At 73.9% G+C, this 55,484-nt stretch carries 49 protein-coding genes and 1 pseudogene (1 of these 50 running past the window's edge); 26 read left to right on the forward strand and 24 right to left on the reverse strand.

What is annotated here, in order from left to right:
* Positions 1-195 precede the first annotated feature (195 nt).
* Together ACFFHU_RS12240 and ACFFHU_RS12245 are read right to left on the reverse strand one after the other, a co-directional pair.
* Entirely contained in the window at positions 196-1,437 is a 1,242-nt protein-coding gene (locus tag ACFFHU_RS12240) for a D-alanyl-D-alanine carboxypeptidase family protein (protein WP_377338282.1), read from the reverse strand.
* 106 nt (positions 1,438-1,543) lie between these two features.
* Entirely contained in the window at positions 1,544-2,440 is an 897-nt protein-coding gene (locus tag ACFFHU_RS12245; protein ID WP_377338283.1) for an aldo/keto reductase, read from the reverse strand.
* Between the two features lie 236 nt (positions 2,441-2,676).
* Between ACFFHU_RS12245 and ACFFHU_RS12250 the strand changes: the two genes are divergently transcribed.
* Complete coding sequence (locus tag ACFFHU_RS12250) at positions 2,677-3,912, forward strand: MFS transporter (RefSeq protein WP_377338285.1); 1,236 nt, start codon at positions 2,677-2,679, stop codon at positions 3,910-3,912.
* On the opposite strand, the gene ACFFHU_RS12255 is transcribed toward ACFFHU_RS12250, so the two are convergent.
* Positions 3,863-4,828, reverse strand: coding sequence for a GNAT family N-acetyltransferase (locus ACFFHU_RS12255; protein ID WP_377338287.1), 966 nt, complete (start codon positions 4,826-4,828; stop codon positions 3,863-3,865). The genes ACFFHU_RS12250 and ACFFHU_RS12255 overlap by 50 nt on opposite strands.
* Positions 4,829-5,245: 417 nt before the next feature.
* Here ACFFHU_RS12255 and ACFFHU_RS12260 point away from each other — a divergent pair, with 417 nt between their 5' ends.
* Both ACFFHU_RS12260 and ACFFHU_RS12265 read left to right on the forward strand, forming a co-directional pair.
* The gene (locus ACFFHU_RS12260) at positions 5,246-5,842 is read left to right on the forward strand and encodes a class I SAM-dependent methyltransferase (RefSeq protein WP_377338289.1); all 597 of its coding nucleotides are present in this window, start codon (positions 5,246-5,248) and stop codon (positions 5,840-5,842) included.
* 163 nt (positions 5,843-6,005) lie between these two features.
* A complete protein-coding gene (locus ACFFHU_RS12265) occupies positions 6,006-6,653 on the forward strand; it encodes a LysE family translocator (protein WP_377338291.1) in 648 nt (215 codons plus the stop codon).
* A 7-nt stretch (positions 6,654-6,660) separates the two neighbouring features.
* Here ACFFHU_RS12265 and ACFFHU_RS12270 read toward each other — a convergent pair whose 3' ends face one another.
* Both ACFFHU_RS12270 and ACFFHU_RS12275 read right to left on the reverse strand, forming a co-directional pair.
* Positions 6,661-6,987 (reverse strand): hypothetical protein, encoded by a 327-nt coding sequence (locus ACFFHU_RS12270; RefSeq protein ID WP_377338293.1) that lies wholly within the window; start codon positions 6,985-6,987, stop codon positions 6,661-6,663.
* Positions 6,984-7,268 (reverse strand): hypothetical protein, encoded by a 285-nt coding sequence (locus ACFFHU_RS12275; RefSeq protein WP_377338295.1) that lies wholly within the window; start codon positions 7,266-7,268, stop codon positions 6,984-6,986. The genes ACFFHU_RS12270 and ACFFHU_RS12275 overlap by 4 nt, the downstream gene beginning before the upstream one ends.
* Positions 7,269-7,382: 114 nt before the next feature.
* Between ACFFHU_RS12275 and ACFFHU_RS12280 the strand changes: the two genes are divergently transcribed.
* Positions 7,383-8,147: a class I SAM-dependent methyltransferase gene (locus ACFFHU_RS12280; protein ID WP_377338297.1), complete on the forward strand. Its 765-nt coding sequence runs from the start codon at positions 7,383-7,385 to the stop codon at positions 8,145-8,147.
* Positions 8,148-8,260: 113 nt separating this feature from the next.
* Positions 8,261-10,570 carry an MMPL family transporter gene (locus ACFFHU_RS12285; protein WP_377338299.1) on the forward strand — a complete coding sequence of 770 codons (2,310 nt, stop codon included), beginning with the start codon at positions 8,261-8,263 and terminating at the stop codon, positions 10,568-10,570.
* 167 nt (positions 10,571-10,737) lie between these two features.
* Here ACFFHU_RS12285 and ACFFHU_RS12290 read toward each other — a convergent pair whose 3' ends face one another.
* Positions 10,738-11,706, reverse strand: a complete 969-nt coding sequence (locus tag ACFFHU_RS12290) for an aminoglycoside phosphotransferase family protein (RefSeq protein WP_377338301.1) — start codon at positions 11,704-11,706, stop codon at positions 10,738-10,740.
* A gap of 382 nt (positions 11,707-12,088) precedes the next feature.
* Here ACFFHU_RS12290 and ACFFHU_RS12295 point away from each other — a divergent pair, with 382 nt between their 5' ends.
* The 5 genes from ACFFHU_RS12295 (at position 12,089) to ACFFHU_RS12315 (ending at position 18,252) form a co-directional block, all read left to right on the forward strand.
* Positions 12,089-12,532, forward strand: coding sequence for a GNAT family N-acetyltransferase (locus ACFFHU_RS12295; RefSeq protein WP_377338303.1), 444 nt, complete (start codon positions 12,089-12,091; stop codon positions 12,530-12,532).
* A gap of 240 nt (positions 12,533-12,772) precedes the next feature.
* Positions 12,773-13,054: a hypothetical protein gene (locus ACFFHU_RS12300; protein WP_377338304.1), complete on the forward strand. Its 282-nt coding sequence runs from the start codon at positions 12,773-12,775 to the stop codon at positions 13,052-13,054.
* A 130-nt stretch (positions 13,055-13,184) separates the two neighbouring features.
* Entirely contained in the window at positions 13,185-14,126 is a 942-nt protein-coding gene (locus ACFFHU_RS12305; protein WP_377338305.1) for an ABC transporter ATP-binding protein, read from the forward strand.
* Positions 14,123-15,505 (forward strand): ABC transporter permease, encoded by a 1,383-nt coding sequence (locus ACFFHU_RS12310; RefSeq protein ID WP_377338306.1) that lies wholly within the window; start codon positions 14,123-14,125, stop codon positions 15,503-15,505. Before ACFFHU_RS12305 ends, ACFFHU_RS12310 begins: the two co-directional genes overlap by 4 nt.
* Positions 15,496-18,252 carry an alkaline phosphatase family protein gene (locus ACFFHU_RS12315; RefSeq protein ID WP_377338307.1) on the forward strand — a complete coding sequence of 919 codons (2,757 nt, stop codon included), beginning with the start codon at positions 15,496-15,498 and terminating at the stop codon, positions 18,250-18,252. The genes ACFFHU_RS12310 and ACFFHU_RS12315 overlap by 10 nt, the downstream gene beginning before the upstream one ends.
* A gap of 75 nt (positions 18,253-18,327) precedes the next feature.
* Here ACFFHU_RS12315 and ACFFHU_RS12320 read toward each other — a convergent pair whose 3' ends face one another.
* Positions 18,328-19,239, reverse strand: a complete 912-nt coding sequence (locus ACFFHU_RS12320; RefSeq protein WP_377338309.1) for an alpha/beta hydrolase family protein — start codon at positions 19,237-19,239, stop codon at positions 18,328-18,330.
* 102 nt (positions 19,240-19,341) lie between these two features.
* Here ACFFHU_RS12320 and ACFFHU_RS12325 point away from each other — a divergent pair, with 102 nt between their 5' ends.
* Entirely contained in the window at positions 19,342-19,911 is a 570-nt protein-coding gene (locus ACFFHU_RS12325; RefSeq protein ID WP_377338311.1) for a TetR/AcrR family transcriptional regulator, read from the forward strand.
* A gap of 60 nt (positions 19,912-19,971) precedes the next feature.
* Here the strand turns inward: ACFFHU_RS12325 and ACFFHU_RS12330 are convergent, their stop codons facing one another.
* The 6 genes from ACFFHU_RS12330 to ACFFHU_RS12355 form a co-directional block, all read right to left on the reverse strand.
* Positions 19,972-21,123 carry a winged helix DNA-binding domain-containing protein gene (locus tag ACFFHU_RS12330; protein WP_377338313.1) on the reverse strand — a complete coding sequence of 384 codons (1,152 nt, stop codon included), beginning with the start codon at positions 21,121-21,123 and terminating at the stop codon, positions 19,972-19,974.
* Between the two features lie 70 nt (positions 21,124-21,193).
* On the reverse strand, positions 21,194-21,526 hold the full coding sequence (locus tag ACFFHU_RS12335) for a helix-turn-helix domain-containing protein (protein WP_377338315.1): 333 nt from the start codon (positions 21,524-21,526) through the stop codon (positions 21,194-21,196).
* Positions 21,523-21,717 carry a type II toxin-antitoxin system RelE/ParE family toxin gene (locus ACFFHU_RS12340; RefSeq protein WP_377338317.1) on the reverse strand — a complete coding sequence of 65 codons (195 nt, stop codon included), beginning with the start codon at positions 21,715-21,717 and terminating at the stop codon, positions 21,523-21,525. Before ACFFHU_RS12340 ends, ACFFHU_RS12335 begins: the two co-directional genes overlap by 4 nt.
* Positions 21,718-21,839: 122 nt before the next feature.
* On the reverse strand, positions 21,840-23,081 hold the full coding sequence (locus ACFFHU_RS12345; RefSeq protein WP_377338319.1) for a cytochrome P450: 1,242 nt from the start codon (positions 23,079-23,081) through the stop codon (positions 21,840-21,842).
* A 26-nt stretch (positions 23,082-23,107) separates the two neighbouring features.
* Positions 23,108-23,890 carry an SDR family NAD(P)-dependent oxidoreductase gene (locus ACFFHU_RS12350; RefSeq protein ID WP_377338321.1) on the reverse strand — a complete coding sequence of 261 codons (783 nt, stop codon included), beginning with the start codon at positions 23,888-23,890 and terminating at the stop codon, positions 23,108-23,110.
* A 118-nt stretch (positions 23,891-24,008) separates the two neighbouring features.
* Positions 24,009-26,681 (reverse strand): BTAD domain-containing putative transcriptional regulator, encoded by a 2,673-nt coding sequence (locus ACFFHU_RS12355; RefSeq protein ID WP_377338323.1) that lies wholly within the window; start codon positions 26,679-26,681, stop codon positions 24,009-24,011.
* A 311-nt stretch (positions 26,682-26,992) separates the two neighbouring features.
* On the opposite strand from ACFFHU_RS12355, the gene ACFFHU_RS12360 reads away from it, so the two are divergent.
* The gene (locus tag ACFFHU_RS12360; RefSeq protein ID WP_377338325.1) at positions 26,993-29,533 is read left to right on the forward strand and encodes an ATP-binding protein; all 2,541 of its coding nucleotides are present in this window, start codon (positions 26,993-26,995) and stop codon (positions 29,531-29,533) included.
* A 170-nt stretch (positions 29,534-29,703) separates the two neighbouring features.
* A complete protein-coding gene (locus ACFFHU_RS12365) occupies positions 29,704-31,440 on the forward strand; it encodes a glycoside hydrolase domain-containing protein (protein WP_377338327.1) in 1,737 nt (578 codons plus the stop codon).
* Positions 31,441-31,552: 112 nt separating this feature from the next.
* Here ACFFHU_RS12365 and ACFFHU_RS12370 read toward each other — a convergent pair whose 3' ends face one another.
* From ACFFHU_RS12370 to ACFFHU_RS12395, 6 genes are all read right to left on the reverse strand, one after another.
* Positions 31,553-32,401 carry an alkaline phosphatase family protein gene (locus tag ACFFHU_RS12370; protein ID WP_377338329.1) on the reverse strand — a complete coding sequence of 283 codons (849 nt, stop codon included), beginning with the start codon at positions 32,399-32,401 and terminating at the stop codon, positions 31,553-31,555.
* 190 nt (positions 32,402-32,591) lie between these two features.
* Positions 32,592-33,338, reverse strand: coding sequence for an SAM-dependent methyltransferase (locus tag ACFFHU_RS12375; RefSeq protein WP_377338331.1), 747 nt, complete (start codon positions 33,336-33,338; stop codon positions 32,592-32,594).
* A gap of 137 nt (positions 33,339-33,475) precedes the next feature.
* Positions 33,476-34,105, reverse strand: a complete 630-nt coding sequence (locus ACFFHU_RS12380; protein WP_377338333.1) for a response regulator — start codon at positions 34,103-34,105, stop codon at positions 33,476-33,478.
* Positions 34,102-35,376, reverse strand: coding sequence for a sensor histidine kinase (locus tag ACFFHU_RS12385; protein WP_377338335.1), 1,275 nt, complete (start codon positions 35,374-35,376; stop codon positions 34,102-34,104). The genes ACFFHU_RS12380 and ACFFHU_RS12385 overlap by 4 nt, the downstream gene beginning before the upstream one ends.
* Positions 35,334-36,164: an ABC transporter permease gene (locus tag ACFFHU_RS12390; RefSeq protein ID WP_377338526.1), complete on the reverse strand. Its 831-nt coding sequence runs from the start codon at positions 36,162-36,164 to the stop codon at positions 35,334-35,336. Before ACFFHU_RS12390 ends, ACFFHU_RS12385 begins: the two co-directional genes overlap by 43 nt.
* A gap of 2 nt (positions 36,165-36,166) precedes the next feature.
* Positions 36,167-37,021: an ABC transporter ATP-binding protein gene (locus ACFFHU_RS12395; RefSeq protein ID WP_377338337.1), complete on the reverse strand. Its 855-nt coding sequence runs from the start codon at positions 37,019-37,021 to the stop codon at positions 36,167-36,169.
* A 215-nt stretch (positions 37,022-37,236) separates the two neighbouring features.
* Here ACFFHU_RS12395 and wrbA point away from each other — a divergent pair, with 215 nt between their 5' ends.
* Positions 37,237-37,857, forward strand: coding sequence for an NAD(P)H:quinone oxidoreductase (gene wrbA, locus ACFFHU_RS12400; RefSeq protein WP_377338339.1), 621 nt, complete (start codon positions 37,237-37,239; stop codon positions 37,855-37,857).
* Between the two features lie 224 nt (positions 37,858-38,081).
* On the opposite strand, the gene ACFFHU_RS12405 is transcribed toward wrbA, so the two are convergent.
* Entirely contained in the window at positions 38,082-40,133 is a 2,052-nt protein-coding gene (locus ACFFHU_RS12405; RefSeq protein ID WP_377338341.1) for an anthranilate synthase family protein, read from the reverse strand.
* A 205-nt stretch (positions 40,134-40,338) separates the two neighbouring features.
* On the opposite strand from ACFFHU_RS12405, the gene ACFFHU_RS12410 reads away from it, so the two are divergent.
* Positions 40,339-41,736 carry an FGGY family carbohydrate kinase gene (locus ACFFHU_RS12410; RefSeq protein WP_377338343.1) on the forward strand — a complete coding sequence of 466 codons (1,398 nt, stop codon included), beginning with the start codon at positions 40,339-40,341 and terminating at the stop codon, positions 41,734-41,736.
* 87 nt (positions 41,737-41,823) lie between these two features.
* Positions 41,824-43,884 (forward strand): annotated as a pseudogene (locus ACFFHU_RS12415) (sensor histidine kinase); the annotation flags it as partial.
* A gap of 197 nt (positions 43,885-44,081) precedes the next feature.
* On the opposite strand, the gene ACFFHU_RS12420 reads toward ACFFHU_RS12415, so the two are convergent.
* Complete coding sequence (locus tag ACFFHU_RS12420; RefSeq protein ID WP_377338528.1) at positions 44,082-44,702, reverse strand: pentapeptide repeat-containing protein; 621 nt, start codon at positions 44,700-44,702, stop codon at positions 44,082-44,084.
* A 99-nt stretch (positions 44,703-44,801) separates the two neighbouring features.
* Between ACFFHU_RS12420 and ACFFHU_RS12425 the strand changes: the two genes are divergently transcribed.
* The 10 genes from ACFFHU_RS12425 (at position 44,802) to ACFFHU_RS12470 (ending at position 53,917) form a co-directional block, all read left to right on the forward strand.
* Positions 44,802-45,224 carry a roadblock/LC7 domain-containing protein gene (locus ACFFHU_RS12425; protein WP_377338344.1) on the forward strand — a complete coding sequence of 141 codons (423 nt, stop codon included), beginning with the start codon at positions 44,802-44,804 and terminating at the stop codon, positions 45,222-45,224.
* 728 nt (positions 45,225-45,952) lie between these two features.
* Positions 45,953-48,871: a glycoside hydrolase family 48 protein gene (locus tag ACFFHU_RS12430; protein WP_377338345.1), complete on the forward strand. Its 2,919-nt coding sequence runs from the start codon at positions 45,953-45,955 to the stop codon at positions 48,869-48,871.
* Positions 48,872-48,996: 125 nt separating this feature from the next.
* Complete coding sequence (locus ACFFHU_RS12435; protein WP_377338346.1) at positions 48,997-49,200, forward strand: hypothetical protein; 204 nt, start codon at positions 48,997-48,999, stop codon at positions 49,198-49,200.
* Between the two features lie 100 nt (positions 49,201-49,300).
* Positions 49,301-49,693: a DoxX family protein gene (locus ACFFHU_RS12440; RefSeq protein ID WP_377338347.1), complete on the forward strand. Its 393-nt coding sequence runs from the start codon at positions 49,301-49,303 to the stop codon at positions 49,691-49,693.
* Between the two features lie 66 nt (positions 49,694-49,759).
* Entirely contained in the window at positions 49,760-50,452 is a 693-nt protein-coding gene (locus ACFFHU_RS12445) for a helix-turn-helix domain-containing protein (protein ID WP_377338349.1), read from the forward strand.
* Positions 50,452-51,762: an MFS transporter gene (locus ACFFHU_RS12450; RefSeq protein ID WP_377338350.1), complete on the forward strand. Its 1,311-nt coding sequence runs from the start codon at positions 50,452-50,454 to the stop codon at positions 51,760-51,762. The genes ACFFHU_RS12445 and ACFFHU_RS12450 overlap by 1 nt, the downstream gene beginning before the upstream one ends.
* Positions 51,763-51,794: 32 nt before the next feature.
* Positions 51,795-52,448 carry a TetR/AcrR family transcriptional regulator gene (locus tag ACFFHU_RS12455; RefSeq protein WP_377338352.1) on the forward strand — a complete coding sequence of 218 codons (654 nt, stop codon included), beginning with the start codon at positions 51,795-51,797 and terminating at the stop codon, positions 52,446-52,448.
* Between the two features lie 25 nt (positions 52,449-52,473).
* Positions 52,474-53,139 (forward strand): lysophospholipid acyltransferase family protein, encoded by a 666-nt coding sequence (locus ACFFHU_RS12460; protein WP_377338354.1) that lies wholly within the window; start codon positions 52,474-52,476, stop codon positions 53,137-53,139.
* Positions 53,140-53,210: 71 nt separating this feature from the next.
* Positions 53,211-53,522 carry a hypothetical protein gene (locus ACFFHU_RS12465; RefSeq protein WP_377338356.1) on the forward strand — a complete coding sequence of 104 codons (312 nt, stop codon included), beginning with the start codon at positions 53,211-53,213 and terminating at the stop codon, positions 53,520-53,522.
* 29 nt (positions 53,523-53,551) lie between these two features.
* On the forward strand, positions 53,552-53,917 hold the full coding sequence (locus ACFFHU_RS12470) for a hypothetical protein (protein WP_377338357.1): 366 nt from the start codon (positions 53,552-53,554) through the stop codon (positions 53,915-53,917).
* A gap of 11 nt (positions 53,918-53,928) precedes the next feature.
* On the opposite strand, the gene ACFFHU_RS12475 is transcribed toward ACFFHU_RS12470, so the two are convergent.
* The 3 genes in view from ACFFHU_RS12475 to ACFFHU_RS12485 are tightly spaced (each overlapping or abutting the next) and all read right to left on the reverse strand, a layout consistent with a single transcriptional unit that may run on beyond the window.
* Positions 53,929-54,405: a gas vesicle protein K gene (locus ACFFHU_RS12475; protein ID WP_377338358.1), complete on the reverse strand. Its 477-nt coding sequence runs from the start codon at positions 54,403-54,405 to the stop codon at positions 53,929-53,931.
* Positions 54,402-54,686, reverse strand: coding sequence for a gas vesicle protein (locus ACFFHU_RS12480; RefSeq protein ID WP_377338360.1), 285 nt, complete (start codon positions 54,684-54,686; stop codon positions 54,402-54,404). The genes ACFFHU_RS12475 and ACFFHU_RS12480 overlap by 4 nt, the downstream gene beginning before the upstream one ends.
* On the reverse strand, positions 54,683-55,484 hold the 3' portion of the coding sequence (locus tag ACFFHU_RS12485) for a GvpL/GvpF family gas vesicle protein (protein WP_377338362.1). The gene runs 26 nt beyond the window's last position; 802 of the gene's 828 nt are visible here — the last part of the coding sequence; its start codon lies beyond the right edge, outside the window — the gene reads right to left on this strand; the stop codon is at positions 54,683-54,685. The genes ACFFHU_RS12480 and ACFFHU_RS12485 overlap by 4 nt, the downstream gene beginning before the upstream one ends.

The raw sequence follows: 55,484 nt of genomic DNA on the forward strand, positions 1-55,484 counted from the left end.
GCCGTCGGGCGCGACCTGACCGCGGCGGGGCCGCGGAGGAGGGCACCGGGCCGTCGGGCGCGACCTGACCGCGGCGGGGCCGCGGAGGAGGGCACCGGGCCGTCGGGCGCGACCTGACCGCGGCGGCGGGGACCGGGCCGTCGATCGGGCGCCGTCGCGGGCCGGAACCGGGCCCCAACGCGGGGACGGCCCGGCCTACGCAGGCTCGGTCCGGACGGTGGTGGCGGTCCCGGCCGGGCTCACCGCGGCGACCGTCCCGCCGTCCGGCGTGCTGAGCCGGTACGTGAGGCCGGGCCAGCCGACCACGGTGAGGTCCTGCGCCGGCACGGCCACCCGGCCGCCGTCCGGCATCGCGACCGGTTGCCCGGCACGCAGCACCCGATGGGTGTCCAGGGCGGCGCCGACGGCCGTGATCAGCCGCTCGCTGGCGCTCAGCGCCTGCGGCAGCCCACTCAGCACGCTGCCGTGCTGGCCGAAAACGGCGCCCACGATGGTGACGGTGCGCCCGTCGACCCGGCGGGTGGCCGCGAACAGCAGGCAGCCGCCGGCCGCGCTCATCGAGCCGGTCTTGAGGCCGATCACCCCGGACCGGCCGAGCAGCCGGTTGTAGTTGGTGACCGTGCCGGCCACCGGGATGGTGGCGCTGGGCAGCCGGACGATCTGGCGCAGCGCCGCCGACCGCAGCGCCGCGTGGCCGAGCCGGACCTGGTCGGCCGCGGTGCTGGTGGTGGCGGCGTCCAGGCCGGACGGGTCGGTGTATCGGGTGTGCCGCATCCCCAGGTCGGCCGCCGTGGCGTTCATCTTGGCCACGAACGCCTCGATGCTGCCGGCATCCCATCGGGCCAGGATGCGGGCGACGTTGTCGGCCGAGGGCAGCAGCAGCGCGATCAGGGCCTGCCGTTCGGTGAGCCGCTCGCCGGCCTGGACCGGCACCAGCGACTGGCCCTCGGCGCGTTCCCGCGGGTACCGCGCGGCCTCGGCTGCGGTCACCGTGAGGGTGGGGCCGGCGGCGCCCGGTTCGAGGGGATGGTCGCGCAGGATGACGTACGCGGTCATCACCTTGGTGACGCTGGCGATCGGGCGCGGCGTCTGGCCGCCGGACGACCCGACCGGGCCGATGCCCTGCACCTCGACGTGCGCCTGCCCGGTGGCCGGCCAGGGCAGCCGGGGCGCCGCGCCCGGCACCCGGTAGCTGGCCGGCAGCGTCGCCGCGGTCGGCGTGGGCGGCGCTGTCGTGACGCCCGGCTCGGGAACGCCGGTCGCGCCGTCGCCCACCCAGTCGGCCACGGCCACGGTGGAGTCGTGTCCGCGCAGTCCGACGGCCGCGCCGCCGCCGGCGCCGACCGCCGCGGTGAGCGTGAGGGCGATCAGCAGCGTGCGCCGGGACGGTCCCCGGCCGCGCCGGGCGGGCGGCTCGGGTGGGCTCGCGTTGGTCATCCGGACCTTCCTGCGGACCGCCGGGCGGCGGGCCACCGCGCAAAGCGTACGAGGATCTTGACCGGCCCCGCGACCCCGCCCGGATTGTCCTCCGCCGACCGGCGGCTCAGTCCAACGTGGCCAGCTCGGCGGCGGTGAGCCGCAGGGCGCCGGCCGCCACGTTCCGGGCCAGGTGTTCCGGGTCGCCGGTGCCGGGGATGGCCAGCACGTGCGGTCCCCGGTGCAGGGTCCAGGCCAGCCGTACCTGATGCGGGGTGGCGTGGTGGGCGGCCGCGACGGCCTCCACCGCCGCGCCGTGGTCGGTGGCCGCGCCGGCCTCGCGGCGGGACCCGGCCAGGGCGAAGAAGGGAACGAACGCGATGCCCCGCTCGGCGCAGGCGCGCAGCAGGTCGTCGTCGCCCCGGTTGTGGTCGACGGAGTAGCTGTTCTGCACGCAGACCACGGGTGCGATCCGGGACGCCTCGTCGAGGTGGTCGAGCCGGACGTTGGACAGCCCCAGCTGCCGGATCAGCCCGGCCGCGCGGAGCTCGGCCAGCGCGCCGAACGGCTCGGCCACCGAGTCCCGGCCGGGACGCCTGACGATCCGCAGATTGACCAGGTCCAGGTGGTCGCGGCCGAGCCGGCGCAGGTTCTCCTCGACCTGCCGCCGCAGGTCCACCGGGGTCGCGGCCTCGCCGACCCGACCGGATTCGTCGCAGGCGAAGCCGACCTTCGTCGCCACGACCAGGTCCTGCGGGTACGGCGCGAGGGCGGCGCGGATCAGCTCGGTGGCGTACCGGACCGGCCCGGTCCAGACGCCGAGCGTCCCGCCGGGGGAGCGGTAGAAGGCGGCCGTGTCGATGTGGTTGACCCCGAGATCGACGGCCCGGCGCAGCACCGCGATCGCACGGTCCCGGTCGGGGTCGGCGGTCAGGCGCATGGAGCCGAAACCCATCCGGTGCACCCGCCGGTCGCCCAGCATCCAGGTGCCCGCGGCGGCCGCGGTGATCTCGTCGGTAGGCATCCGGCGACCGTAGTGCGCGGACCCGGACGGGCGCAGTCGGCCGGCTACCCGATACCGCGACGGCGCCGATTCGGCTAGCTTTGTAGCGTGGACGAGCAGGCTGGCTGGGCCCAATGGGTCACCCCCGACCTGCCGCTGTACGGCAACGACCACGAACGGTCGGACTTCGCTCCCTGACCGCCCCGAGCATTTGACGCCGGTCTCTGCCATCCGTCATCGCTCGGGAGTCTGCCCGCATGTCCACCGCCATCTCGTCGTCCCGCGGCGTCTCCGGGGTGCTGCGCGCCCCGCACGTGCCGCGGGTGCTGATCGCCAGCCAGGTCGGCCGGTTGCCGCTGGCATCCGCGCCGCTCGCCCTGCTGCTGTACGCCCGGGAGTCGCTCACCATCACCGCGGCCGGCCTGCTGGTGGCCGCGTACACCGCGGGGATGGCCGTCGGCGCTCCGCTGCTGGCCCGGACCGTCGACCGGTGGCGGCAGCCGCCGGTGCTGTGGGGTTCGGCGGCGCTCTCCGGGCTGGGGCTGCTGCTGGTGGTGGCCGCCGGCCACACCATGGCCGGGGCGGCGGTCGGCGCGGCCGTGGCCGGTTTGGGAACCCCTCCGCTGGAGGCGTGCCTGCGGGCGCTCTGGCCGGACCTGCTGCCGGCGGAGCTGGTGCAGGTCGGGTACGCCCTGGACATCGCCCTGCAAGAGGTGATCTTCGTGGTGGGGCCGCTCACCACGCTCGGGGCCGTGGCGCTGGGCGGGCCTTCGGCCGGGTTGGTGGCCGCGGCCGGGCTGCAACTCGCCGGCACCGGGGTGTTCGCGCTGTCCCGCCCGGTGCGTGCCTGGCGCGGCGTACCGGCCCCTCGGCACTGGGCCGGTCCGCTGCGCGCCGGCCGGCTCGTCCTGCTGCTGCTCGGCGTGGCCGGCGGGGGCGCCGGTTTCGGCAGCCTGCCGGTGGCGCTCGCCGCATACAGCGAGTGGGTCGGGGACCGGTCGCTGACCGGATGGCTGCTTGCGGCCGAGGCGGTCGGCGGTCTGGTCGCTGGGCTGCTCTGGACCCGGGTCCGCCCGGGCGGTCCGGCCCGGCTGCCGGTGCTGGCCGGTCTGCTGGCGGTGGGGTTCCTGCCGCTGCTGCTGACGCCGGGCCCGGTGCCGATGGTCGGGCTGCTCGCGGTCTGCGGGGTGACGCTGCCGCCGCTGCTGACCACGGTCTTCGTCACGGCCGACCGGCTGGCCCCGACCGGCACGGTGGCCGAGGCGTTCGCGTGGGTGGTCACCGCGTTCACGCTGGGCAGCGCCGCGGGAGCGGCGCTCACCGGCGCGCTGGTGCCACTGGGCGTCCGGTACGGCTTCGCGCTCCCGCCGGTGGCGGCCGGCCTTGGCGCGGTGTTGATGGTGCTGGTGGTCCGGCCGTCCCGGCCCGGTGCCCGGGAGCGGCTCAGTCCAGGGGCGCCTGCAGTATCGAGTAGCCGCGGCCGCTCGGAATGAATCCGAGCTTGCGGTAGAGGTTGACCGCGTCGGTGTTCGTGGTGTTGACCTGCAGCCTGGCCCGGGCGAAACCGGCCAGCCGGTAGGCGGCGAGAGCCTGGCCGATCAGCGCGCTGGCGAGCCCGAGCCGGCGCCACTGAGGCCGGGTGCCGAGGCACTCGAGCACTCCCTCCCGGGTCCCGTCGGGATCCCGATGCTCGAGGCTGAAGACGAAGGCCGCGATCGACGGACCGTCGGCGGTGTCTGCCAAGGCGAGAAACGAGGCCTCGGGGCGGAAGCTGGGTAGCCCGACCGCATGCTGTGGCCAGCCCTGAGGGTCCGGAAGCAGGGCGTTCGGGCTGTCGGCGTACGCGTCGTTGTGCGCCACCAGGGCGGCGTCGGACTGGTGATCCTCGTAGTGGGTGATCGTGACGCCGGGCGGGGTGGCCGGGGTGGGCGTGGGTTCGTCCACCGTCCGGATGAGGTCCTGGTGGCCGCCGACGACCTGGAACCCCGCCTCGGTGAGCAGGGTGAGCCGGGAGGCGTCCAGCGCGGCGCAGCGGGTGCCGAGCACCGCGGGCAGGTCGGGCCGCCGCTCGCGGCGCAGGCTGCGGGCCCGCTCGAGCTGCCATTCCTGCATTTGCCGGGCGGCCGCGTCGGCAAGCTCGGGGTGTGGCGCGTGGGTCAATCGGATGCGCAGCTGGCCTTGGCCGACGCCCATGTCGGCGGTTTCGGCGTAACCCAGCGCCGCTCCGGTGGCGGCGACCCCGACGAAGGTGTCGCGCTCGAGGTCCAGCCCGGGCCTGGAAAGCCGCGACTCCACCTCGGCCAGGTCGGTTTCCAGCCCGATCGGCGTCGTGCGGTTGATGGCCTGGAAGAGCTCCAGCAGGTTCGCCGCGTCGGAGGGCCGGGCCGGTCGCCACGTCAGGTCGTCCACGATGGGCGATCGTATCGGCGACGGTCAAGGTCGGCCGCCCGTCCCGCCCCACGCTGGCCGCCCACCGGCGCCAGCGGCGGACCCACCATCGCCGACCGGCGCGCCAACGGCGGACCCACCATCGCCGACCGGCGCGCCGGCGGCGCGCCCTGCGTCGGCAACCGGCTACGGGCCTCGACGGATACGACAGCCACCTCATCCGTGCCCGATAACGTGGCTGTCGTATCCGTCGCGCGACCGCCCGGCGTCCGCGGCCGCCCGGCAGGGGAGGAGGGCGGGCATTGACGGTGGCGTGGGATTGACGCCGCCCCGCGCGACGGGCCGGTCGTCGGGGTGGCGTGGCGGCTCGGTGTTGGTGGGGCCCGGCGGCGGGTGGCGTGGCAGGCTGGTCCCGGAGCGACGGAAAGGGGCCACGAGATGGACAGCGCCCAGTGGGACGCCCGGTACGCTGCCGCGACCGAGCTGGTGTGGACCGCGGAACCCAACCGGTTCGTGGTGGAGACCACCGCGGACCTGCCGCCGGGTCGGGCCCTGGACCTCGCCGCGGGCGAGGGGCGGAACGCGGTCTGGCTGGCCGGGCGCGGCTGGCGGGTCACCGCCGTGGACTTCGCCGCCGTGGCCGTCGAGCGCGGACGGGAGCTGGCCCGGCAACGCGCGGTCGAGGTCGACTGGCAGGTGGCCGACGTGACCGCGTACGAGCCGGAGCCGGGCGGGTACGACCTCGTGCTGGTCGCGTACCTGCACCTCGGACCGGCCATGGCCGGGGTGCTGCGCCGGGCGGCCGGCGCGGTCCGGCCCGATGGCCGGTTCGTGCTGGTCGGCCACGACCTGAGCAACCTGACCGACGGTACGGGCGGCCCGCAGGACCCGGCCGTGCTGCACACCCCGGCGTCGGTGGCCGCCGAGCTGCCCGGCCTGCGCGTCGAGCGGGCCGAGACCGTCCGCCGGCCCGTGCCGACCGACGGTGGCGTCGTCGACGCGCTCGACACCCTCGTGGTGGCCGTCCGGCCGTAGGCCGGGTTCCGACAAGCGCCGGTTCCGACAAGCGCCGGTTCCGACGAGCGCCGGTTCCCGGCCACCCGGCTCGACCGGTTGCCCGGTTCCCGGGCAAGACTGTGGCCGAGGGAACCCGGCAACCCCGTTCCCGCTGTCGGATCCGCGTGCCAGGATCGGTGGCGTGGTGACGATCTCGGCGTTGCTCGGGGTGGCCGCCGTCGCGCTGGCGATGGTGCTCACGCCGGGCCCCAACATGATGTATCTGGTGTCGCGCAGCATCACCCAGGGTCGGCGCGCGGGCGTCATCTCGCTGGCCGGGGTGGCGGTCGGCTTCGGCGTCTACCTCACCGCCACCAACCTCGGCCTCGCCGCCATCTTCCTGGCAGTCCCCACGCTGTACATGGCGCTCAAGGTGGCCGGCGCGCTCTACCTGGCCTGGCTGGCCTGCCAGGCGCTGCGCCCCGGCGGGGCGTCGGTGTTCCAGCCGGCCCAACTGCCGGCCGACACGCCCCGCCGGCTGTTCGGGATGGGGCTGCTGACCAACCTGCTCAACCCGAAGATCGCGGTCATGTACCTATCGCTGATACCGCAGTTCGTGCAGCCGGCCCGCGGGCACGTGGCGGCGCAGGGCTTCCTGCTCGGGTCGGTGCAGATCGTGGTGGCGCTCACGGTGAACCTGCTGATCGTGCTCGCGGCGGGCACGGTCGCGGCATTCCTCACCCGCCGCCCCGGGTGGCTGCGCGCCCAGCGGTACGTCATGGGCACCGTCCTCGGCGCGCTGGCGGTGCGGCTGGCCACCGACCGGGCCCGACCCGTCCTCGCCGGCTGACGACGCCCTACCCGGTCAGGTCCTGGATCCGGGTCAGCTTCTCATGCAGCTCGAAGGCGGCGGTGAGGCCGTCCTCCGAGTCGCGTACCCAGCAGGGACCGTCGCCGCACAGCTCGGCCGGCCGCACCGCGGCGGCCGTACCGTCCGGGTTGGCGAACAGCACGACGGGCCGTAACGGCGCGTCGTTGCCGGCGCTGGACGCGACGCCGGCGCCGTCGACCGCCACGGTGGCGCCGGGCTGCTCGACCGAGCCCTGCCAGCCGAGGATCCGGCCGACCAGGCGCTGGTCGCCGTCCAGCCGGCCGTAGTAGAGCGGGTAGGGCTGCGCGATCATGCGTGTCTCCTCAGCAACCGTCGCAGGTGGGGCACGTTGAGGGCGAACAGGGTCAGCATGCCCGCGAGGACGAGCAGCAACCACCAGCCGCCGAGAAGGTTGCCCAGGCCCATCAGCGCGAAGGCGCACCCCAGCAGCAGCGTCTGGTAGGTCTGGCTCGGCCAGCCGGGCGCCCTGCCGAAGCGTCGGCGCACGAGCAGCCACGAGGCCGCGCCGCCCAGCAGGGCGAGCGCGCCGAGGCCCAGGCACCCCCAGCTGGCGATCCACGACAGTTTGTCCACGATCGCCTCCGCCCGCCGCCCGGATGCCTCCACTGTTGCCGGTCGACGCATCCGACAAACGTCGGGCGGTCAAACCGTTGGCCCGGCGGGCCGCGGGTCTGGCATGGTGCCGGCATGGACGACGTCACGCGGGGGAACCGGCTCGCCTGGGAGACCGCATCCCGCAAGCATGTACGCGAGGACGCGGAGCTGCGCGGCCAGGCCCGGGCGGGCGGCGCGTTGTTCGCCACGGAGGTCGAGATGCTCGGGCCGATCCTGGCGACCGGGCCGCACGTCGTGCACCTGCAGAGTGGTCACGGGCTCGACGACCTCGCCCTGACGGCCGCGGGCGCCCGCGCCGTGACCGGCGTCGACTTCAGCGCGACCGCGACGGCCGCGGCGCAACGCCGCGCGGACGATCTTGGCCGGGCCTGCCGGTACGTGCACGCCGCGCTGCCGGGCGCGCCGCTCGCCGGCGGATGCGCCGATCTGGTGTATACCGGCAAGGGCGCGTTGATCTGGATGCCCGATCTCGCGGCCTGGGCGGCGGATGTCGCTCGGCTGCTGCGCCGCGGCGGTCATCTGTTCGTCCACGAGGCCCATCCGGCGGTTCCGCTGTGGACCTGGGACGAGGACGAGCCCCGGATCCGGCCGGACCGCGGCTACTTCGCGGGTAGCCACGTCAATGACACGTTCCCGGCGGGTGGGGCGGTGGAGTGGCAGCACACGCTGGGCGAGATCCTCAACGCCGTGATCGGCGCCGGTCTGGAACTGCGCCGGGTGGAGGAGTATCCCGAGCCGTTCTGGCGGGCGGATGGCGTCGACGCGGCCGCCTGGCGGGGTCGGCTGCCCAACACGTTCGCCCTGCTCGCCTGGCGACCCGAGAGCGCTGCGCACTGACCGGCTGAGGGGTCGGAGGGACCGGCGAAGCGGGTCGTCTGGCCCCTCCGCCGGCCGCCGCCGGCTGCCTACGCTGCCGTCGACGAGCATCCGCGGCGGACAGGGGGCCCGGGATGACCAGCGTGCAGCGGATCCGGCCGGCCGGCGACGTACCGTCGGCGCGGCCGCGGCGGGCGGCGGCGCTGGACCGGTGGGGTCGCTGGGCCGCGCGGCGCCCGGCGGCGGTGCTGGCCGGCTGGGTGGGGCTGCTGGTGCTCGCGGCGCTGTGCGCCGGCTCGTTCACCTCGCGGCTGAGCGCCCAGACCAACGAGGTGCGGGGCGCGGAGTCCGGCACGGCCGCGCGGATGATCGAGCAGGCGTTCCCGGACGCGCCCGCCGAGACCGACTTCGCGGTGCTGCACTCGGACTCGCTGGTGGCGACCGACGCGGCCTTCCGGGCCCGGGTCGCGGCCCTGGTCGACCGGTACCGCGCCGCCCCCGGGGTGCGCCGGGTGACCGATCCGTACGACGAGCCCGGCACACTGGTGGCCGCGGACGGGCACACCGCGCTGGTGCCGATCGGCGTGGACGGCGACGACCGGCGGCTGCGGGAGCTGGCCGAACCGCTCCAGGGCGTCGCCGCGAGCCTGAGCACCGACGCCGTCCCGGTCCGGCTCACCGGCTATTCGCCGCTGGCGGCGGCCACGGTCCGGCAGGCCGACCGCGACCTGGGCCGGGCCGAGCGGATCGGGCTGCCGGCCGCGGCCCTGGTCCTGCTGATCGCCTTCGGCTCGGCGGTGGCCGCGGCCATCCCGCTCACCCTGGGCGTCGCCGCCATCCTGACCTCGTTCGGCCTGCTGGGCCTGCTGTCGTACGCGCTGCCGTTCAGCACCATCGCCCGGTCCTCGGTGACGATGCTGGCGATCGCCCTGGGCATCGACTACTCGCTGTTCATCGTCACCCGCTTCCGGGAGGAGATCGCGGGTGTGGCGCCGGCCGACCGGGCGGGTCGCGCGGCCGCCGTCGGGCGCGCCCTCGGCACCGCGGGGCGCGCGGTGCTGTTTTCCGGGGGCACGGTGGTGATCTCCCTGGCCGGCCTGTTCCTGGTACGCGACCAGAGCGTGCGCACGATGGCGTTGGCCATGATGGTTGCGGTGCTGGCGCTGCTGGCCCTGGCGCTGAGCCTGCTGCCGGCGGTGCTGGGGCTGCTCGGGTCCCGGGTCGACCGGCTGGCCCTGCCGTGGGCCCGACGGTCACTGCGGCATCCCGACCCCGACCGGTCCGGCTGGGCGCGCCTGGCCACCCTGGTCATGCGGCGGCCGGTGCTGGTGGCCGTGGGCGCCGCCGCGCTGCTCGGCGCGCTCGCCGCCCCGGCGTTGGGCCTGCGGTACGGGGTGGACAACGGCGCCGGCACGGTGGCCGACACCCCGGCGGGGCGGGGCTACACCGTGGTCTCGGATTCCTTCGCGCCGGGGCTGGTGGCGCCGATCAGCGTGGTCGTCCGGGGCGAGCGGGCGCTCACCGACGCCCAACTCGAGGCGCTGGCCGGCTTCACCGACCGGACGGCGGCGGACGGGCGGGTCGCCGCCGCCGTGTCCGTGACCTCGGTCCTGGACCGGCGCACCGGCCGGCACGGCGCGGGCGAGCTGGCGACCGCCCGCGCCGTGGCCCCGGCGACGATCTCGGCCCTGGTGGACGCCGCCGGCCGCACCACCGTGGTCACCGTCTGGCCGCGGTACGCCGCCGACGCGGAGCCGACCCAGGCGCTGGTGGCGAGCGTGCGGTCGAGCGCGTCGACCGACCTGGCCGGCGCGGGACTGCGGACCGCGGTGGGCGGCGGGCCGGCGCAGCTCGCCGAGATCACCGCCGAGAACTCCCGGGCCACCCCGCGCGTCATCGCGGCCGTGCTCGGGGCGTCCTGGCTGCTGCTGCTGTTTGTCTTCCGGTCGGTGCTGCTGCCGGTGAAGGCCATCGGCATGAACCTGCTGTCGGTGGGCGCCGCATTCGGCCTCGTCGTGCTGGTCTTCCAGCACGGGTACGGCGCCGGCCTGCTCGGGGTGGGGCGGACCGGCTTCATCCAGATCATGCTGCCGCTGCTGGTGTTCGCCGTGTCGTTCGGCCTGTCGATGGACTACGAGGTCTTCATGCTGTCGCGGATGCGGGAGGAGTGGGAGCGTACCGGCGACAACGCGGCCGCGGTGCGCGGCGGCATCACCCACACGGCCCGGGTGATCAGCTCCGCGGCCGCCATCATGGCGGTGGTCTTCGGCGCCTTCGCCCTCACCCGGATGGTGGAGGGCAAGCAGCTGGGCTTCATGCTCGCGGCCGCCGTGCTGATCGACGCCACCGTGGTGCGCTTGCTGCTGGTGCCGGCGCTGATGCGGCTGATGGGCCGGTGGAACTGGTGGCTGCCGGGCCGCGCCGACGCCCGACGCGCGGGTTGACGCCCGTTGCGGGCCGCGGCCGGTCGGCCGAGCGGGCCGCGGTCGGCTTTGCGGCGCGGGGCCGCGGTCGGCTTTGGGCGCGGGGCCGCGCTCGGCTTTGGCCGCGCGGGGGGCCGCGGTCGGCTGGCGGGTGAGGCCGCGCCCGGCCCCGCCCCGGCGCGGCCCGGTCAGCGGCGCCGGCGCAGCCAGTCCAGGGAGGACCGGCCCAGGGCCGTGGCCATGCCGACCAGGTTGGGGTCGGCGCCCGTGCCGGCCATCGAGGCCAGCCGGAGCAGGAAGCCCGAGTGCACCGCCAGGAACGCGTCGATGGCGTCCGAGTCGAGGTCCCGGGTCAGCGGGTGCCGGTCGGCGAGCGGTTGCGGGTCGATCCCGGCCAGGGTGGCGGTGGACAGCAGCGTGAGAACGTCGCAGTGCGCGGCGCCGACCCAGGCGTGCGGCCAGTCCACCACCCGTACGCCGGCGGGGGACAGCAGCACGTTGAACGGGTAGAGGTCGCCGTGCAGCAGCGTGTCGCCGGCCAGCAGTGGCCCGGCGCCGGTTTCCAGCTCGACGAGCTCGTCGAGATGCGTGGCCGCCCAGGGAGAGAGGGTCGACAGCCGGTCCCCGGCGCCCTCGGCGGCAAGCGCCTGCCAACCGCCGAGGCGCGGCCGACCCAGCAGCGCCGGGTCGACCGGCGCCGGGGTGAGGATCCGGGCCAGCTCGTCGGCGGCCCCCAGGACCTGCTCCAGCTCGTCGAGCCGCCAGGGCTGCGCCGGCAGCCGACCGTCGATCTCCTCGAACATCAGCGCGACCCAGGTGCCGTCGTCGTACGCGTCGAGCAGTCGGGGCACCGGCGCCGCCGCCGGGAGCTGCCCGGAGACGGCGATCTCCCGGCGGTGGAAGCGCGCCACACCGGGCGCCGCCAGCGCGTTGACGGCCTTGACGAAGACGCCCCGGTCGTCGGCCAACCGGGCTCGGACGGCCACCCCCTCGGAGAAGCCGCCGGGCTGGCCGGTGGCGTCGACGACCCGGCTGCCGAGCCGGCGTTCGAGGTTGACCACCAGCTCGGCGGGCAGGTCGGCCCAGCCGAGCCGGCCGCTGCCGGTCATGCTCGCGGCGGACGGTTGGCGGTGCCGGCCGGCCTGTCCGGTCGTCATGTCGGTCCCTCGTTTCTCCGGCGGGAGCGGTGGCCCCGCGGCGGCCCCTGCGGGATGGTCGCCGGCGGCCCACGTCCGGGCCGGTCGCCGGTGCCGATGCCGCCGCCGGCAGGGCAGACCGCCACGCTAACGTCCTCGCCGATGCGCCGCCGCCGCGGGCGGCGCAACGTTGGCCCGGTCACGTTCCGGCCGTCGCGGCGGCCCTGTCCCGCCGCCGTGCCGCCCATTCCGTCGCCGGGGGCGCTGACCGCCGAACCGGCCCGCCGCCCGCAGATGCGGCCCGCCCGCCCGCCGGTGCGGCAAGCCGCCCGCCGGTGCGGCGCCGGAGGACAGCGCCGGAAAGCGGTTGACACCGAATCCGTCCGTCGGGTCGGCTGTGGCCGTGTCCGAGCTGCGCATCGCCCCGGTGGACGGGGACGCCATGATGAACGACTGGCGACACGTCCACAACACGATCATCCCGACCGCTCCACTCTCGCCCGACGATGTTCGCGAGCGGGTGGGGCGGTACCGGCTCGATGTGGCATACCTGGACGACGCGGCCGTGGGCTGCGCGACCGTGCGGCCGCCGACGGACGAGGAGCCGGCGGTCACGGTGATCGCCCGGATCCTGCCGGCGTACCGGCGGCGGGGGTTCGGCCGCACGCTCTACGAGCATGGCCTGGCGCTGGCGCGGGAGCTGGCCGCCGACGCCCCGGTCGAGACGGTGGTGCTGGCCAGCAACGAGGACGGGCTGCGGTTCGCGCTGGCCCGCGGCTTTGTGGAGATCGACCGGTACGTGCTGCCCGGCGACACGATCCCGTTCGTCACGCTGCGGCTGGGGTGAGCCCGCCGCGCGGCTGCGGGCCGCGCGGTGCGGCCGCGGCGTGGCCCACGGCCGACACGGTGCGGTTCGGCGCGGCCGGCGGTCGGCACGGTGAGGTTGGGCGCGGCCGGCGGTCGGCACGGTGAGGTTGGGCGCGGTTCGGCGTGGCCAGGGCCACGGCGCGGCCGGCGGCCGGCACGGCGCTGAGCCGGCGGTCAGCTTCCGGGTTTGGCGACGGGGGGCCGGGGAACGCGGGCCGGCATGATTGCGGATCCCGGACTGGAGGCGCGCCGGACCCTCGAACGGGCCCGGGAGCTCATCATGGAGACGCACGAGATCGCGGTGCGGTACGGGGATGAGCGGTTGCACCAGATAGCCGACCAGATGAGCGAGCTGGCCATGCGGCTCGGCCACGACGCGGGGCCGGTCGAGGAATGGCGCCCGTGCCCGGTCTGCGGCGCCGAACCGGAACAGCACTGCCGGTTCGTCCCGGGCTGCCGCATGGTCGACGGTACGCACCCGGAGCGGCGCAAACTCTGCTAGCCGGCCCCGCCGGGCACCTCGAGGCGTACGTGAATGTCTGTCGTCTGGAGTTCATGAGGGTTCAACCAACCGTCCCTGACCACGTCGGATGCCGTCCCTAGGTTCGTGCGGAGTCACGAAAAGGGGACGCATGAGCAGAGTGGCCGCAGTTCGGGCCCGCGGGATCACCAGGTCCTTCGGCGACGTGGTCGCGCTCGACGGCGTCGACCTGGATGTGGCGCCCGGGCAGATCCACGGCCTGGTCGGACCGAACGGCGCCGGCAAGACGACGCTGCTGGGTCTGCTGCTGGGCCTGGCGGTGGCCGACGGCGGTCGCCTCGAGATCCTCGGCCGGCCGGTGGGCCGGGCGCTCGCGGCCCCCGCCGGGGTGGCCGGCTTCGTGGACGGTCCCGGCCTCTACCCCTCGCTCACCGCCCGGCAGAACCTCGCGGCCCTGGCCGCCCTGCGCGGCCAGGGCGCGCGGAGCGCCGGCATCGACGACGCGCTCGACCAGGTCGGGCTCACCGACGTGGCCGACGACCGGGTGCATGGCTTCTCCCTGGGCATGCGGCAACGGCTCGGGCTCGGCGCGGCTCTGCTCGGCCGGCCCCGGCTGCTCGTGCTCGACGAGCCGGCCAACGGCCTCGACCCGGCCGGCAAGCGGCACGTGCACGGCGTCCTCACCCGACTTGCGGCGGCCGGGACCAGCGTCGTGCTCTCCAGTCATCGGATGGACGACCTCGAGGCGCTGTGTTCCGAGGCCACGATCCTGGCCACCGGCCGGGTCGTCTTCTCCGGCCCGCTGCGCAAGCTCGCGGCCGAGAACCGCGAACTCGACTACCGGCTGGTCACCTCCGATCATCGCGCCGCGCGGACCCTGGCCGCCGAGACGGCCGGGGTCGCGGTGCTGGACGAGGGCGGCATCCGGTACGGCGCCGAGGTGCTCGCCGTACGCGCTCGGGTGCCGGCCCTGGACGACCTGGTGGCGCGGCTGGTGCACGCCGGCGTGGCCGTGCGGGAACTGGCGCCGGTGGTGTCGCCGATGGAGTCCGCGTTCCTCGCCCTCACCGAGCAGCAGGAGGCCGGTCGATGACGGTGACGGTCGGGACCTCCACGGTGGATCCCCGTACCGGCGGTGACGGCCCGGTGCCGGTGGTCCGCGGCTACCGCTTCGAGATGGTCAAGCTGTTCGCCCAGTGGCGGATCAGGCTGCTGCTGTTGGCCTGCTGGATCGCGCCGGCCGGATTTGTGGCCGGGGTGAGCGGGCAGAGCACGCTGCCGGTCGACACCCTCTTCGGCCGCTGGATGCACGCCACCGGATGGGCCGGACCACTGGTCATGCTCGGCTTCGCCGGCACCTGGGCGCTGCCGCTGCTGACCTCGCTGGTCGCCGGGGACGTGTTCGCCGTCGAGGACCGGCTCGGCACCTGGCGGCACCTGCTGGTCGCGGTGCGGTCGCCGCGTCGGATCTTCGCGGCCAAGACGCTGGCGAGCGTGAGCGTGGTCCTGCTGTTGGTGGCCGGGCTGGCCGTTTCCAGCGCGGTCGGCGGGGTGCTGGCGGTCGGCAACCGGCCGCTGGTCGGTCTCGACGGCCACCTCCTGACGCCCGGGGACGCCGCCGGGCGGGTGCTGCTCGCCTGGGTGTGCGTGCTCGCCCCGACCCTGGCGCTGGCGGGGATCGGTCTGCTCGGCTCCGTGGCGCTGGGCCGCTCCCCGGTCGGCCTGCTGCTGCCGGCGCTGGTGGCGCTCGCGATGCAGCTGGCCCAGCTGCTGCCGCTGCCGGTGGCCGCGCGCCTCGCGCTGCCCGGTTACGCCTTCATCGCCTGGAACGGTCTGTTCACCGCCCCGACGCAGCTGCGGCCGCTGCTGATCGGCGTGCTGGTCAGCCTGGCCTGGGCGGTGACCGCGACGGCGCTGGCCTATCGGCTCTTCCTGCGGCGGGACTTCACCGGCTCCGGCCAGGACGGGATCGGCCGGCGGGGGCTCACGCTCGGCGTGCTCCCGCTGGCCGGGCTGGCCGCCGTGACGGTGGTGGCGTTGACCGCGTTGACCGGCGCCACCGGCTCGGGGATCGAGCAGGACCGGGTGCAGCGCTCGGTGGCCACCGCGTTCGCCCACCTCTACCGCGTACAAACCCGGGAGCTCAACCGGCCCGATGTCACCGAGGCGCAGCTGCGCACCACCGCGGCCTGCACCAAGGGCGCCGGCAGCCGCGCCGCCGAGGGGCCGGGCAACGACTGGCGCTGCGTCGTCTCGTGGCGCCTTCCCGGCGTCGAGGCGACCGGGACGGCCATCTACCAGCTCGACGTCGCCGCGGACGGCCGGTACATGGCCGACGGCGACGGACCGAAGGAGGTGAACGGCTACTTCCTGGTGCGGACTCCCGCCGGGGACGCGCCAAACCCGCTGTGGCAGTTCGACGGCAACGTGGAGCTGCTGCCCACCTGTGAAGGGAAAGATCAATGCAGGTAGCACGCCGCCGCCGGCGGCCCGAGACGGAGCGCTTCGGGCTGCTGAGCCCGCGTCTCGGCCGCCGGTTACCCCTCGCCGCGGCCGGCGCCACCGCACTCGTCCTTGTCGCCGGCACCGGTGTCGGCTTCGCCCAGACCTACCAGTTCGGCACCGACCGTGTCGGCGAGGTCACCGGCAAGGGCCTCGTGGTCTCCGACGACCAGTACGTCAAGCCGATCGGCGAGCGTCTCGTCATCAACAACGGCAAGATCATGTCCTCGACGGTGAGCCCGGACGGCACGCACGCCGCGGCCTCGCTGGCCGACGGGGGGATGGCACTGGCCATCCTGGACCTGAAGACCTGGAAGGTGCGGCAGTTGGTCGGCAAGAACGCGGCCGCCGACCTGCAGATCAGCGGCAATGACGTGGGCCAGGAAGGGCCCACGTACTCGCCGGACGGCTCGCGGCTGTGGCTCGGGCAGGCCGACGGGTACCGCACGTTCACCGTCAACCCGGACGGCACGCTGGCCAACCCGGCCTTCGTCCCGATCCCCGCCGACGGGCCGAGGCGCGCGCTGGCCAGCACGGCCGTGTTCTCGCCCGACGGGTCCACCGTGTACGCCGCGGTCAACGGCCAGAACCGGGTGGTGGCCATCGACGCGGCCACCGGGTCCATCAAGCAGAGCTGGGCCGTGGGCATCGCCCCGCGGGACCTCGCCCTGGTTGGCGGCAAGCTCTATGCGAGCAACGAGGGCGGCCGCCCGGCGAAGCCCGGTGAGACCACCATCAACTCCTACAACACGCCGGTGCCGGCCAACCCGGCCACCGGCGCCACCACGACCGGCACGGTCAGTGTGATCGACCCGGCGAAGCCCGACGCCGCCGCCAAGAGCATCGACGTCGGCCTGCACCCCACCGCGCTGTACGCCAAGGGTCGGGCGCTGTTCGTCGCCAACACCGCCACCAACGACGTCTCGGTGATCGACACCGCCCGCGACAGGGTGGTGCAGACGATCGCGACCCAGCCGTGGCCGGAGTCGTCGGTCGGCTACCAGCCCGACGCGGTCACCCTCACCGACGACGGCCACCTGCTGGTGACGCTCGGCCGCGCCAACGCCGTGGCCGTCTACCGGTACACCACCCCGCAGGAGCCGGTCAGCTACGTGGGCCTGCTCCCCACCGACTACTTCCCCGCGGAGATCGCCACGGTCGGCCACGACGTGATCGTGTCCAACACCCGTGGCATCGACGCCCGTCGTCCCACCACCAGTGGCGGACACGGGACCCACGACACCACCTCGAGCCTGCAGCGGTTCACGCTGCCGAACGACCACGCCATCAAGGCGCAGACCCGTACGGTATTCGACCAGAACGGTTGGACCGCCGGGTCGGTCAAGCAGGCCCAGGGCCGGCGCAACGTCAAGCCCGTGCCGGTCCCGGCGCGGCTCGGCGACCCCTCGACGATCAAGCACGTCTTCCTGATCGTCAAGGAGAACCGGACGTACGACCAGATGTTCGGCGACGTGGCGCGCGGCAACGGCGACCCGGCGCTGGCCCAGTTCGGCGAGAACGTGACGCCGAACCAGCACGCGCTGGCCGCGCAGTTCGGGCTGTACGACAACACGTACGACATCGGCACGAACTCGGCCGAGGGCCACAACTGGCTCATGCAGGCGGACGACCCGGAGTACACCGAGTCCTCGGCCGGCGAGTACATCCGCAGCTACGACACCGAGGACGACGCGCTCGGCCACCAGCGGACCGGCTTCATCTGGACCGGCGCCCAGGCCAAGGGCAAGTCGGTGCGGGACTTCGGCGAGTTCCACCAGTTCCTCACCAAGCCGGCCGACGCGAGCTGGCAGAACCTGTACTGCGACAGCCTGCACATGGCGGGGACCGGGCAGAACACCGCGTACCCGATGGTCTCGTCCTCGCCGATCCCGTCGCTGAACAACGTGTCGGTGCACGCGTTCCCGAAGTTCGACACCGACGTGCCGGACATCTACCGGTACGAGATCTGGAAGCGGGACTTCGCCAAGCACGGTCCGGCGAACCTCAACATGTTCTGGCTCTCCAGCGACCACACCGGTGGCCCGCCGAACGCGGCCGCGCAGGTGGCCGACAACGACCTCGCGGTCGGCAAGATGGTGGACACCATCACGCACAGCAGGTACTGGAAGGACTCGGCCATCTTCGTGGTCGAGGACGACTCGCAGGCCGGGCTCGACCACGTCGACGGTCACCGCGCGCCGATCCAGATCATCAGCCCGTACGCCCGGCACGGCGTCGTCGACAGCCGGTACTACTCGCAGATCACGATGATCCGGACCATCGAGCAGATCCTCGGGATCCACCCGATGAACCAGAAGGACAGCGCCGCCAGCCCGATGACCGGCGCCTTCACCCAGCGGCCGAACTTCAAGCAGTTCACCGCGCTGCCCAACCGGACCTCGCTCACCGCGGGTCTGAAAACCCTGCCGCCCTGCGGCGCCGACAACCCGGCGCCGCCGAACCCGAACGCCGCGGCCGTACCCTCGGCAACGGTGCCGGCCGACAAGCAGCAGCTCGCGGCCACGTGGGAGGCGTGGAAGTCGCACCAGCGGCTGACCGGGCCCGACGCGCGAGCCGACGCCGCCAACCCGGCGCAGATGAACCACTTCACGTGGTACCAGACGCACGGGTGGACGACGCCGTACCCGGGTGAAAGCAAGATCTTCGCCCCGAACGACGTACCGGGCGCCGCCATCCCGGCGGCCGAGTCCGACTGACCCGGCGCCGACCGCATGGGCGGCCCCGGCCGGCTTCACCGCCGGCCGGGGCCGCTCCGCGTCCGGCTGTCGCGCCTACTTGTGCTGGATGCGGTAGCTGCCGTCGCCGGCGGCGGCCCGATCGGCCAGGGTCTGCCAGGCGGCGCCGTCGTCGATCTTGAGCGCCTCCCGGAGGTAGCCGGAGATCGCGTCGGCGACCAGGGCCACCCGGGTCGGGTCCTCGTCGGTGGTCTCGGCCACCTGCTCGCCGGCGACCCCGCCGAGGGTGTGCTCGCCCTCGGCGATGGTGAGCAGGCTCTTGGGGGCGGGGCTGAGGTGGTAGGCGTCGGTGAACCAGTCCGGTCCGCGGGTGGACATCGCCGACCGGTCCTGGTCGCCGGCGACGATCAGGGCGGGCGTGGTCATGGTGGAGTAGTCGGGACGCATGAACGGCAGGTGTTCGACGGCGAACGCGGTGAGCGAGTCGCCGGTGCCGGTGGCCGCGATGAGCGCGCCGGCCGTGATCGCGGGGTGGGCGAAGTCCTCGCCCGGGTTGCCGTCGGCGTCCAGGACGCGGGCGCCGAGGAGGGTGCCGACGGTCTGGCCGCCCCAGGAGTGCCCGACGGCGGCGACCCGCTGCAGGTCGGCGCGGCCGGCCAGGCCGGCCCGGGAGAGGACGTCCTCGAGGTTGTCGAGGATGGCGTGCAGGTCGGCGATCCGGACCCGCCAGATGGCGCCGAATCGCGGGTCGTCGAAGCCGATGCCGTTGCGGCGGGAGTCGAGGTGGGTGGGCTGGACGACCACGAAGCCGGCCGCGGCCCACCGGTCGACGAGCGGCTCGTAGCCGTCCATGGACCAGGCGTTGCCGTGGGAGAAGACGATCACCGGCAGGTCGTGACCGGCCACCGGGGCGGTGACCTTGACCTGCAGCTCGAGGCCGCGTCCGGTGGTGGGCACGGGGACGGGCTTGATCGCGACGAGCGGTTGGGCAAGTTGACCGATGCGCATGGTGATGCTGCTTCCTGGGTGTGGGGAGTGGTCTGCCATAATTTGGCGGAACACCGTTCCGTCAACAATAGCGGAACAATGTTCCGCCAACAAGGAGGGGTCGTGGCCGACTCGCTGGGCGCGCGGCAGGCAGCGGTACAGCGCAACCGCGAGGCGCTGCTCGCCGCCGCCGCGGCCGTGTTCGTGGAGCAGGGGGTGCAGGCGCCGATCCGGGACATCGCCGGGCGGGCCGGCGTGGGGCTGGGGACGGTCTACCGCCACTTCCCGAGCCGGGCCGAGCTGGTCACCGCGGTGTACCGACACCAGATCGAGGAGTGCGTCGCGCTCGCCGCCGCGCTGCTGGCCGAGCCCATCCCCCCCGGCGCGGCGCTGGCCCGCTGGATCGACGCCTTCGTGGAGTTCCTGGTGACCAAGCACGGTCTGGGAGTCGCCCTGCAGTCCGCGGACCCGAGCCTGCTCACCCTGCACACGCTGATGCTCGACCGGCTGGTTCCCGCCTGCGCGTCGCTGATCGCCGCCGGGGTGGCCGCCGGCGAGATCGACCCGGAGGTGACCGCCTACACCCTCATGCGTGCCGTGGGCAACCTCTGCATCCTGGGCGCGGGCTACGAGCGGGCCGACGCGCAGGACATGGTGGCCCGGCTGCTCGTGGGGTGCCGCCGCGCCCCCTGACGGGCATTGACGCGGCTCCTAGAGTGGCCCTTTCAGACCAAGTGGTCGGCGGCAGGTCGGTCAGGGCCAGGTGAAGGCGAGCGGCTGACCGAGATATCTCCCGTACGGGGTGAACGCCGCCTCGATCCTGGCCCGTTCCCGGGTGCCGAGCCGGACCAGTGGAAAGACCTCCACGGTGGTGCGGGTCCTGCCGAGGGTGCGCTTCCAGGTGCCGATCACCCGGCCGGCGCGGACCACGGTGGACCGGAACATCCCGTTGTTGCCCGGCACGACCGCGGCCATGTGCCCGCTGTCCAGCATCAGCGACCGGTCCTTGAAGCCCAGCAGGTATTCGTCGAACCCGGGCAGCACCAGCAGGTCGTCGGTGAGGTCGAGCAGGTCGGGGGCGGTGGCGGCCGCCTCCAGCAGGGCGGGATCGGCGTACAGCTCGGCGCCGTCGCCGCCCACCGAGACCAGGTCGGCGCCGGCCGCCGCGATGCCCCGCCGGGCGTCGGCGAGGGTGAGCCCCGTCCAGCCGGCGAGGTCCCGGTGGGTCGTGGGGCCGTGGCTGCGGAAGTATCGGGTGGCGATCAGCGCCAGCGCCTCGTCCCGGTCCGGCCGGCGCGGGTCGGGCGCCCACTCGTCGAGCAGCACGAACGTCTGCTCCTTGCCGATGCTCGGGGCGATGCAGGTGACGCCGCGCTGGCTCACGTACCACAGCAGGTGGTAGCCGCGCTGGCCGGTGCAGTCGATGCCGGCGGCGGTCAGCGTGGCCAGGCATTCGGCGCGGGTGAGCCGGCCGCCGCCGGCCAGCGCGGTCCCGAGCACGTCCGCCGCCCGCTCGGCCGCCCGGATGTCGAGGCCGAGGGCGGCCCGCCGGGTCTCGGCCTGGACGAGCTGCCGGACACCCATGACCTCCAGCATCCAGCGGGCGTCCCGGGGCGGCACCAGGTGCACGGTGCCGCGCATCGGCCAGGTGCGGATCGCCTCCCGGCGCTCCATCGCGGCCTGCACGTCGGTCAGGGTGAACGCGGGCAGCCGAACGCCCAGCGACCACAGGCCGCTGGCCAGGTCCTGCGCCTGCATGGCGCCGAACCACTCAACCACCCCGGCCACGTCGGCGGGCCGAGCGACGGCCGCGCCAGGCCGAGCGCCGTCGGCGCCGTCCGCCTGGCCGCGCAGCAGCAGGCTGGACATCCGCAGCGCAAGCACCTGCCCCGAGGTCAGCTCCACGGCCCGGATGCTAACTCCGCCGTACGACAGGCTCGGGCGACCGGTGCCCTTGGGTGAACCGCAGACCTTCCTAGGCGACGTTCAGGTGGATGTTGCCGATGCGGGCCACAACATCCAGATGACCGCCGAGACCGGTGACGTACGCGCGAAGGGTTTCCAGGCTGGTGGCGGTGCCGTTCTCGATCTGGCTGATTCGTGCCTGTGACAGGCCGGCGGCGTCGGCCAGTTGAGCCTGCGTCATACCAAGCTGCTTGCGAATGTCTGCCAATTGCGCACCACTGACCGAAGCGAGCATCTGATGGCGCATCTCGGCCCGTCGTTCGACTCTTTCGGCGCTGTCCCATCCGGGATCGAGACTTCGAGCCTTGTCCTTGACATCACGCCAGCTTGCCGGGTTGTTCATCGATCTTCCTTCAGTCTGGTCAGATGCTCGTGGAACCGTTGGTCGGCCAGCCGAACAGCAACGCGGTACCACTCCTGCCACTGGCCGGACTTGTCGCCGGCGACAAGAAACACCGCTTCACGGGCGGGGTCGAAGGCGAAGATCATGCGTATCTCGCTGGAGCTACTCGAACCTGGCCGCAGCTCCTTCATGTTGTGGAAGGCGCTCCCTTTGAGCCCACACACCACCAGTATAAGGCAAGCTTATATTCGGTTCCGCATGGCTGGCCACAACTGCTGGACTCTTCCTGACGGGGCGTAACCGGGCCGGGCGGTCAGGCCGGGACCACAACGGGGAGGGTGGTGAGGTTGCGGATCGCCAGGTTGGGACGGTAGAAGCGGTCCCGGCCGGGCGCCAGCCGCAGCTCCGGCAGCCGGGCGGTGAGGCGTTCCAGCAAGGTCCGTGCCTCCAACCGGGCCAGCGGGGCCCCGAAGCAGAAGTGCGAGCCGAAGCCGAACGACAGGTGCTCGGTGTTGTTGTCCCGATCCGGGTCGAAGCCGTCCGGATCGGCGAACACCCGCCCGTCCCGGTTCGCCGCGCCGATCAGCAGCAGGCAACGGGCGCCGGCCGGGATGGTGACCTCGCCGATGGTCACCGGCGCGGTGGTGACCCGCAGCCAGCCGTCGATGGGCGGCCCGTACCGCAGCGTCTCCTCGACGTACCCGGGAATGCCGGCCGGCTCGGCGACCAGCCGGCGCCAGCGGTCGGGCTCGGCCAGCGCGAACTCCAGGGCGTGCGCCAACAGGCCGGTGGTGGTCTCGTGGCCGGCCACGATGAGGTTGAAAACCAGCGCGGCCACCTCGGCCTCGGTGAGCACCCGGTCGTCGCCGCCGCGGTGCGCCAGCAGCCGGGTGATGGCGTCCGTTCCGCTGCCGGCCGTGGCGGCGCGCCGGGCCACCAGGTCGGTGCAGTACCGCCAGAACTCCACCAGCCGCTCGGCCGACTCGACCTGGTCGGCGGGGTCCGGGTGGCCCCAGATGAACTCGACCTGCCCGCGGGCCCAGGCTCGGATCCGGTCGGCGTCCTCGGCGATGCCGAGGATGTCCAGCACCACCCGCAACGGCAGCTCGGACGTGAGCGCCGGCACCAGATCGACCACCTCGCCGGCCCGCGCGGCGACGGCCCCGACCAGCTCGTCGACCCGTCGGTCGACGATCCGGCCGTACCGCTCGGCCACCCGGCCGGGGTTGTTGGCCACCGCGGCGCGCAGCGCCGCCCGGGTGCGGTCGTGCACCGGCGCGTCCGCGCCGATGGTGGTGGGCCGGATGTCGAAGTCGCGCAGCAGCTCGAGCGCCGCCGGGCACACCGGATAGGTGGGCACCACCGTGAGGGCGTTGCTGAAGGTACGGGCGTCCGCGAACGCCCGGCGCACGGCGTCGTACCCGCCGATCAGCCACAGCTGGAGGTCCTCGGCGTACCGGACCGGGCTGTCGCCGGCCAGCACCTCCCGCCACAACGGGGTCGGATCCTGGACGTAACCGCCGGCGTACGGGTTGAGCAGCATCGGTCCTCCCATCGACGTACGCCGTAGTATCCACCGGCTCAGGCCGGCTCGTGTGCCTCCGGATCCCGGGCCAGCACCGACCGCCCGCCGTCCACCGGCAGGGTGACGCCGGTGACGAAGCTGGCTTCGTCGGAGAGCAGGTACGCCACGGCCGCGGCCACCTCGTCCGGCCGGCCGACCCGGGCAAGCGGGTGCACGGCCGCCATCTCCGCGCTCACCCGGTCGGCCGCGGAGCCGTCCAGGCCGGCCAGGTACGCCGCGTGGCGCTCGGTGGCGATCGAACCGAGCGCCACCGTGTTGGCGCGGATGCCCCGGTGCCCGTACTCCACGGCCACCGCCCGGGTCAGCCCCTCGATCGCGGCCTTCGCCGTGACGTACGGGAGGCAGCCCGGCACGGCCCGCTGGGCCTGGTGCGACGAGACGTTGACGATCGCGCCGCCGGCGCCGGCCGCCAGGAACCGGCGTACGGCCGTGGCGCAGCCGGTGATCACCGGATCGAGGTTGCGGGCCACCAGGGCGGAGACCTCGGCGGGCGTGGCGGTGTGCAGCGAGACGTCCCGGAAGACGGCCGCGTTGTTCACCCAGCCCGCGAGCCGGGCGCCGGCCGGCACCGCGTCGGCGGCCCGGTCGGCGACCTGCTCATCGGCGGCGTCACCGGTGAGCGGCACCAACCGGCTGCCGGCCGGGTGGGCGGCCGTCCAGTCCAGCGCCTCCGCGTCGAACTCGACGGCCACCACGCCGTGTCCATCCTCGAGCAACCGGTGCACGACCGCCCGGCCGACGCCGCGGCCACCGCCCGTCACCACGTACCACCGGTGCACGTTGCGCCTCCCTGCCTGCTGCCTGCCGGACGGACGTTGCGCCCCGGGGCGCGCGCCGTGGAGTGTAAGTATCGGGGAACGCGCGCCGGCCGCCAGTCAGGAGGCGCCGCGTACATCGCTAGACGGCCGCCGGCTCGGTGCTGACCGGCTCGGCGAGAGCGCCGAGTTCCTTGACGATCCTCCTCCGGAGGCGGGTCAACCGGTACTGCTCGCTGAGCCGCAGGGCGGTCTGCAGCGACGACTCCGCCGCCGGACGTCGGTCGAGAACGGCCTGCACGGCTCCGGCGCCCCGCCACAGGTTCGCCTGCCCCTGCACCCAACCGGCGGCGGCGGCGTGCTTCGCGCCGGCCAGGTAGCTGTCGAGTGCTTCGCCGTACCGGCCCGTCGACCGCAGAGCGTCGGCCAGGAACTGGTGCGCAGCGGCGAGCCCGAGGGCATCGCCCGTGGACTTGGCCGCGGTGTGGGCGGCGAGGGCCGCCGTCAGTGGCGGTGCTACGTCGTTGCGCAACTCGAAGTATCCGCGTACCTGATCGGCCAGGCGCCAGGCGGCGGCGGGAAAGCCGAGCGAGGCCGCCTCGGTGACGGCGCCCATGATGTGCCGCAACTCGGAGTCGAGCCAGGTCAGGGCCGCGTCGGCGCCGTCGAACGGTGCGATGACGGGCATGTCGGCGGCCAGCCGTACGGCATCCGGGAAGCTGAGGTATACCGCGACGGACACCTGGGGGAGCAGCCAGCCGTAGAACCTCGACACCGCCGCGGTACGGGCTGCGGCGGTGTCGATCCGCGCGCTGAGCCGCAGGGCATAGCGACGGCACAGCGGCTCGTACCGATAGCGTCCGCCCGGTAGGCAGTCCACGAGGCCGCCGTCATGGAGCACGGCAAGCTGCTCCGCAGCCGTGTGCCGTTGCACGCCGAGGGTGGCCGCGGCGGCGTCCGGGCCGAACGTCGGCCCGGGGACGAGGGCGAGCATCCGGAATCCCAGCGCCGCCTCCGGGGGAAGGCGCAGCAGGTCGGGCAGCAGGTGCGCGGCGATCAGTTCCTCGTCGTCGCTGAGCGCGTCAAGGAGCACGTCGGGGTCGGCCAGCCGGGCCACGAGCGGCCCGATGGTCGCCGCGGTCCGGCCGGCGAGCCGTCCGGCCGTGGCCTTCAGGGCCAGCGGCAGGTGCCCACCGGCGGCGGTGAGGCGCGTGGCGGCGAAGGGGGACACCGCGGCCCAGGCCGGCCCGACGATGGTGGCCATCAGGCGGCGCGACTCCTCAGGTGCGAGCGGGCCGAGCGGCACGGCGGTGGCACCAGGCAGCTCGACCAGCCGTCGCCGGCTACTGATGACCACCGCGCTGCCGACCGCATCGGGCAGCAGCGACCGTACCTGTCCCGCCTCGCGTACGTTGTCGAACAGCGCAAGGAGGCGGCGATGCGCGACGAGCTGCCGGTATTGCGCCGCCCGCTGCGCCGGCGTACCCCGGGCATCGGCGCCGAGTGCCCGGACCGCGCCGGTGAGGGCCTCCTCGGCGGTGAGCGGCGCCCGGCCGGGCGGCCCGAGATCCAGATAGAGGACGCCGTCCGGGAAGTCTGCCCGGACGGTCACGGCGAGCTGCGTCAGCAGGGCGGACTTGCCGACCCCGATCGGACCGCTCAGGATCACGACCGCTGGCTGTCCCGCCGGCCGACCCAACAGTTGTACGGCGCGGGCAACCTCGCGCATCCTGCCGACGAAGCCATCCGGTGCCGCCGGTAGGGAGGCGGGCACGGTCGCCAGATGCCGCCACTCCTGTCGCAGGACCGTCCGTTGGGCGCCCATGATCTCCGGCCCGGGGTCGATGCCGAGTTCGTCGCCGAGCCGCTCCCGGATGCGTCGCAGCACATGGAGGGCGTCGGCCTGTCGGCCGGTCGCGGCCAGCGCGACCGCCAGCTGAGCGTGCAGCGGCTCATGCAGCGGATAACGGGCCGCCGGGCCGTCGAGGCGCCGCAGCACATCGTTCCACCGGCCCGCCGACGCGGCGACGTCGGCGTAGTGCAGCGTGGCGGCGATGCGGTCCTCGACGAGGGCGCGCACCACCGGCGCTCCCTGCAGTTCCGGCACGTCGGCCGCCGGTTCGCCGCGCCAGAGGTCCAACGCCTCCCCCAGCAGGGCGTCCGCCAGCCCACCGTTGGCGACCCGCCGGGCCCGTTCGGTCAGCGTCCGGAAGGCGGTCGCGTCGATGAGGTCCGCCGCCACGTTGAGCCGGTATCCCCCGGGCAGCAGCCGCACGATATTCTCGGCGTGGCGCCGCTGAAGGACGCGCCGGAGCTGGCTGACCGTGCCCTGCAGCAGGCTCACCGACGAGGCGGGCGGTTGCTCTCCCCAGAGCAGCTCGATCAGTTCGTGGGGGTCGACCGCCGAGTCGGGTGCCAGGGCGAGCCGGGCCAGGACCACCCGGTGCCGCCGGGCACCCGGGTCGATCGGCGCCGCGCCCCGGCTGACCAGCAGCGGCCCAAGGACGCTGACGGACAACGGCGCCGTGCCGCCCGGCGATTCCTCATTTCCGGGTTTCGCTGGCCGGGCCGATCCGTCGGCTCGCGCGGCCCGCTGCAGCGCGTCCGCCTCGTCGGGCGGCAGGTCGAGGGCGGCGGCGAGCGCACGGACCGACCGGACTCGTGGGTGCAGGCTACGGCGCTGCTCGAAGTCCCGGACGGCGGTCGGACCGAGCCCAGCGCTGACCGACAGCTCCCGCTGAGTGAGTGCGGCACGCATGCGGTGCCGCCGAAGGATCGCGGCGAAGTCGACATGCGACAGGACTGGCTCGGTCAAGTGTTCCCCTCACCTGACTGCGCTGTGGAATGCGCGGCGGTTTGCCTCGGTCCTCACCGGTTATCGATTCCTGCGTGACTGTAGTTGACCGCGGACGATTTATCAGCAGTGCGGCGCGGGTAGAGCTGTGTAGCTGGACCGCCGGCGATTCGAGCCGGCTGTGGACGGTGCCCACGCCGCGCATATTGAGCCGCTGCCCGGCAGAATTACCACGCGTCGGACCCGTTGACAAGGACGCTGACCGGCCATTGTGCCGGCCATTGTGACTATCCGGTTTGATGCCGCTGGCCCGTACCGCCCAAGGAGATCCGATGACCGACGACGGCCTCGCATCGCTCCTGCGGCAGCATCGCCGCCGGCTCGGTCTCACCCAGGAGGCCCTCGCCGAGCGCGCCGGGGTGAGCGCCCGCTCGATCCGCGACATCGAGCGCGGCGGACGGGTGCCGCGCCGGCACACCGTCGGGCTGCTGGCCGCGGCGCTGGAGCTGGCCGACGAGCACCGGACGACGTTCGTGGCCGCGACCGAAGCCATCGCGCGGCGGCGGACGGCCCCGCTCAATCCCCTGCGGGCCTCCACCGGTCCGGCCACGGCCGGACCAGTGCCGCGGCAGCTGCCGATGGATGTGAGCGACTTCGTCGGCCGCGACGAGGTGCTCCGCGAGATTCTCCGGGCTCTGCGGCCGGACGAACCGTCCCCGCGCCTGGTGGTCATCTCGGGACCGGCGGGCATCGGCAAGTCCGCGCTCGCCGTCCAGACGGCGCACCGGTTGGCATCGTCCTATCCGGATGGTCAGCTGTACGTGTCGCTGCACGGGACCACGGGCCAGCCGCTCGACCCGAGCGACGCGCTGGCGCACCTGTTGCGCTCGCTGGGTCGGCCCGACGGCGCCATTCCGGGCGACGCTGGCGCGCGGGCGGCGCTGATGCGGGAACTCGTCGTCGACCGGCGGTTGCTCCTCGTGCTCGACGACGCGGCCGGTCACGAACAGGTGGCCCCCCTGCTTCCGGCCGGGTCGAGCGCCGTCCTGGTCACCGGCCGCCCGCCGCTCACCGGGCTGCCGGGCAGCACGGCGGTCGACCTCATGCCGATGGGCGACGCGGCGGCGCTGGAGTTGTTCACCCGGATCGCCGGGCGATCCCGCGTCGAGGCCGATCCCGGCAGCGTCGCCGAGGTCGTGCGGGCATGCGGCGGTCTGCCGCTGGCGGTTCGCATCGCCGCCGCGCGGTTCGCCGCACATCCGCAGTGGACGGCGCGGCTGCTGGCTGACCGGCTCGGCGACGAACGGCGCCGGCTGGCGGAGCTGCGCCACGGAGACCTTGCGGTGCGGACCAGCCTGCAGCTGGGCTACCAGGCCCTCAGCGCACCGGCCGCTCGATCGATGGCCCTGCTCGGAAGCCTGCCGGTCGCCACGTTTCCGGAGTGGGCGGCTGCCGCGCTGCTCGACGTGCCGGCGGCCACCGGCGCCGGCATGCTGCGTGAGCTGCTCGACGCCCGACTCCTCGACGAGGTCGGCGTCGATCCGGCGGGGCAGCTGCGGTACCGGTTCCACGATCTGACCCGGCTCTTTGCGCGAGAATGCCAGGACGCCCACGATGCCGACGGCGAATCTCGGGCGGCGGTCATCATGCGTGCTGCCACGATCTGGCTCGGGATCGCCCGCCAGGTGCGGGAAGCGCTGCAGGGCCAGCGGCTGTACCTCGACGATCCCCGCATAGCGGCGGCATTGGGCGACGATCGGGTCGTTCATGCAGCCCGGCAGCGGCCGGTCGACTGGTTCGAGGCCGAACGGGAGACCCTCGGCAGCCTCGTGCTCGCGTGCGCCGACGCCGGTGGTCACGGGATCGCCGGCGCGCTTACCGGAACCATGGCGGACTTCTGCGAGCTACGCGGCCACTACACCGACTGGCATCGAATGAGCAGCGCGGTGCTGGCGGCCTGCCGCCGCAGCGGTGACGGACCGGGTGAGATCGCCATGCTGCGCTCCCTCGGCTTCGCCCAGCTCGAGCTGGATGACCTCGACGGCGCGCTCGAGCAGCTGCGGGCAGCTCGGACCCTTGCCCGCCAACTCGGCGCGTACCCGTCGGCCGCGATGGCCGCCAAGGAGATCGGGTACGTGCTGGGGCTGGTCGGCCGGCTTGACGAGGCGGAGGGGATGCTGCGCGCGGCCGAGGAGGAACTGGACCGGATCGGTCGCCAGGACACTCGGGCACTGGCCCTGACGAACCTGAGCTTCGTGCTGCGTCAGCGCGGCGAGCTGGATGAGTCCGTGGAGATCGCCCGAGTGGCGCAGGCGCTCGGCGAGGCGCAGCGCAGCCGGTTCGTCCAGGCATACGCGGGGCGCGGGCTCGCCGGGGCGCTGTTGGCCGCCGGTCGAGGGGACGAGGCGGCCGGTGCGGCGCAGCGGGCGGCGGAACTCTACCGCGAGATCGGCGACCCGATCGGCGAAGGGCAGAGCCTGCGGGCGCTCGGCGAGGCGTTCGCGCGTGATCCCGCTCGGCAGGTCGAGGCGGAGCGCCTGTTGCGGAATGCGGCGGACCTCTTCCGAGAGCATCCCTACCCGTGGGGGCTGGCGCTGACCGAGTTGAGCCTCGGTGAACTGCTGGCCCGGTCTGACGCGCCCGAGGCCGCGGACGTGCTGCGCTCGTCGCTGCGGTTCTGGGCCGCCGAGGCGGTCCCCGCACTGCAGGCGCGGGCGCTCGTCGCGCTGGCCGGCGCCGAGGAACGGCGGGGCCGCGACGCCCGGGGGCTGTGGGAGCAGGCGCTGGGTCACTATTCGACGATCGGCTCGCCCGCCGCCGCGGCCCTGGCGGACCGGCTCAGCAGAGCGGGCCGAGTGGGCCTCGACGACTGATCCAGCGGTCGGATCAGGACGGATTCGGTACGGGCCGCGCCGATCCATTTACGGACCAGTACGGCCGGTCAGGCTCCCCGTACCAGCACCACAGGACCACGGGGGAATCGTGCGCCGCCATCCCGGCCGGCGTGCGGGGCCGCCTCCAGACCGGACGGTGGTTAACGACCATGCTCAGACTGTCACGGCGCTCGGCGCTTTACCTGTTCGCTTCCGCGGCCGCCGGATCGGCGGTCGGCCTCGCGATGGACTCCCCGGCCTCGGCGCAGGCGGCGGAGCCCTCGACCGATCTGGCCCTGGCGGGGCTCCCGCTGGGCATCGACTATTCGTTCGGCCGGCCACGTCCCAGCGCGATCGCGGCCGCGGGCTACGGGTTCGTCTGCCGCTATCTCAGCAACACCGCCGCCAAGAATCTCACCCGGTCGGAGGCCGACGCCCTGCGGGCGGCCGGCCTGGACATCGTCGCCAACTGGGAGGCCAGCGCCAGTGAGGCGCTGGACGGCTACTCGGCCGGCGCGGCCAGCGCCGCCGAGGCGAATCGGCAGGCACTGGCCTGTGGGATGCCGTCGACGCGGCCGATCTACTTCAGCGTCGACTTCGACGCAACCTCCGGGCAGCAGAGCACGATCAATGCCTACTTCGACGGCGTCGCCTCCGTTCTCGGCCGGGACCGGACCGGCGCGTACGGGGGCTACTACGTGCTCGGCAGGTTGTTCGATGCCGGGAAGATCACCTGGGGCTGGCAGACATTCGCCTGGTCCGGCGGTAACTGGGACTCCCGTGCCCAGCTTCGTCAGGTGGTCAATGGGATCACGGTGGACGGCTACGACTGCGACAAGGATGAGGCGCACGCGACCGACTACGGACAGTGGGGTGCGCAGGCGCCGGACAACACCAACCCGTTGGGGCTGCCGGGTGGGCGGTCCTACGGCGCCGAAAGTCAGCATCACGTGTACGCGTGGGCGAACGACAACGGGCTCCTGCACTACTGGTACAACGACGTCAACCCCGGGTGGTACTCGGTGGCACTGCAGGGGAAGATCGCGGGCCAGCCGGTCGGTTACTACGCCAACCACATCAACCACGTGTTCGCGCGGGACGCGAACGGCCACCTGTGGCACTGGTGGTACAACATGTTGAATCCGGGTTGGAAGTACGCCGACCTCACCGGAGCGGCCGGCGGCGGACCGATCGCCGACGTGCCCACCGCCTACTACGACGGCGACATCCACCACGTGTTCGCCCGCGGAACCGACGGTGGGCTCCGACACTGGTGGTACAACGACACCAATCCGGGTTGGTACCAGGCGACGCTCACCGGCACCATCACGGACAACCCGACCGCGTACTTCGTCGACGGCACCCACCACGTCTACGCCCGGGACCCCAACGCCGGGTTGTGGCACTGGTGGTACTCCAACGCCAGCCCGGGCTGGCAGCGTGACTTCGTCACCGGGCTGTCCGGCGGCACGCTGGCCGGCAGCCCGTCCGCGTACGCGGCGAACGGCATCCATCACGTGTTCGCGCGGGATCCGAGCGGCCGGCTGCGGTCCTGGTGGTACAACATGGGCAACCCGGGTTGGCAGACGAGCGACATCGGTGCCGCGACCGGCGGCTCGACGATGACCGACAGCCCGGTCGCCTACTACGCGGCCGGCGGCCACCACGCGTACGCGCGCGGGAGCAACGGCAACCTGACGCACTGGTGGTACACCGACGCCGCTCCCGGATGGCATCGACAGGACCTGGGCGCCGGGATCACCGGTACGCCGACGGCCTATCTGATGAACAACATCCACCACGTGTACGCGCGCGGGGCGGGCACCGACGCGCAACTGCATCACTGGTGGTACAACAACGACAACCCCGGCTGGAAGACGGCAGTCCTCGGCGGCAGCATCCATTAGTCGGCACGCGGCGCAGACAGAGTTGGCCGAGGCCCCCCGCCGGAGCCTCGGCCAGCTCGACATCATCCGTCCCGCACAACCTCCTCCGCCGCCGGCGGCGCGGTTCAGCCGGTCACTGCCACACGTCGAGGATCGGGGACAGGCTCGCGGCGTTGTTGATGCCGGGCAGCCCGTACGCGGCCTCGATGGTGCGCAGCACGGTGTAGTGGGTGATCCGCTCGCCGTAGGAGCCGGTGCGGACGTGGGCCCCGACGAAGGCCGTGAAGATGTGGTTGCCGGACAGGCTGTTGTCCTCGTCGAACGTGACGATCAGCAGGCTGTTGTGCGTCTTGGCCCACTGGGCGTACGCGTCCAGGTTGGCGCGCGCCCAGGTGTCCCCGGTGGACACCGAGCAGTCGTGCATGTCGTGGCACATGTCCGGGGTGATGAACGCGACCGCGGGCAGCGTGGTGTAGTCGGCCGGGAAGGCCGCGTACGTCCGGTTGCTCGACGCCGGCACGTTGGTGAAGTCCACCCAGGCGTTGTGCTTGCGCTGGTAGTTGCCGCTGGAGCAGCCGGTGTAGCCGTCCGACGGCATCCCCTCGGAGTAGCCGGTGAAGGTTCGACCGGCGCCGATCAGCTGGCTGCCGAGGTTGGTGCCGGAGAAGGTCTTGGGACAGGAGTCCGAGGTCACGCCCTGGGTGGAACCGGAGAACAACGCGATGTAGTTGGGCTGGCTCGGGTGGGTCACCGCGTAGGAGGCGGTGAACTTCGCGCCCTGGCCGGCGAGGGAGTTGAGGTAGGGGGCGCTGGACGAGCCGTTGATCTGGCCGTAGGAGTGGTTCTCGAACATCACCAGCACGATGTGGTCGAAGGCCGGCACCGCGGTGGCGGCCCCGGCGGGGGCGGTGGTCGTGGCCGTGGCGGCGGTCGCGGTGAGCAGCGCCGCCAGCAGAGCCGTGCGTCCGCGTCGAGGTGACATGCTGTGCCTCCCCTTGTCGTGGGCGTCCGGGGGTTCCCGGTCGACGACCGGCGGCTGCCGGTCGTCGGGATCCTCCGGCGACCGGTCGACACCGCCGTGCACCGGTGCCGACGCGCGGCTGTGCGGCGCGTGAACAAGCGATGCTCGTCTATTTTAGAGCCCCGTCGGGTCGATTCGCCGGAGATCCGTTTCAGCGGCGCATCAGGGCGAAGACGCCCCAGCCCAGATAGCGGCGCCGGTAGCGGACGTGCCGCAGCGGGGCGTCCCGCAACTCCGCCCGGAACTGCTCGGCCAGCTCGTCGTCCGGGTTGGCGTCCAGCCAGGTGCGGACGCTGAGCCACTGCGCCGCGGCGTACCGGTCCCAGCTGTCGCCGTCGGCCAGCACCATCTCGACCAGATCCCAGCCGAGCTGGCCGAACAGCTCGATCAGCCCGGGCAGGTCGCGGAAGCTCTCCGCGGCGATGGCGTCGCAGGCCTCGACGGTGGCGTGGTCCGGCGGGTCCAGCAGCCAGTACGGCTCGCCGACCAGCAGCATGCCGCCGGGGCGCAGGCTGCGGCTCAGCAGGTCGATGGTGCCGGGCACGCCGCCGCCGATCCAGGTGGCGCCGACGCAGGCGGCCACATCGACCGGCTCGTCGGACACGTGGCCGGCGGCGTCGCCGTGGGTGAACCGTACCCGGTCGGCCACGCCAAGCTCGGCGGCGCGGGACCGGGCGGCGGCGAGGAAGACGGTGCTGATGTCCACGCCTGTCCCGGCGACGCCGTGGTCCCGGCTCCAGGTGCAGAGCAGCTCGCCGCTGCCGCAGGCCAGGTCGAGCAGGGTCATTCCGGGCCGCAGCCGGATGGCCCGCCCGAGGGTGGCCAGCTTGACGTCGTCGATGGGGTTGTGGATGCGGTGATCACGTTCGCGGATGGTGAAGGTGCGGGGCAGGTCCACGTCGGAAGTTCCTCACGTCGGGGGTCGGGATGGGGCGGTCGACTGACGCGGGTACGACGGGCACAAAATCACCTCCGGCGAGAACGTGGAGGCCCACGCTAGCGCCCCGGGCGCCGGCGATCGAGCCGATTTCCGCGCTATCCGGGTGGGGGGAGCAGGCCGGCCGCCATCGCGGTGGTGACCGCGGCCGTCCGGTCCGAGACGCCGAGCTTGGCGAAGCTGCGCAGCAGGTGGGTCTTCACGGTGGCCTCGGTGATGTGCAACCGCAGCCCGACCTCGACGTTGGACAACCCGGCCGCGACCAGCCGCAGCACCTCGGTCTCCCGCGGTGACAGCGTGGCCGGCCGCGGTCCGCGCAGCTGCCGGAGGACCCGCCCGGCGACCGCCGGCGCGAGCACCGTCTCGCCCCGGGCCGCCCCCCGGACCGCCTCGATGAGCTCGGCCCGGGAGGCGTCCTTGAGCAGGTAGCCCGCCGCGCCCGCCTCCACGGCGCGCAGGATGTCCCCGTCCGTCTCGTAGGTGGTGAGCACCACGACCCGGGTGTCCGGCAGCAGCGCCAGCAACCGGGCCGCCGCGGCCGCGCCGTCCAGGCCGGGCATCCGCAGATCCATCAGTACGACGGTCGGGCGGAGCGTCCGGGCGAGGGTCAGCGCCTCCACCCCGGACGCGGCCTCGCCGTCCACGGTGATGTCCGGCTCGCCGGCCAGCATCCCGCGGATCCCGGCCCGGACCACCGGATGGTCGTCGACCAGCAGCACCGAGATCATCCGACCGGCACCTCCGCCCGGACCACCGTGCCGGCGCCGGGCTCGGAGGACACGCACAGCGTGCCGGCCACCTGCTCGACCCGGGACCGCATCCCGGCCAGCCCGTAGCCGGCGCCGGCGGCCGGCTCGGGAAAACCGCGACCGTCGTCGCGGATCTCCAGCACGACGGCGTCGGGGCGGCAGTCGAGCCGGACCGCCACGCTGGTGGCCGCGGCGTGCCGGCGGGCGTTGGCCAGCGCCTCCTGGGTGACGCGCAGCAGCACCACCTCGACCGAGGTGGGCAGCGCCGGCGCCGGATTCGTGACGGTGAGGGTGGCCCGCACCCCCGTCTCGGCGCCGAACCGGTGCACCACCCGGCGCAGCGCCTGCGCCAGCGGCGAACCGGCCAGCTCCGTGGGGGTGAGTGCGGCGACCAGCGCCCGGGTCTCGGCCAGGTTGTCCCGGGCGGTGCGCACGGCCAGCGCCAGATGCCGGCGGGCCCGCTCCGGCTGCCCGGCCCGCTCCGGCTCCCGGGTCAGCTCGGCGTCGGCGGCCTGGATCAGCATGACCACGCTGGACAGGCCCTGCGCGACGGTGTCGTGGATCTCCGCGGCCAGCCGCTGCCGCTCGGCCGCGATCCCGGCCTGCCGGGACAGCCGGGCCACCTCGTCGCGGGAGGCGGCCAGCTGGTCGATGAGCATGGCCCGACGGTCACCCTCGACGAACAGGTGCCGGATCCACCCGCCACTGACCGACACCGCCACGGCGGTCATGCCGGCGACCAGCAGTACCCCGCGGAACTCGGGGCCGTCGCCGACGCGCAGCCACACCAGGGTGACGTGCGCGGCGTGGAACAGCACCACCGTGCCGACCGCCGGCACGGTACGCATCAGCATGAACGCCTGCGGCAGCAGCACGAACATGGCGAACGAGGCGGAGGACGCCAACGCCACCGCCGGTACGTAGAGCGCGAAGGCGACCGTCAGGTAGACAAGGCGGCGGCGGTCCTCGACCTCATCCCGGATGAGCGGCCGGCCGAAGGCCGCGTACCAGAGGGCGAGTGCGGCCAGCAGGGCGAGGGAACCGGCGCGGGCCGGCGGGGCCGGCGGGGCGCTGACGGCCACGGCGACCGCCACGGCGAGGGTCAGCGCCGCGAAGTAGACGTCCCAGAGCGGGTAGCGGGCGACCCAGGTCTCCGCCGGGGACGGGCCGCGGGCGGTCACCGGCCCCGGCGCCGGGCCCTCCGCGGTCACCGGTCCCGCCGGCCCCGCCAGCGGAAGGTGGTCAGACACAGCAGCAGACCTCCGATGCACCAGGCGGTGAGGATGACCGCGATCCGACCGTGTTCCCAGCGGGGCACGGCCTCCGCCCCCAGAATCGTGTCCGGCAGCAGCGCCGAACGGAAGCCCTGGGCCATCCACTTGAGCGGAAAGATCGATCCCAGCACGAGCAGCGGCTGCGGCAGCGCACCGACCGGGGTGACGTAGATGCCGGAGACGAAGGACGACACCAGGTACGGCAGCTGGGTCACGGCGGCGGCGCTGCGCGCCGAGCGGATCAGGCCGGTGACCGCGATGCCGAGCATCGCGCACGCGGTGGCGCCGAGCAGGAACACCCAGCCGAGGGTGAGCCAGTGCCGGGCGTCGACCGGAAGCCGCACCCCGAACAGGACCATGCCGACGGTGAGCAGCAGCGCGGCCTCGGCCGCCGACACCACCGCCGCCTGCATGATCTTGCCGACGAAGTACGCCGTCGCCGGCATCGGTACGGCCCGCAGCCGGCGCAGCGTGCCGTCGTCGCGGTCGGTGGCGATGCCCCCGCCGAGGTTGACGAACGTGGTTGCGGCGACCCCGGCGGAGATCATGCTGGGCGCGAGGTACTGCGCCGCGGTGACGTCGCTGCCAGGGTAGCTGCCGGAGAACAGCGAGCCGAGCAGGGCGAGGGTGACGATCGGCAGGGCGAAGCTGAACACCACGGCGTCCCATTCCCGGGTGAACGTCTTCAGCTCGATGACGCCCCGGTGCAGGCCGAGGAGCAGTGTGCTGGGCAGCCGGGGCGGCGGCCCGCCGGCGCCGGGCATGGTCACGCCTTCTCCCCGATCAGCTCGAGGTAGACGTCCTCCAGGCTGGGCCGGGTCACGGTGAGGCCGGGCACGGCGCCGCCGTGCCGGCTGGCCAGCTCGGCGATGAGCGGAACCGGGTCCTCGACCCGCCGCTCACCGTAGGCCCAGCGCACCGTCACCCGGCGGCCGGCCCGGTCGGCCAGCGCGGTCGGCGGAGCGTCGGCCACCACCCGCCCGCCAGCCAGCACCACGACGCGGTCGGCCAGCGCATCGGCCTCGTCGAGGTAGTGGGTGCTGAGCAGGATCGTGGTGCCACCGGCCGCCAGCGTCCGGACAAGCGCCCAGAACGACCGGCGGGCCGCCGGGTCGAACCCGGTGGTGGGCTCGTCGAGGAACAGCAGCCGCGGGTCTCCGATCAGGCCGACCGCCACATCGAGCCGGCGTCGCTGCCCGCCGGACAGCCGCCGGATCCGGGTACGCCGCCGCTCGGCGAGCCCGACCAGCTCGATCACCTCGTCCGGGTCCCGTGGGCGGGGATAGTAGCGGGCGAAATGCCGGACCGTCTCGGCCACGGTCAACTCGCTCAGGTCCGCGACCTCCTGGAGCACGACGCCGATCTCGGACTGCCACCACCGCGCGGCGGGGCCGGAGCGGCCGACCCGGCCCGGATCCCGGCCGAGCACGCTGACCTCGCCGGCGTCCCGCCGGCGGTGCCCGGTGAGGATCTCCACTGTCGTGGTCTTGCCGGCGCCGTTGGGTCCGAGCAGCGCCACCACCTCGCCGGCGGCCACGTCCAGGTCGACGCCGGCCAGGGCCATCCGGCGGCCGTACCGTTTGCGCAGATCGCGGACCCGGACCGCGGCTGGTTCCGTCATGGTCCGATGGTGGCCCGGGCGGCTCGCCGCCCGGGACGACCGGCCGGTCGAGCGGGCTGTCCACCGGTTCACCGACACGCTGCCGCGATCCCGGTCGGAGGAGATCGGCCGCCCGCCGGCGCGGCGCCGCGGGCAGCGGAGGCGGCCGATGTTTTCACGATCAAGCGGCGGGTAGCCCATCTGGCTTATCCACATTCGCGCGGAAGGAGAGGCCCATGGACGGCCGGATCAAGGTTGCGGTGATCTACTACAGCGCAACCGGCATTACCTACCAGATGGCCATGGAGGCCAGCCGGGCCGCCGAGGAGGCGGGCGCGGAGGCGCGCCTGCGCAAGGTGCGGGAGCTGGCGCCCGAGGAGGCGATCCGGTCCAACTCGGGCTGGGAGGCGCACCGGCTGGAGACTCAGGACGTGCCGGAGGCCGAACTCGACGACCTGTCCTGGGCCGATGTGGTGATCTTCGGCACGCCGACCCGGTACGGCGTGATGGCCGCGCAGCTGAAGCAGTTCATCGACACCAGCGGCCCGCTGTGGTCGCAGGGGGCGCTGGTCGACAAGGTGTACGCCGGCTTCTGCTCGACGGCCACCTCGCACGGCGGCCAGGAGGCCACCCTGCTGTCGATGTTCAACATCTTCTACCACTGGGGCGGGATCGTGGTCACCCCCGGCTACACCGACCCGAGCCAGTTCGTCGCGGGCAACCCCTACGGCGCCTCGCACACCAGCAACAACGGCGAGACCCAGCCGGACTCGGTGGCGCTCGGCGCCACGGCGCTGACCGCGCGCCGCGCCGTCCAGGTGGCCGAGGTGCTGCGGCGGGGCCGGGCGGGCGGCTGAGCTTCCGCGCGGGGGCGCTGAGCCCCCGCGCGGGGTGCTGAACCCCGCGCGGACGGCGGAGCCGCCGGGCGGCGCGCAGCCGACCGGTGGCCCGGGTGGGGGCTCTCAGACCCACCCGGGCCACCGGCTGTCTGTCCGCTACCCACCCGCGGGTCGGATAATCCCGACCGGTGCCGTTCCGCCGGGCGTCCGCGTCGGCGGCCGGCCGGGAGCCGGTTCGGCTGTCAACGGCCGCCGACCGGTCCGGTCGACAGCCGGCCGGGGGCCGGGCCGGCCGGGCTCGCGGACAGCACCGCGGTCACCAGCTCGACGAGCACGGCCACCCCGTCCGTGCTGAGCACCGACTCGGCGTGGAACTGCACCCCGGCGAACCCGGGGCCGCGGATCGCGTGCACCGTTCCGTCGGTCGCGTCCCGCGCCACCGTCACCGGCCCGTACGGGGTGTCCAGCTCATCGGCGTCGGCCAGGGCGGTGAAGCTGGAGTAGAAGCCGACCCGGCGGCGCATGCCGAACAGCTCCACGTCCCGCTGCACGCCCTGGTAGGGCGCGGTCCGCCGGCGCAGCGGCAGGCCCAGCAGGCCGCAGAGCAGCTGGTGTCCCAGGCAGACGGCCAGGGTGGGGCGGCCGCGGTCGAGCAGCGTCGCGGCCACGCCGCGCAGCGTACGCATCTTGCGGTCGCCGGCGCTGGTCGGGTCGCCGGGCCCCGGCCCGAGCACCACCAGGTCGGCCGCCGGCACGGCGTCGCCCGGTACGTCCTGCCACGGCCGCACCCGGACCAGCAGGCCCAGCGACCGCAGCTGGTGGGCGAGCATGGCGGTGAAGGTGTCCTCGCCGTCCACGATCAACGCGGTCCGGCCGGCCAGCGCGGGTACGACCGGCGTCGCCGGGTCGCGCTGCTCCCGCCAGAACGGGGCGAGCCGGTCCGCCCGGGCCGCCAGGGCGGCCCGTACCGCCGGAAGGTCGGCCAGCCCGGGCGGCGCGCCGGATCCCGACGGCGGCCGACCCGGCGCCACCCGGTCCGCGGAACCGGCGCCCGCGTCCGGGCCCGGGCGCTCCGGGCCGCTCGCCAGGCCGAGCGCCGCCAGCACCCCGGCGGCCTTGACGTGCGTCTCCTCGACCTCGCCGGCCGGGGTGGAGTGCCGGACCAGGGTGGCGCCCACCGGCACCCGCAGCGACCCGTCCGGCCCGATCTCGGCGGTACGGATCAGGATCGGCGCGTCCAGGGTCTGCCGCCCGGCGGCGTCCCGGCCCAGCAGCGCCAGCACGCCGCCGTAGTAGCGCCGGCCGCGCGGCTCCCGCCGGGCGATCACCCGGCAGGCGTTCTCGATCGGGCTCCCGGTCACGGTGGGCGCGAACATGGTCCGGCGCAGCACCTCCCGCACGTCCAACGAACCCCGCCCGGCCAGCAGATACTCGGTGTGCACGAGCAGGGACATCTCCTTGAGGTACGGCCCGATGACCTGGCCGCCCTGCTCGGCCACCGCGGCCATCATCTTCAGCTCCTCGTCGAGCACCATGTCCAGCTCGTCGATCTCCTTCTCGTCGGCGAGGAAGCGCAGCAGCGCGACCTCGTCGGCGCCGGCGCCGACGTGCCGGAAGGTGCCGCTGATCGGGTTCATCATGACCAGCCCGTCGGCCACGCTGACGTGCCGCTCCGGGCTGGCGCCGACCAGGATCCGGGTGCCGGTGTACACCAGGTGGGTCCAGTACGCGCCGCGCTCGTCGACCAGCAGCCGGCGCAGCGCGGCCGCCGCCGCCAGCAGCGGTGGCTGGTCCAGGGTGGCCTCGAAGACGCGGTGGATGACGAAGTTGGCGCCCGCACCCCGGCCGATCTCCTCGGCGAGGACCGCGCGGACCGTCTCGGCGTACGCGTCGTCGGGCACGTCGAAGCGCCCGTCCCGGGCGGCCACGGGAAGGTCCGGCAGCGCCGCCACGGCCTCGGCGAGCGGGGTGCGGTGATAGCCGGTGACGGTCAGCGCCTCCAGCGGCACGCCGTCGTCGACGTGCCGGAAACCGCGCTCGGCGATCTGCCGGTACGGCACGACCGCGAGGGCGCACGGTCCGGCCCGGTCCGCGCCGGCCGCCGGGGCGGACCCGGCGCCGGGCGTGCCGTCCGATCCGGCCGGCGGGGCCGCGGGCAGGTCGGCGAGCCGGTGCACGGTGTGGACCGTCCCGGTGATGATCTCCAGATCCGGCTCGTCGGCGCGGCGCAGCAGCGCGAAGGGGCCGGGATCGGCGCCGGCGGTGATCGCCGCCAGCAGCTCAGGCAGGTGCATGACGTTTCCTCGGGCTCGTCGGCCGGCTCGGCGGCCGACGCGTACGGGAAACGTGGCTGGCCACCGGGAGGCGGCCAGCTGGGCGGTTACGCGCTGTCGGAGGCCACCGGTCGGGTGGGCCACCAGGCGGACAGACGCGCGGACATGTCGCGAGCGTACCGGAGCCGCCCGCGCGGCGGTGTCCCGTTCGGTACGGTGTGCCGGGATGACAATTCTGGCTCTCGACCTGGGCACCTCGTCGGTGCGGGGCCTGGTGCTGGACGCGGACGCGGTGCCACTGCCGGGCGCGCTGGCGCGTCGACCGGTCGAGATCGCGCTCGGGGCGGACGGCGCGGCCACCCTGGACGGGCCGGCCTACCTGGCCGCGCTGGGGGAGTGCCTGGACGAGCTGGCGGCGGCCGGCCGGCTGGACGGGGTGGAGCTGGTGGCCGCCTCGGCGCAGTGGCACTCGGTGGTGCCGCTGGACGCCGCGGGTGACCCGTTGGGACCGGTGCTCACCTGGCTGGACACCCGGCCGGCGCCGCTGCCGGGCTCGCCGGTGCCGCGCGATCCGACGGCGTTCCACCACCGGACCGGGACCTGGTGGCACCGGTTCTACTGGAATGTCCGGCTGCCCTGGCTGCGCGAGCGGGTGGGCAGCCCGGCCGCGCGCTTCGCCGGCCTCGTCGAGTACGTCTACGGCAAGCTGCTCGAGTCGGCGCCGATGTCCGTGTCGCAGGCGTCGGCCACCGGGATGCTGGACCTGCGCTCGATGACCTGGGACGCCGAGGGCTGCGAGCTGGCCCAGGTGCGCGCCGGTGAGCTGCCGGAGCTCGCGCCGCACGACTGGCGCGGGCGGCTTCGCCCGGAGCAGGCCCGGCGGTGGCCGGCGCTGCGCGCCGCCCGCTGGGCGCCGCCGGTGGGCGACGGCGCCGCCTCGAACGTGGGCTGCCGGGCGGTGGACCAGGACTGGGCCGCGGTCAGCGTGGGCACCTCGGCGGCGGTCCGGCTGGTGCAGCCGGCGCCCGCGGACGGGGCGCTGCCGCCGCTGCCGCCCGCGCTGTGGCGGTACCGGGTCGATCACCGGCACATCGTGACCGGCACGGCCTTCTCGGCCGGCGGCAACCTGTACGCCTGGGCAACCCGCACGCTGCGGTTGCCGGCTGGTGCGCAGCTGGCCGCGGCGCTGGACCGCCTGCCACCCGGCGGCGGGGTACCGGCCGACCCGCGGTTCGGCGGCGACCGGCCGCCCGGGCTGGCGCCGGCCGGCTCGGGCCAGCTGGCGGGGCTCAGCCTCAACACCGGCGCCGTCGACATCCTCGCCGGGCTGATGAGCGCGCTGTGCCGGCAGGTCGAGGCGGGTCTGGACGAGATCGAGTCGACCGTACCCAAGCGGGTGCGGGTGGTGCTCGGCGGCGGCGCGGTGGCCGCCTCCCCCTGGTGGCGCCGGTCGTTCGCGCGGACGCTGGCGCCGCGGGAGGTGTGGCACGCGACCAACCCGGAGACGGGAGCCACCGGGGCGGCGCTGGTGGCGATCGGGCGGCTGGACGGGGCGATCGGCATCGAAGCGCTGGGCCGGACGGACGAGCCGCCCACCGGCGCAGCGACAGGACCGGCCCGCTGACAGTATCCTGCCTGGACCGCGCGATCCTGCCTGGACCGCGCGGGGCGCGGAGCCGGACCCGTTGACAGCCGTTCCGTGCCTGGTTGGATGGGACTCCACCGTGGCGGACCAGCCGTCATCCGCACGCTAGGAGGAGTGGTGAGCACTGAGCCGGGCCGGGCGACGGATGGGGTGCCCAACCATCGCCGCCGGCTTGATGTCCGGGTCGTCCCGCATCGGCGTCGCTCCCCGTTCCGGGTGCGGGACTGGCGGATCCGCACCAAGCTCGCGGCGGTCCTGGTGGTGCCGTCGGTGGCGTTCCTCGTGCTGGCCAGCGTGCAGACGGGCGGGCTCTTCGGCCGGGCCAGCGCCCTGGACCAGTTCGCCACCCAGGTCGGGGTGGGACGGCAGCTCGTCGACGTCCTCGACGGCCTGCACCGGGAGCGGGACCGCACGGCCGGTGAGCTGGCCGGGCTGCTGGGCGGCGACCAGGCGCAACCGCCGGCGGGACAGAACCGCGCGCAGCCGGGCGGCCCGGCCGGCACCGAGCAGGCCCGGGCGGCGTTGCGGCCGATCTATGCCGAGGTGGACGCCGCGGTCAGCCGGCTGCGCGAGGCCGCCGACCCGTTGGCCAAGACCGACGCCGCCTGGCGGGTGGCGTACGCCCGGGCCAACGACTCGTTGCGGCAGCTGCCCGATGTGCGCGCAGCGGTGCTGGCCGGCGTGCTCAACCCGAGCACGGTGCTGAACAACTACGGCCGCACCGTGGACGCGTTGCTGGCGTTGCTCGCCGAGCCGTCGCCGGGAACGGACCAGGCGGAGCTCTCCGACGCGGTGCTGCGGTACGTCCAGCTGGCCCGGGTGCAGGACATCGGCTCGGAGATCCGGGCCCAGTTGTACGCGGCGGCCCGCGCCGGCGAGTACGGCCCGGACGACCTGGTGCTGCTCAGCGATCTGCGCTCGCAACAGTTCGCGGCGTTGGCGGAGTTCCGCGCGGCGGCCACCCCGGAGCAGGTACGCCGGTACGACGAGGCGGCCGAGCGGCCGGAGTTCGCGGCGGCGACGCGGTTGGAGGAGACCACCATCCCGACCAACGGGCGGCAGCCGGCCGTGCTCGGGGCGGACCGGTGGTGGACGGCCAGCAGCCAGCGGCTGGACCTGTTGAACGGGGTGCAGCGGACGGTGCTGGGCGACGCGGTCGACCGGGCGAGCGCGGTGAGCGCCAGCCAGCTGCGCCGGTCCCTGCTGGTGGCCGGGGTGGTGCTGGCCGTCCTGCTGTTCGCGGTCTTCACCTCGGTCGCGGTGGGCCGGTCGCTGGCCCGGTCGCTGAACCGGCTGCGCCGGCAGGCCATCCAGGTGGCGCAGATCGAGCTGCCGGAGGCGCTGGAACGGCTGCGTGCCCTGGACACCGCCGGGGCGAAGATCGAGGTGTCGCCCGCGGTGGTGCGGTCGATGGACGAGATCGGCGAGGTGGCCGAGGCATTCGTGGCGGTGCACCGCAGCGCCGTGGCGCTGGCGCTGGAGCAGGCGCAGATGCGCCGCAGCGTGAACGCCATGTTCGTGAACCTGGCCCGCCGCAGCCAGGTCCTGGTGGAGCGGCAGCTGGAGCTGCTGGACGACCTGGAGCGCGAGGAGAGCGACCCGGAGCAGCTGGACAACCTGTTCCGGCTGGACCACCTGGCCGCCCGGATGCGCCGCAACGACGACAGCCTGCTGGTGCTGGCCGGGTCGGAGTCGACCCGGCGGTGGTCGCAGCCGGTTCCGCTGACCGCGGTGATGCTGGCCGCGGTGGCCGAGGTGGAGCAGTACCAGCGGGTCCGGCACCGGGTGGCCGGGCAGCCGTACGTGGTGGGCCACGCGGTCGCGGACCTGGTACACCTGCTGGCCGAGCTGCTGGAGAACGCCACCTCGTTCTCGCCGCCGGACACGACCGTGGACATCGTGGGCCGGTCGGACGGCGCCGGCGGGGCGCTCCTGGAGATCGTGGACAGTGGCCTCGGCATGACGCCGGCGGCGCTGGCCGAGGCCAACGAGGTGCTGGCCGCGCCGCCGGTGGCCGACGTGGCCGCGTCGCAGCGGATGGGTCTGTTCGTGGTGAGCCACCTCGCGGCGCGGCAGGGGATCGAGGTCCGGTTGCGCCCCGCCGAGCGCGGGGTGGTGGCGCAGGTACGGTTGCCCGCCGCGCTGCTGGCCGCCGAGGAGGCCGGTTCGGAGCTGGACCGGGGGCCGGCGCGGCGGATGCTGACGGCGCGGATGGTCGATCGCCCCGGCGCCGTCGCCGGCGCCGGCCCGGCGGATCCGCCCACGGTTCCCGGCCAGCCGGCCGCGGTGCTGGTGCCGGGGTTCGCCGTGCTGGATCCGGTCGGTCAGGTCCCGCCTGCCGGCTTCACGCCGCCGGTCAGGACGGCGCCGCCGGTCGCTCCGGTCAGTTCCGCGCCGTACGCGGCGCCCGTCAGCTCGGTGCCGGTCAGCTCGGCGCCGGTGAGCTCGGCGCCGGTGAGCTCGGCGCCCGCCAGTGCAGGGCCGGTCAGTTCGGCGCCGGTCAGCGCAGCGCCGGACGGCGCCGGGTCGGTCGGTGCGACGCCGCCCGGCGGCGACCAGCCCGGCGGCGCCCGGCCGCGCAAGCGGACGTTGCCCCGCCGGCCGGTGCCCACCCGGGCCGAGGACGTGCTGGCCGGACCCGCGTCGCCGGCGGGAGAGACCAGCACGTGGTGGACCCGCGGCGGCGCACCGAACGGAACGGCCGGCGCCGGTACGCCAGGCGCCGGCGGTGCGGCCGAGCCCGGTGGCCCGGTCCCGCCGGCCGGCGGCGCCGCGGCCCGGCCGGGTGACGCCGGTCCGGGCGGGGCGCCGGCGGCGCCCGCCACAACCGGGCGCGGCCTGCCGCTCCGGGTGCCGATGGCGCACCTGCCGGCGGCCACCACCCCGGCCCGGCCGGCGGTGCCGGTCCCGCGGCCGGAGCTGGATCCGGAGGCCGTCAGCGGCATGCTGTCCCGGTTCTACGGCGGGGTCCGCCGGGCCGAGGAGGAAGAGACGACCGAGATCTCCCGCGCGTCGTTCGGCGTCGGGGACGAAAGGAAGAACAGGTGACATCCCTCAGTCAAGAGGCCCGCGACGTGAGCTGGCTGGTCAACGCGTTCGCCGAGCGGGTGCCGGGGGTCGCGCACGCGATCGTGGTCTCCTCGGACGGGTTGCTGGTGGCGGTCTCGGGCCACCTGCCGCGCGACCACGCCGACCGGTTGGCGGCGGTCACCTCGGGGCTGATGAGCATCACGGCCGGGGCGGCCCAGATGTTCGACGGGGACGTGGTCAAGCAGACCGTGGTCGAGATGGGCCGCGGGTACTTCCTGGTGATGCAGGTCCGGGACGGTTCCATCCTGGCAACGCTGGCCGGGGCCGAGGCCGACATCGGGGTGGTCGGCTACGAGATGGCGCGGTTGGCCAAGCAGGCGGGGGAGATGCTCACCCCGGCGTTGCGGGCGGAGCTGCAGCAGGCGCTGTCGGGCTGAGCAGAGATGGGCCGAACGGGTCAGGGAGTCCACAGCGGATACCGGTAGGATGACCGGTAAGCGTCGGTCCCCGGCACCGGTTGGTGCGGGTCGGGGATTGTGTGTGGGGACGGAGAGGGCAACTCCGTCCCCACATCGAACGTCCGCACGTACGAGGGCCGTACGTGCCGCGCGGGAGCCGGGCCACGCGAGTGCCGCTGGTGCACCTCCTTCCGTTGGTGCGTCGGGCCGGTGGCGGAGTCCGGGCTGGACCGCCGCCGGCCCGTAAGCCGGATCGGTGTGCGTCCGCCGGGCAGCGGCCGCACCACTTGCGCGTAGCGCTTTATCTATGGAAGCGCTCCCATCCGTGATGGTGATTGTGGACTGTAGTCGGCTTAACGGCATTGGAAAAGACCTAAAACAAGATCGAAACATCTGAGTGGCCAAAACCCTGGTCGCGAGCAGGACGAACGGGTCTCACTTGCACCGGGAGCGCTCCCATGGAAGACTCTCGAAGTATCTCGCAGGAGCCGTACGCGAGCGTGGGCCGTCGAGGGCATCCGGTACGCACCGGACCGGCGCCCGCCCGGGCAGAGCCGTTCCACCGCGGCGACGGATAGCACCGCTCGCCGGATCGGGACGGATCCCGACGTTCCCCCGCGTCGCACCAGGCGGACCCCCTCCGCCGGCGGCGCCCCGGCCGCGGCGCACTCGCCCGGCCATCGGTCCGGCGAGGAGGACCCGAGAGTATGAGACTGTGGGCGAAACGTCGCCGTACGGCGATAGTAGCGGCGGCCGTGCTGGCCACCGCCGGGCTCACCGTGCCGGCCACGCCCGCCATGGCGGCGGCGTCGTGCGACGTGGCATATACGACGAACGACTGGACCGGCGGCTTCACCGCGAGCGTCACGCTCACCAACCTGGGCGACCCGATCAACGGGTGGACCCTGAAGTTCGCCTTCCCCAACAGCAGCCAGAAGGTCAGCAACGGCTGGTCGGCCAACTGGTCCCAGAGCGGCAACCAGGTCACCGCCACCAGCATGTCCTGGAACGGAAGCCTGGGCACCGGCGCCAGCACCAACATCGGCTTCAACGGAACGTTCAGCGGCAGCAACCCGAAGCCGACCTCGTTCTCGATCAACGGGGTCACCTGCGGCGGCCAGTCGAGCAACCAGGCGCCGACGGTCGCACTCAGCGTTCCGGCCGGCCCGTTCACCGCGCCGGCGGACGTGCCCCTGACCGCCACGGCCAGCGACCCGGACGGCTCGATCAGCAAGGTCGAGTTCTACCGCAACGGCCTGCTGGTCAACACGGACACCACGGCCCCGTACAGCTACACCCTGACCGGGCTACCGGCCGGTGACTACACGGTGCAGGCCAAGGCGTACGACAACGGCACGCCGGCGCTGACCGCCACGGCGGAGAAGTCGTTCACCGTGGGAGCGGCCACCGGACCGGCGATCGTCGCCAACCCGACGGCGCTCAGCGTCCCCGAGGGCGGCAGCACGAGCCTGACGTACAAGCTCAACTCGGCGCCGAGCAGCAACGTGACGGTCGGTCTGGCCCTGAGCGGGTCGTCGGCCGCGAAGTTCAGCACGTCGGCCACGAGCGTTACGCTGACTCCGAGCAACTGGAACACCGGCGTGCCGGTGACCGTGTCGTCGGTGACCGACACCGACACCACCAACGACACGGCGACCCTCACGGCCACCTCCACCGGCTACACGGCCTCGGCGGTGACCCTCACCCAGCTGGACAAGGACGTCGCGGGCGGCACCTACGTCACCCAGTTCATGACGCAGTACAACAAGATCCACGCGCCGTCGAACGGCTACTTCAGCCCCGAGGGCGTGCCGTACCACTCCGTCGAGACGTTCATGGTGGAGGCCCCGGATCAGGGCCACGAGACCACCTCCGAGGCGTTCAGCTACTGGCTGTGGCTCGAGGCCGAGTACGGACGGATCCAGAAGGACTGGACGCCGTTCAACAACGCCTGGAACGTGATGGAGAAGTACATCATCCCCAGCGGCTCGGACTACAAGACCGGCGGCTACAACGCCAACAGCCCGGCCACGTACGCGCCGGAGAAGGCGTACCCGGACCAGTACCCGGTGGCCTTCGACAGCGGGGTGAAGGCCGGCACCGACCCGTTGTACTCCGAGCTGACCAGCACGTACGGCAACAGCGACATCTACGGCATGCACTGGCTGCTGGACGTGGACAACACGTACGGCTTCGGCAAGTGCGGCGACCACACCACCCGGGTGGCTTACATCAACACCTACCAGCGGGGCCCGCAGGAGTCGGTCTTCGAGACCATCCCGCAGCCGTCCTGCGAGACGTTCACCTACGGCGGCCCGAACGGCTACGGCCCGCTGTTCACCCAGGACTCCAACCCGGCCAAGCAGTGGAAGTTCACTGACGCGCCGGACGCCGACGCCCGCGCGGTGGAGGCGGCCTACTGGGCCCTGCAATGGGCCACCGAGCAGGGCAAGGCGGCGGACGTCGCGGCCACCGTGGCCAAGGCGGCCAAGATGGGTGACTACCTCCGGTACGCGATGTACGACAAGTACTTCAAGAAGCCGGGCTGCACCACCCCGTCCTGCGCGGCGGGCACCGGCAAGGACTCGTCGAACTACCTGCTCTCCTGGTACTACGCCTGGGGCGCGGCCATGGACGGGTCGTGGAGCTGGCGGATCGGCTCCAGCCACAACCACAGCGGCTACCAGAACCCGATGGCGGCGTACGCGCTGTCCACGGTGGCCGCACTGACCCCGAAGTCGCCGTCCGCCAAGTCCGACTGGGCCACCAGCCTGACCCGGCAGATCGACTTCTACACCTGGCTGCAGTCGTCCGAGGGCGCCATCGCCGGCGGCGCGACGAACAGCTGGGGCGGCGCCTACGGCACTCCGCCGGCCGGCACGCCGACCTTCTACGGCCTGGCGTACGACTGGCAGCCCGTCTACCACGACCCGCCGTCGAACCAGTGGTTCGGCTTCCAGGCGTGGACCATGGAGCGGGTCGCCGAGTACTACCACGAGAGCGGCGACGCCCGGGCCAAGGCCCTGCTGGACAAGTGGACCACCTGGGCCATGGCCAACACCACCATCGGCACGAACGGGGACTACCAGATCCCGTCGACGCTCAACTGGAGCGGCCAGCCGGGTGGCAACTGGGCCGCCGGCACCACCTCGGTCAACAACAGCGGTCTGCACGTGACCATCAAGGACTACACCAACGACGTCGGGGTGGCCGGGGCGTACGCCCGCACGCTCACCTACTACGCCGCCAAGTCCGGTAACACGCAGGCCAAGACGACGGCGAAGGCGCTGCTGGACGGCATCCTCACGCACGCGGACAGCAAGGGCGTGTCGGTGCCGGAGACCAAGACCGACTACAACCGGTTGGACGACGTCTACAACGCCAGCACGCACGACGGCCTGTACGTGCCGTCCGGCTTCACCGGCAAGATGCCCAACGGTGACGTGATCAAGTCGGGCGACTCGTTCCTGGACATCCGGTCCTTCTACAAGAACGACCCGGACTACGCCAGGGTCAAGGCGTACCTGGACGGCACGGGTCCGGCGCCGGTGTTCAACTACCACCGGTTCTGGGCGCAGACCGACGTCGCCCTCGCGCTGGCCGACTACGGCATGTTGCTCGGCTAGCAGACCGGGAGGGGCCGCCGGCATCGCCGATGCGGTGACCAGGGGCTCCTCCCAACCGGCCGCGCGGGGGCGACCCGCGCCCGCGCGGCCGGCCCTGACTGGCCCGGTGTCCCCACCACCGGGCCGTGACCCGGCAAACCCGCAGCCGGGTCACCCCGTGGCGGGCCGGCCGGACTGGCCGACGCAGCGGTCCGGTCCGGCCCGCCACCCCTTTCCAGGCCCCGCCGGCCTCGCCCCCCGGTCGCGGCGCCGAGGCAACCGGCGGGTCTGTCCGGGCCGCGCTGCGCGGCTACCACGGGTTCCTGGGGCTGGCCGACGCCATCCGGTGAGGAGTCCCGTCCGCCCGGGTGATCCGGCACACACCACGTCACATCCGGTCCGCCGTACCGGTCCTGGTGCCAATCGACAACCAAGGACCGGGAGTACGTCATGAACGTAGCGCTGTGGGTGGTGCAGATCCTGCTGGCCGCCGTCTTTCTCTGGTCGGGCGCGGTGAAGGGCACGCAGTCCAAGGACCGGCTGATCGCGTCCGGGCAGACCGGCGTGGCGCCGTTTCCGGTGCCGGTGATCCGGCTGACCGCGTTCGCCGAACTGCTCGCGGCGGTCGGGCTGATCCTGCCGTGGCTGACCGGCGTGGCGCGGGTGCTCACGCCGGTGGCCGCCGGCGGCCTGGCCGTGGTGATGATCGGCGCGATGCTCAGCCACGGCACGCTGCTGCGCCGGGACCGGGCGGCCGGCCGCGGCAACCGGGAGGCCCGAAACGTCGCCGCGAACGTCGTCATCCTGGCGCTGTGCGTCTTCGTGCTCACCGGCCGGCTTTAGATTGACGGCTGCAAGATCCAGTAGGAAGTTTGTGGATTGGCCGGCATGCTCCTAGCGTGATCCGGCGTGAGCCACACGCAGCGGATCAGTGATCCGGAAACCCTCAAGGCGTTCGCCCACCCGGTGCGGCAGCGGCTGTACCGGGTGCTGGCGTACGTCGGTCCGGCCACCAACGCCATGCTCGGCCGGGAACTCGGCGGCGCCGACCCGGGCCTGCTCAGCTACCACCTGCGGGAGCTGCAGCGGCGCGGGTTCGTGGAGGACGTGCCGGAGCTGGCCCGGGACCGGCGGGAACGCTGGTGGCGGCTGGTGCCCGGGGCCACCTCCTGGAGCTGGCAAGACTTCGTGAGCCCGGAGGGTCGCGCGGTGGCCGGCCGGGTGAAGCGGGACATGATCACGCACGAGTTCGAGCGGCTGCGCCACTTCGAGCAGACCCGCCGGAGCTGGCCGCCGGACTGGCAGCAGGCCGCCACCAGTTCGGATTCGTTCCTGCGGCTGACCCCGGACGAGCTGCGCGAGTTGGTCGGGGAACTGCACGCCACGCTGCGCCGCTGGTCGGAGCACGGCCGGCGGACCACGCTGGCCCGACGGCGGGCGAACGCGGCGCCACCGGGCGCGGCGAACGACGACGACCAACCGGCCGCCCCGGCTGGCGCCCCGGCCGGCGACCCGGCTGGCGCGTCGGCCGGCGAACCGGCCGAGGCGGATCGGCAGCCGGTGTTCGTCTTCCTGCACGCGTTCCCGGAACGGGACCTCTGATGGCCGTCGACCCGGCGGACCCGGTCCGGCCGACCGGTTCGACGCCGGTCCCGCCGGCGTACCGGAACGGCCCGTTCCTGCGGTACGTGGCCGGCCAGGCGGTGTCCGTCCTCGGCGACCAGGTCTGGTACGTGGCGCTGTCCTGGACCGCGGTACGGGTCGCCTCGCCCGGCGTGGCCGGCGTGGTCCTGGCGGTCTCGTCGCTGCCCCGGCTGGTGCTGTTGCTGGTCGGCGGCGCGCTGGCGGACCGCTACGACCCGCGCCGGCTGATGATCGGCAGCGATCTGGGCCGGCTGCTGGTCTCGCTGGTCGCGGCCGCGGTGGCCGCCCTCAGCCCGGGCGTGCCACTGCTGATCGCGGTGGCGCTGCTCTTCGGGTTGGCGGACGCGGTGTTCCTGCCGGCCGCCGGCACGGTGCTGCCCCGGCTGCTGCACCCGGAGCAGCTGGCCAGCGGCAACGCCACCACCACGATGGCCGCCCGGCTCGCGCTGACCCTCGGCGCCCCGCTGGGCGGGATCCTGGTCGCGGCCGGCGGGCTCGCGCTCGCCTGCGTGGTCAACGCCGTCACCTTCGCGGTGTCGGTGCTCGCGCTGCTCTGGGTCCGCCCCCGCCCGGCGCCGCCGGCGGCCGCGCCGGAGGCGGACCGCCGGCTGACCGGCGCGCTGCGGGAGGGCCTCGGATACCTGGTAAGGCACCGGACCCTGCGGATCCTGCTGCTGGTGTCGCTGCTGACCAACCTCGGCTTCGTCGGCCCGATGAACGTCGGCCTCGCGCTCGTGTCGGACCTGCGCGGTTGGGGAGCGGCCGGGATCGGCCAGCTGCTGGCCGGGTTCGGTGTCGGCGCCATCGTCGGCGCGGCCGCCATGGCCCGGCTGCGCCTGCCGGAGCGGTCGACGGCCGCGGCCTGTGCCGCGGTCCAGGGGCTGGCCGTCTTCGCCGTCGCGGTCGGCGGCACCCGGTGGTTCGCCGTGGGCTGTTGCGTTCTGGTGGGAATGACCAGCGGTCCGCTGGCCATCGTCATCGTCACGGTGACCCAGCGGATGACCGAGGATCGGTTCCGAGGCCGGGTCACCAGCGTCAACACGCTGGCGAATCTCGGCATCACCCCGCTGGCCATCGCCGCCATGGGCGCGCTGGCCGGCTGGGTCGGCACCGTGCCGGCGTTCGCCGCGAGCGCCAGCCTCGAGCTGCTGGCGGCGTTCGCCTGCCTGCTGTGGCTCCGCATCCCCGCGGAACCGCCCCGGCCGGCCGCGCCGGCGGCGTGGCGGCAGCCGGCGGCGCCGGGATCGGCACATTCGCAGCGAGGGTAGACACTGTCTACGCGATGCGGTAGACACCTCCCATGCCCGATGACGATCAGGGTCTGCGGTCCCGGCTCGTGCGGGCCGGAGTCGACCTGCTGGCCCGCGACGGCGAGGCCGCGCTGACCCTGCGCGAGATCGCCCGGCACGCGGGCGTGTCGCACGGCGCGCCCCGGCGCTACTTCCCGGCCCACCGTGACCTGCTCGCAGCCATCGCCCGGGAGGGCTACCGGGCGCTCGCCGCCGAGGTGGCCGCGGCGCTGGACGCCGATCATCCCGACCCCTACGCCCGGGTGCTGGCGCTGGCGCGCTCCTACCTGCGATTCGCCGGGGCGCAACCGGAGATGTTCGCGCTGATGTTCCGGCACGATCTGCTGCGCGGCAACGCGGAGGGGCTGCGCCAGGCCAGCCGGCCGCTGTTCGACACCCTCGTCGGGCTGGTGGCCGAGACCCGCCCGAGCGCCCCGCCCGGCCCGCCGCACCCGGTGGCCGTGTCGGGTTCGCCCGCCGGGCCGGACCGGGCGGCCGCGGCCGAGTCGGTGGCCGCGGCCCTCTGGGCCAACCTGCACGGCGTGGCCCAGCTGAGCCGGTGGGGGAGCCTCCAGCTGGTCCTCGGCAGCGACGACCTGGACCCCGTGCTGCACGCCGTCCTCGACGCCCACCTCCGCCCGGCGGCGCGCCCGCCGCTGGGCTGACCCGGAACCGCAACGGAGACCCACCGTGCTCGTGCACCACAGCACCCGCCTGATCGTGGCGCCGCTGGCCCGGCTGCTGTTCCGGCCCACCGTGGAGGGCCGCGCGCACGTCCCGCGCCGTGGCCCGGTCATCCTGGCCGCCAACCACATCTCGGCGCTGGACAGCATCATCATCCCGCTGGTGGCGCCGCGGCCGGTGGCGTTCCTGGCCAAGCAGGAGTACTACCTGCGGCCCGGGCTCAAGGGGCGGGTGCTGCGCACCTGCCTGACCGGCGTGGACGCCATCCCGGTGCCGCGCGCCGGGTACCGGTCGGCGCAGGCGGCCCTCGAGCTGGCCCTCGACGTGCTGGCCCGGGGCCGGGCCTTCGGCATCCATCCGGAGGGCAGCCGGTCGCGGGACGGGCGGATCTACCGCGGCCGCACCGGCGTGGCCTGGCTGGCGCTCACCTCCGGGGCGCCGGTGGTCCCGGTCGCCGTGCTCGGCACCGACCGGATCCAGCCGGTGGGCGCCCGCCTGCCCCGACCGGGCCGGATCACCGTCCGGTTCGGACCGCCGCTGCGGTTCGCCGCTCCGGACGGCCGACCCGGCGGCGCGCTGCGGCGGACGGCCACCGACGAGATCATGGCCGCGATCCGGACCCTGTCCGGCCAGGAGCCGGCCGCCCACTACAACGAGTTCTCCGCCGGCTGAGGCCAGCGCGACGCGCCGATCGGCGGTCGATGCGCCAGGGAGGGTGGTGCTACCGGTGTACCCTCGTGGGTATGACCAAGCCGGTGCGCAAGTTGTCGATCTCCGTTCCGCCGGACGTCGCCGAGCGGCTCGAACGCGAACCGAACGCCAGCGCCTATCTCGTGGACGCGGCCCGGGCGCTCATGCGTCAAGAGGCGCTGAGCGCAGAGCTGGCGCACCAGGGCATCCCCATCACGGCGGAGGGCGTGGCCCGCGCTCGAGCGGCGCGGGCGGCGGTGGCCGCCGAGTGGCGGCCGGAGCGCTACCAGGCGGTCCGGGACCGGGTGCGCCGCGCGGTTGAGGATGACGACACGCCGGACCGCGGTCGGGCATCGGCCGCATGACCGGTCCGGCTTCACCCCCGGTCCGATTGGTGCTTGATCGTTCCGCCTTGCTGGCCTATCTGGCCGGTTCGGTACACGTCGGAGAGCCGCTGCACGAGGTGATCGCTGACGGCGTCCGGTTCGCCGCGACCGCTGTCACGGCCGCCGAGACTCTGGCCGCGGTGGACAACCCCAAGGACCGGTCGGCGCTGCGGCGTCTTCTTGCCCTGGACTCCTGTGCGGTGCTGGCCACACCGGGGAGCTCATGGCTGGAGCTGGCCTACTGGCGTCGCTACACGGGCCGGGTGGACCTTGCCACGACGGTCCTGGCCAGCCTTGACCACGAGGCCCCCATCCTCACCCGGGAGGCCCGGTACGCCGCAGAAGATCTGCCGATCATCCACATCCCGGACTGACCGGTAGCGGGTCAGCCGCGCGGCAGCAGCGGGCCGAGCGGGCCGAGGTCGAGGTTCAGGTCCTCGGCGGACAGCCCGAAGTGCTCGCGCAGCTCGGTCATCTGCTCCTCCAGCGCCATGAGCGTGGCGCCGACCCGCTCGATCTGCTCGTCGGTCAGGTCGCCCTGATCCATCCGGCGCAGCGCCTGCCGCTCCATCAACTGCCGGAGCAGCTCGATGATGGTGAGCACCAGGCTGCCCAGGCCGCGCTCGACGCCGTCGCGATCCACGTCGATGCCGCGCCCCAGCCGCCGTACCGCCGGGGCGTCCGCGTCGCCCACGGCCACGTCGTCGCCGGACCCGGTCGCCGGATGGCCGGGGGCCACGTCGTCGCCGGACCCGGTCGCCGGATCGCCGGGGGCCGCGGCGGGCCCGCCGGTCACGGCCGCCGGATCTGCGGCGCCCCTGCCGGGCACGGCCGCCGGGTCCGCGGGGCCCTCGCCGGTCACCACGGCTGCCCGCCGGCGGGCGGCGGCCCGGGCGGCGGCGCCGCGGCGCTGGCGCGGACCGAGGCCAGCAGCGCGCGCAACGACACGTACACCAAATCGACGTCGGCGATGGACAGCGCGAGCTCGCCGCTGACCACGACGCCGGCGCCGAGGACCCGGTCGAGCAGGTCGACCAGCGCGATCGGCCGGTAGTCGCCGGCGCCGGGCTCGTCCAGCGGGCTCGGCGCGCCGAAGGAGGTGGTGGCCGGGCCGGTGCCGGCGCCGGGAACGAGGTCGGTCATCCGCCCACCCCCGCGGCCGCTTCCGGCTCCGAGAGGTTGAGCTCGGTAAACGAGTACGGCGGCCACGGGCCGGTCAGCTCCACCCGGATACCGGGATGGTCCGGCGCCAGCCCCCGAACCGACTCGGCGAACTCGTCGGCATGCTCGGCGTCCACCAGGTACGCGCCGTTGAGCACCATCCACTCGGACCGGCCGCTGAGCCGGCCGTCCTGCGGCGGGTGCCGGCGCACCTCCGCGGCCACCCGGCGCAGCGTGCCGTGCAACCGGTCGGCATCCTCGGCCGCGGTCCGCTCGGCGTCCTCGGTGGCGGTCAGCTGGGCGCGGCGGCGCAGCAGGTACGCCCGGCCGGCGCCGCCGGCGCCGGCCCGGGCCGCGCCGCGGGCGCCGGCGCCGGGCGACCCGGCCGGATTCGCGGCGGCCGGTGCGGCGTACGCCTTCACGCCCCACTCGACCCGCCCGCTCACCCGGTCCAGGGCGTCCGCCACGGCCCGCCGGTGTTCGACCAGCGTGCCGGCCACCCGCTCGTCGTCCAGGTAGACGGTGGCCAGCCGGGCCGGGACCACCGGTCCCAGCCGGGCGACGGCGTCGATCACGCCGTGGTGGGCCCGGGCCACCGACTCCAGCCAGGACATGTCCTCCAGGTTGCGGCGCAGCGGCTCGGCGCCGTACTCGGCGAGGTCGACGGTGCTCACCACGGCGGCGAGGCCGCCGGCCCGTACGGGGCGGACCGGCCCACCGCCGACCCCGGTCATGCCGGCCAGCCGGGCCGGCTCGATGTCGCGGGTGACCGCGTGCACC

Origin of the sequence: Plantactinospora siamensis, from assembly GCF_042434095.1 — a bacterium.
In the GTDB taxonomy this organism is placed as follows: domain Bacteria; phylum Actinomycetota; class Actinomycetes; order Mycobacteriales; family Micromonosporaceae; genus KBS50.

What these genes read in the sequence shown, in the direction of transcription:
- ACFFHU_RS12390 (WP_377338526.1), bottom strand. Translation starts at nt 36,164, where the DNA reads ATGCCCGGCGCCGGCGGGCCGCCGCCCCGGCTGCCCAGCACACTGCTC.
- ACFFHU_RS12240 (WP_377338282.1), bottom strand. Translation starts at nt 1,437, where the DNA reads ATGACCAACGCGAGCCCACCCGAGCCGCCCGCCCGGCGCGGCCGGGGA.
- ACFFHU_RS12335 (WP_377338315.1), bottom strand. Translation starts at nt 21,526, where the DNA reads ATGAACAACCCGGCAAGCTGGCGTGATGTCAAGGACAAGGCTCGAAGT.
- ACFFHU_RS12420 (WP_377338528.1), bottom strand. Translation starts at nt 44,702, where the DNA reads ATGCCGCTGACGGCCTCCGGATCCAGCTCCGGCCGCGGGACCGGCACC.
- ACFFHU_RS12410 (WP_377338343.1), top strand. Translation starts at nt 40,339, where the DNA reads ATGACAATTCTGGCTCTCGACCTGGGCACCTCGTCGGTGCGGGGCCTG.
- ACFFHU_RS12430 (WP_377338345.1), top strand. Translation starts at nt 45,953, where the DNA reads ATGAGACTGTGGGCGAAACGTCGCCGTACGGCGATAGTAGCGGCGGCC.
- ACFFHU_RS12280 (WP_377338297.1), top strand. Translation starts at nt 7,383, where the DNA reads ATGGACGACGTCACGCGGGGGAACCGGCTCGCCTGGGAGACCGCATCC.
- ACFFHU_RS12285 (WP_377338299.1), top strand. Translation starts at nt 8,261, where the DNA reads ATGACCAGCGTGCAGCGGATCCGGCCGGCCGGCGACGTACCGTCGGCG.
- wrbA (WP_377338339.1), top strand. Translation starts at nt 37,237, where the DNA reads ATGGACGGCCGGATCAAGGTTGCGGTGATCTACTACAGCGCAACCGGC.
- ACFFHU_RS12455 (WP_377338352.1), top strand. Translation starts at nt 51,795, where the DNA reads ATGCCCGATGACGATCAGGGTCTGCGGTCCCGGCTCGTGCGGGCCGGA.
- ACFFHU_RS12450 (WP_377338350.1), top strand. Translation starts at nt 50,452, where the DNA reads ATGGCCGTCGACCCGGCGGACCCGGTCCGGCCGACCGGTTCGACGCCG.
- ACFFHU_RS12365 (WP_377338327.1), top strand. Translation starts at nt 29,704, where the DNA reads ATGCTCAGACTGTCACGGCGCTCGGCGCTTTACCTGTTCGCTTCCGCG.
- ACFFHU_RS12300 (WP_377338304.1), top strand. Translation starts at nt 12,773, where the DNA reads ATGATTGCGGATCCCGGACTGGAGGCGCGCCGGACCCTCGAACGGGCC.
- ACFFHU_RS12380 (WP_377338333.1), bottom strand. Translation starts at nt 34,105, where the DNA reads ATGATCTCGGTGCTGCTGGTCGACGACCATCCGGTGGTCCGGGCCGGG.
- ACFFHU_RS12305 (WP_377338305.1), top strand. Translation starts at nt 13,185, where the DNA reads ATGAGCAGAGTGGCCGCAGTTCGGGCCCGCGGGATCACCAGGTCCTTC.
- ACFFHU_RS12360 (WP_377338325.1), top strand. Translation starts at nt 26,993, where the DNA reads ATGACCGACGACGGCCTCGCATCGCTCCTGCGGCAGCATCGCCGCCGG.
- ACFFHU_RS12290 (WP_377338301.1), bottom strand. Translation starts at nt 11,706, where the DNA reads ATGACGACCGGACAGGCCGGCCGGCACCGCCAACCGTCCGCCGCGAGC.
- ACFFHU_RS12260 (WP_377338289.1), top strand. Translation starts at nt 5,246, where the DNA reads ATGGACAGCGCCCAGTGGGACGCCCGGTACGCTGCCGCGACCGAGCTG.
- ACFFHU_RS12320 (WP_377338309.1), bottom strand. Translation starts at nt 19,239, where the DNA reads ATGCGCATCGGTCAACTTGCCCAACCGCTCGTCGCGATCAAGCCCGTC.
- ACFFHU_RS12245 (WP_377338283.1), bottom strand. Translation starts at nt 2,440, where the DNA reads ATGCCTACCGACGAGATCACCGCGGCCGCCGCGGGCACCTGGATGCTG.
- ACFFHU_RS12395 (WP_377338337.1), bottom strand. Translation starts at nt 37,021, where the DNA reads ATGACGGAACCAGCCGCGGTCCGGGTCCGCGATCTGCGCAAACGGTAC.
- ACFFHU_RS12465 (WP_377338356.1), top strand. Translation starts at nt 53,211, where the DNA reads ATGACCAAGCCGGTGCGCAAGTTGTCGATCTCCGTTCCGCCGGACGTC.
- ACFFHU_RS12440 (WP_377338347.1), top strand. Translation starts at nt 49,301, where the DNA reads ATGAACGTAGCGCTGTGGGTGGTGCAGATCCTGCTGGCCGCCGTCTTT.
- ACFFHU_RS12340 (WP_377338317.1), bottom strand. Translation starts at nt 21,717, where the DNA reads ATGAAGGAGCTGCGGCCAGGTTCGAGTAGCTCCAGCGAGATACGCATG.
- ACFFHU_RS12370 (WP_377338329.1), bottom strand. Translation starts at nt 32,401, where the DNA reads ATGTCACCTCGACGCGGACGCACGGCTCTGCTGGCGGCGCTGCTCACC.
- ACFFHU_RS12310 (WP_377338306.1), top strand. Translation starts at nt 14,123, where the DNA reads ATGACGGTGACGGTCGGGACCTCCACGGTGGATCCCCGTACCGGCGGT.
- ACFFHU_RS12270 (WP_377338293.1), bottom strand. Translation starts at nt 6,987, where the DNA reads ATGATCGCGCAGCCCTACCCGCTCTACTACGGCCGGCTGGACGGCGAC.
- ACFFHU_RS12345 (WP_377338319.1), bottom strand. Translation starts at nt 23,081, where the DNA reads ATGGGAGGACCGATGCTGCTCAACCCGTACGCCGGCGGTTACGTCCAG.
- ACFFHU_RS12250 (WP_377338285.1), top strand. Translation starts at nt 2,677, where the DNA reads ATGTCCACCGCCATCTCGTCGTCCCGCGGCGTCTCCGGGGTGCTGCGC.
- ACFFHU_RS12480 (WP_377338360.1), bottom strand. Translation starts at nt 54,686, where the DNA reads ATGACCGACCTCGTTCCCGGCGCCGGCACCGGCCCGGCCACCACCTCC.
- ACFFHU_RS12315 (WP_377338307.1), top strand. Translation starts at nt 15,496, where the DNA reads ATGCAGGTAGCACGCCGCCGCCGGCGGCCCGAGACGGAGCGCTTCGGG.
- ACFFHU_RS12405 (WP_377338341.1), bottom strand. Translation starts at nt 40,133, where the DNA reads ATGCACCTGCCTGAGCTGCTGGCGGCGATCACCGCCGGCGCCGATCCC.